Origin of the sequence: Streptomyces sp. NBC_01283, from assembly GCF_041435335.1 — a bacterium.
Classification (GTDB): domain Bacteria; phylum Actinomycetota; class Actinomycetes; order Streptomycetales; family Streptomycetaceae; genus Streptomyces.
In genome coordinates this window covers 7,047,764-7,092,500 of the sequence record NZ_CP108430.1, presented here as the reverse complement: position 1 = coordinate 7,092,500, position 44,737 = coordinate 7,047,764, and the positions used below count along the sequence as shown (strand labels likewise).

Annotated in this window: 47 protein-coding genes and 1 pseudogene (2 of these 48 cut by a window edge); 22 read left to right on the top strand and 26 right to left on the bottom strand. The window is 70.1% G+C overall.

From position 1 onward, the window contains the following. On the bottom strand, positions 1-155 hold the beginning of the coding sequence (locus OG302_RS32160) for a DNA-3-methyladenine glycosylase (protein WP_371529969.1). 487 nt of this gene lie to the left of the window's left edge; only the first 155 of its 642 coding nucleotides appear in the window; its start codon is at positions 153-155; its stop codon lies beyond the left edge, outside the window. A gap of 160 nt (positions 156-315) precedes the next feature. Between OG302_RS32160 and OG302_RS32155 the strand changes: the two genes are divergently transcribed. The 3 genes from OG302_RS32155 to OG302_RS32145 all read left to right on the top strand — a co-directional run bounded on the left by OG302_RS32155 (position 316) and on the right by OG302_RS32145 (position 2,352). Further along, positions 316-1,098 carry a sporulation protein gene (locus OG302_RS32155; protein ID WP_361826024.1) on the top strand — a complete coding sequence of 261 codons (783 nt, stop codon included), beginning with the start codon at positions 316-318 and terminating at the stop codon, positions 1,096-1,098. 60 nt (positions 1,099-1,158) lie between these two features. After that, positions 1,159-1,698: a YbhB/YbcL family Raf kinase inhibitor-like protein gene (locus OG302_RS32150; protein ID WP_361826027.1), complete on the top strand. Its 540-nt coding sequence runs from the start codon at positions 1,159-1,161 to the stop codon at positions 1,696-1,698. A gap of 147 nt (positions 1,699-1,845) precedes the next feature. Then, the gene (locus OG302_RS32145) at positions 1,846-2,352 is read left to right on the top strand and encodes an HNH endonuclease (RefSeq protein WP_371529968.1); all 507 of its coding nucleotides are present in this window, start codon (positions 1,846-1,848) and stop codon (positions 2,350-2,352) included. Positions 2,353-2,409: 57 nt separating this feature from the next. Here OG302_RS32145 and OG302_RS32140 read toward each other — a convergent pair whose 3' ends face one another. The 3 genes from OG302_RS32140 to OG302_RS32130 form a co-directional block, all read right to left on the bottom strand. Then, positions 2,410-3,342 carry an SPFH domain-containing protein gene (locus OG302_RS32140; protein WP_361826033.1) on the bottom strand — a complete coding sequence of 311 codons (933 nt, stop codon included), beginning with the start codon at positions 3,340-3,342 and terminating at the stop codon, positions 2,410-2,412. Positions 3,343-3,479: 137 nt separating this feature from the next. Then, entirely contained in the window at positions 3,480-3,908 is a 429-nt protein-coding gene (locus tag OG302_RS32135; RefSeq protein ID WP_371529967.1) for an NfeD family protein, read from the bottom strand. 83 nt (positions 3,909-3,991) lie between these two features. Further along, positions 3,992-4,789, bottom strand: a complete 798-nt coding sequence (locus tag OG302_RS32130) for an ABC transporter ATP-binding protein (RefSeq protein ID WP_361826038.1) — start codon at positions 4,787-4,789, stop codon at positions 3,992-3,994. Positions 4,790-4,912: 123 nt separating this feature from the next. Here OG302_RS32130 and OG302_RS32125 point away from each other — a divergent pair, with 123 nt between their 5' ends. After that, a complete protein-coding gene (locus OG302_RS32125; protein ID WP_371529966.1) occupies positions 4,913-5,698 on the top strand; it encodes a hypothetical protein in 786 nt (261 codons plus the stop codon). 65 nt (positions 5,699-5,763) lie between these two features. On the opposite strand, the gene OG302_RS32120 is transcribed toward OG302_RS32125, so the two are convergent. The 3 genes from OG302_RS32120 to OG302_RS32110 form a co-directional block, all read right to left on the bottom strand. Beyond that, positions 5,764-6,009 (bottom strand): chaplin, encoded by a 246-nt coding sequence (locus OG302_RS32120; RefSeq protein ID WP_371529965.1) that lies wholly within the window; start codon positions 6,007-6,009, stop codon positions 5,764-5,766. Between the two features lie 170 nt (positions 6,010-6,179). Next, positions 6,180-6,839 (bottom strand): response regulator transcription factor, encoded by a 660-nt coding sequence (locus OG302_RS32115; protein ID WP_361826046.1) that lies wholly within the window; start codon positions 6,837-6,839, stop codon positions 6,180-6,182. Next, positions 6,832-7,977 carry a GAF domain-containing sensor histidine kinase gene (locus OG302_RS32110; protein ID WP_371529964.1) on the bottom strand — a complete coding sequence of 382 codons (1,146 nt, stop codon included), beginning with the start codon at positions 7,975-7,977 and terminating at the stop codon, positions 6,832-6,834. Before OG302_RS32110 ends, OG302_RS32115 begins: the two co-directional genes overlap by 8 nt. Positions 7,978-8,136: 159 nt before the next feature. Here OG302_RS32110 and OG302_RS32105 point away from each other — a divergent pair. Both OG302_RS32105 and OG302_RS32100 read left to right on the top strand, forming a co-directional pair. Further along, positions 8,137-8,508, top strand: a pseudogene (locus OG302_RS32105) (SDR family NAD(P)-dependent oxidoreductase); the annotation flags it as partial. A gap of 390 nt (positions 8,509-8,898) precedes the next feature. After that, entirely contained in the window at positions 8,899-9,618 is a 720-nt protein-coding gene (locus OG302_RS32100) for a transglycosylase SLT domain-containing protein (protein WP_371529963.1), read from the top strand. A gap of 114 nt (positions 9,619-9,732) precedes the next feature. On the opposite strand, the gene OG302_RS32095 is transcribed toward OG302_RS32100, so the two are convergent. Continuing rightward, complete coding sequence (locus OG302_RS32095) at positions 9,733-12,336, bottom strand: FHA domain-containing protein (protein ID WP_371529962.1); 2,604 nt, start codon at positions 12,334-12,336, stop codon at positions 9,733-9,735. Positions 12,337-12,599: 263 nt separating this feature from the next. Here OG302_RS32095 and OG302_RS32090 point away from each other — a divergent pair, with 263 nt between their 5' ends. Next, positions 12,600-14,423, top strand: coding sequence for a streptophobe family protein (locus tag OG302_RS32090; protein ID WP_371529961.1), 1,824 nt, complete (start codon positions 12,600-12,602; stop codon positions 14,421-14,423). Positions 14,424-14,507: 84 nt separating this feature from the next. Then, the gene (gene serB, locus OG302_RS32085; protein WP_371529960.1) at positions 14,508-15,722 is read left to right on the top strand and encodes a phosphoserine phosphatase SerB; all 1,215 of its coding nucleotides are present in this window, start codon (positions 14,508-14,510) and stop codon (positions 15,720-15,722) included. A gap of 104 nt (positions 15,723-15,826) precedes the next feature. Here serB and OG302_RS32080 read toward each other — a convergent pair whose 3' ends face one another. The 4 genes from OG302_RS32080 to OG302_RS32065 form a co-directional block, all read right to left on the bottom strand. Then, on the bottom strand, positions 15,827-16,345 hold the full coding sequence (locus OG302_RS32080) for a histidine phosphatase family protein (RefSeq protein ID WP_371529959.1): 519 nt from the start codon (positions 16,343-16,345) through the stop codon (positions 15,827-15,829). Positions 16,346-16,433: 88 nt separating this feature from the next. After that, complete coding sequence (locus tag OG302_RS32075; protein ID WP_371529958.1) at positions 16,434-16,658, bottom strand: hypothetical protein; 225 nt, start codon at positions 16,656-16,658, stop codon at positions 16,434-16,436. 179 nt (positions 16,659-16,837) lie between these two features. Beyond that, positions 16,838-16,954, bottom strand: a complete 117-nt coding sequence (locus OG302_RS32070) for an SGM_5486 family transporter-associated protein (protein ID WP_358585867.1) — start codon at positions 16,952-16,954, stop codon at positions 16,838-16,840. A 43-nt stretch (positions 16,955-16,997) separates the two neighbouring features. Then, positions 16,998-18,308, bottom strand: a complete 1,311-nt coding sequence (locus tag OG302_RS32065) for a CynX/NimT family MFS transporter (RefSeq protein ID WP_371529957.1) — start codon at positions 18,306-18,308, stop codon at positions 16,998-17,000. Between the two features lie 122 nt (positions 18,309-18,430). On the opposite strand from OG302_RS32065, the gene OG302_RS32060 reads away from it, so the two are divergent. Beyond that, positions 18,431-19,123 (top strand): FadR/GntR family transcriptional regulator, encoded by a 693-nt coding sequence (locus OG302_RS32060; RefSeq protein ID WP_371529956.1) that lies wholly within the window; start codon positions 18,431-18,433, stop codon positions 19,121-19,123. A 3-nt stretch (positions 19,124-19,126) separates the two neighbouring features. Here the strand turns inward: OG302_RS32060 and OG302_RS32055 are convergent, their stop codons facing one another. The 3 genes from OG302_RS32055 to fabG form a co-directional block, all read right to left on the bottom strand. Beyond that, on the bottom strand, positions 19,127-19,483 hold the full coding sequence (locus OG302_RS32055; RefSeq protein ID WP_371529955.1) for a hypothetical protein: 357 nt from the start codon (positions 19,481-19,483) through the stop codon (positions 19,127-19,129). 114 nt (positions 19,484-19,597) lie between these two features. Next, the gene (gene fabI, locus OG302_RS32050) at positions 19,598-20,359 is read right to left on the bottom strand and encodes an enoyl-ACP reductase FabI (RefSeq protein WP_371529954.1); all 762 of its coding nucleotides are present in this window, start codon (positions 20,357-20,359) and stop codon (positions 19,598-19,600) included. 5 nt (positions 20,360-20,364) lie between these two features. Next, on the bottom strand, positions 20,365-21,084 hold the full coding sequence (gene fabG, locus OG302_RS32045; protein ID WP_371529953.1) for a 3-oxoacyl-[acyl-carrier-protein] reductase: 720 nt from the start codon (positions 21,082-21,084) through the stop codon (positions 20,365-20,367). 185 nt (positions 21,085-21,269) lie between these two features. Here fabG and OG302_RS32040 point away from each other — a divergent pair, with 185 nt between their 5' ends. The 3 genes from OG302_RS32040 to tyrS all read left to right on the top strand — a co-directional run bounded on the left by OG302_RS32040 (position 21,270) and on the right by tyrS (position 25,638). Next, positions 21,270-22,793, top strand: a complete 1,524-nt coding sequence (locus OG302_RS32040) for a TldD/PmbA family protein (protein ID WP_371529952.1) — start codon at positions 21,270-21,272, stop codon at positions 22,791-22,793. A gap of 85 nt (positions 22,794-22,878) precedes the next feature. Continuing rightward, on the top strand, positions 22,879-24,270 hold the full coding sequence (locus tag OG302_RS32035; protein WP_371529951.1) for a metallopeptidase TldD-related protein: 1,392 nt from the start codon (positions 22,879-22,881) through the stop codon (positions 24,268-24,270). Positions 24,271-24,360: 90 nt separating this feature from the next. Then, complete coding sequence (gene tyrS / locus OG302_RS32030; RefSeq protein WP_371529950.1) at positions 24,361-25,638, top strand: tyrosine--tRNA ligase; 1,278 nt, start codon at positions 24,361-24,363, stop codon at positions 25,636-25,638. Positions 25,639-25,713: 75 nt separating this feature from the next. Here tyrS and OG302_RS32025 read toward each other — a convergent pair whose 3' ends face one another. Then, on the bottom strand, positions 25,714-25,989 hold the full coding sequence (locus OG302_RS32025) for a GlsB/YeaQ/YmgE family stress response membrane protein (RefSeq protein ID WP_371529949.1): 276 nt from the start codon (positions 25,987-25,989) through the stop codon (positions 25,714-25,716). A 215-nt stretch (positions 25,990-26,204) separates the two neighbouring features. Between OG302_RS32025 and OG302_RS32020 the strand changes: the two genes are divergently transcribed. Both OG302_RS32020 and OG302_RS32015 read left to right on the top strand, forming a co-directional pair. Beyond that, on the top strand, positions 26,205-26,594 hold the full coding sequence (locus OG302_RS32020) for a DUF3099 domain-containing protein (RefSeq protein WP_371529948.1): 390 nt from the start codon (positions 26,205-26,207) through the stop codon (positions 26,592-26,594). Positions 26,595-26,783: 189 nt separating this feature from the next. Next, entirely contained in the window at positions 26,784-26,999 is a 216-nt protein-coding gene (locus tag OG302_RS32015; protein ID WP_371529947.1) for a hypothetical protein, read from the top strand. Between the two features lie 281 nt (positions 27,000-27,280). Here OG302_RS32015 and moaA read toward each other — a convergent pair whose 3' ends face one another. The 3 genes from moaA to OG302_RS32000 all read right to left on the bottom strand — a co-directional run bounded on the left by moaA (position 27,281) and on the right by OG302_RS32000 (position 30,455). Continuing rightward, the gene (moaA, locus tag OG302_RS32010) at positions 27,281-28,288 is read right to left on the bottom strand and encodes a GTP 3',8-cyclase MoaA (RefSeq protein ID WP_371529946.1); all 1,008 of its coding nucleotides are present in this window, start codon (positions 28,286-28,288) and stop codon (positions 27,281-27,283) included. A 170-nt stretch (positions 28,289-28,458) separates the two neighbouring features. Continuing rightward, complete coding sequence (locus OG302_RS32005) at positions 28,459-30,090, bottom strand: cation acetate symporter (protein ID WP_371529945.1); 1,632 nt, start codon at positions 30,088-30,090, stop codon at positions 28,459-28,461. Next, positions 30,087-30,455, bottom strand: a complete 369-nt coding sequence (locus OG302_RS32000) for a DUF485 domain-containing protein (RefSeq protein ID WP_371529944.1) — start codon at positions 30,453-30,455, stop codon at positions 30,087-30,089. Before OG302_RS32000 ends, OG302_RS32005 begins: the two co-directional genes overlap by 4 nt. Positions 30,456-30,783: 328 nt before the next feature. Here OG302_RS32000 and OG302_RS31995 point away from each other — a divergent pair, with 328 nt between their 5' ends. The 4 genes from OG302_RS31995 (at position 30,784) to OG302_RS31980 (ending at position 35,745) form a co-directional block, all read left to right on the top strand. Beyond that, positions 30,784-32,316 (top strand): S8 family serine peptidase, encoded by a 1,533-nt coding sequence (locus OG302_RS31995; RefSeq protein WP_371529943.1) that lies wholly within the window; start codon positions 30,784-30,786, stop codon positions 32,314-32,316. A 14-nt stretch (positions 32,317-32,330) separates the two neighbouring features. Further along, positions 32,331-33,905 carry a S8 family serine peptidase gene (locus OG302_RS31990; RefSeq protein ID WP_371529942.1) on the top strand — a complete coding sequence of 525 codons (1,575 nt, stop codon included), beginning with the start codon at positions 32,331-32,333 and terminating at the stop codon, positions 33,903-33,905. Positions 33,906-34,019: 114 nt separating this feature from the next. Continuing rightward, positions 34,020-34,568, top strand: coding sequence for a hypothetical protein (locus OG302_RS31985; protein ID WP_371529941.1), 549 nt, complete (start codon positions 34,020-34,022; stop codon positions 34,566-34,568). 103 nt (positions 34,569-34,671) lie between these two features. Beyond that, complete coding sequence (locus OG302_RS31980) at positions 34,672-35,745, top strand: CopD family protein (RefSeq protein WP_371529940.1); 1,074 nt, start codon at positions 34,672-34,674, stop codon at positions 35,743-35,745. On the opposite strand, the gene OG302_RS31975 is transcribed toward OG302_RS31980, so the two are convergent. The 7 genes from OG302_RS31975 to OG302_RS31945 form a co-directional block, all read right to left on the bottom strand. Next, the gene (locus OG302_RS31975) at positions 35,675-36,406 is read right to left on the bottom strand and encodes a lysoplasmalogenase (protein WP_371529939.1); all 732 of its coding nucleotides are present in this window, start codon (positions 36,404-36,406) and stop codon (positions 35,675-35,677) included. The two genes, OG302_RS31980 and OG302_RS31975, sit on opposite strands and share 71 nt — an antisense overlap. Beyond that, a complete protein-coding gene (locus OG302_RS31970; protein WP_371529938.1) occupies positions 36,403-37,317 on the bottom strand; it encodes a sterol desaturase family protein in 915 nt (304 codons plus the stop codon). Before OG302_RS31970 ends, OG302_RS31975 begins: the two co-directional genes overlap by 4 nt. Positions 37,318-37,435: 118 nt before the next feature. Further along, positions 37,436-38,152: a VIT family protein gene (locus OG302_RS31965; RefSeq protein WP_371529937.1), complete on the bottom strand. Its 717-nt coding sequence runs from the start codon at positions 38,150-38,152 to the stop codon at positions 37,436-37,438. Positions 38,153-38,201: 49 nt separating this feature from the next. Then, entirely contained in the window at positions 38,202-39,431 is a 1,230-nt protein-coding gene (locus tag OG302_RS31960) for an amidohydrolase family protein (protein WP_371750295.1), read from the bottom strand. Between the two features lie 26 nt (positions 39,432-39,457). Then, positions 39,458-40,750 (bottom strand): amidohydrolase family protein, encoded by a 1,293-nt coding sequence (locus OG302_RS31955; protein ID WP_371529936.1) that lies wholly within the window; start codon positions 40,748-40,750, stop codon positions 39,458-39,460. 10 nt (positions 40,751-40,760) lie between these two features. Next, positions 40,761-41,645 (bottom strand): SDR family NAD(P)-dependent oxidoreductase, encoded by an 885-nt coding sequence (locus tag OG302_RS31950; RefSeq protein WP_371529935.1) that lies wholly within the window; start codon positions 41,643-41,645, stop codon positions 40,761-40,763. 1 nt (position 41,646) lies between these two features. Continuing rightward, complete coding sequence (locus tag OG302_RS31945) at positions 41,647-42,444, bottom strand: acetoacetate decarboxylase family protein (RefSeq protein WP_371529934.1); 798 nt, start codon at positions 42,442-42,444, stop codon at positions 41,647-41,649. A 71-nt stretch (positions 42,445-42,515) separates the two neighbouring features. On the opposite strand from OG302_RS31945, the gene OG302_RS31940 reads away from it, so the two are divergent. The 4 genes from OG302_RS31940 to OG302_RS31925 form a co-directional block, all read left to right on the top strand. Further along, on the top strand, positions 42,516-43,238 hold the full coding sequence (locus OG302_RS31940) for a TetR/AcrR family transcriptional regulator (RefSeq protein WP_371529933.1): 723 nt from the start codon (positions 42,516-42,518) through the stop codon (positions 43,236-43,238). 31 nt (positions 43,239-43,269) lie between these two features. After that, positions 43,270-44,277 carry a DEDDh family exonuclease gene (locus OG302_RS31935; RefSeq protein ID WP_371529932.1) on the top strand — a complete coding sequence of 336 codons (1,008 nt, stop codon included), beginning with the start codon at positions 43,270-43,272 and terminating at the stop codon, positions 44,275-44,277. Positions 44,278-44,366: 89 nt separating this feature from the next. Beyond that, positions 44,367-44,600 (top strand): hypothetical protein, encoded by a 234-nt coding sequence (locus tag OG302_RS31930; RefSeq protein ID WP_361826137.1) that lies wholly within the window; start codon positions 44,367-44,369, stop codon positions 44,598-44,600. Between the two features lie 123 nt (positions 44,601-44,723). Beyond that, on the top strand, positions 44,724-44,737 hold the 5' end (the start) of the coding sequence (locus tag OG302_RS31925; protein ID WP_371750294.1) for an SURF1 family protein. Its footprint extends 781 nt past the window's final position; 14 of the gene's 795 nt are visible here — the first part of the coding sequence; the start codon lies at positions 44,724-44,726; the stop codon falls past the right edge of the window.

The window sequence follows — 44,737 nt, the reverse complement described above, 5'->3', positions numbered from 1 at the left end:
CCCGCGTAGGCCTCGACCTCTGTCAGGCGGAGCTCGATCGGACCATCGGGTGAGGTGCGTACGAGCACACGGCCCAGCAGATCAGGGGCGACTTCGAGGACAGGGCGCTCGAAGAAGTCATGGCTGAGGGGCGTACGGTCAGGGGCCTCGATCATGCCGTCCGAGCGTACTGGAGACGGTCCGGACCGGTGGGTGGTCACCTGCCGGCCGGATTGCCAGGGTGAGGACGCGGAACCGGACGTGGGTTCACCGCGTTTGTATGGATCAAGGATTCAAGTCGAGTCGAACCACAGGCGGGGCCTGGGGAGGAGAGTCATGGGGTTCAAGAAGCTGCTTGCGAGCCTGGGTGCCGGCGGTGCGTCGGTGGAGACGGTGCTGACCGAGGTCAACGTCGTACCGGGTGGTGTCGTGCAGGGTGAGGTGCGGATCCAGGGCGGGTCCGTGGACCAGGAGATCGAGGGCCTGTCCGTCGGTCTGCAGGCGCGGGTCGAGGTCGAGGGCAACGACCAGGAGACGAAGCAGGACATCGAGTTCACCAAGCTGCGGCTCGGTGGGGCCTTCACGCTGCAGGCGGGCCAGGTGCACGCGGTGCCGTTCGGGCTTGAGATCCCCTGGGAGACGCCGGTCACCTCCATCGACGGGCAGCAGCTGCGCGGGATGAACATCGGTGTGACCACGGAGCTCGAGATCGCGCGGGCCGTGGACTCCGGTGACCTGGACCCGATCAACGTGCACCCGCTGCCGGCGCAGCAGGCCATCCTGGACGCCTTCATCCAGCTGGGCTTCCGCTTCAAGAGTGCGGACATGGAACGCGGTCACATCCGCGGCACGCGGCAGAAGCTGCCGTTCTACCAGGAGATCGAGTTCTTCCCGCCGCAGCAGTATCGCGGGCTCAACCAGGTCGAGCTGAGCTTCGTGGCCGACGACCGTGAGATGGACGTCATCCTGGAGATGGACAAGAAGCCGGGCCTCTTCAGTGAGGGCAGCGACTCGTTCCGGTCGTTCAAGGTGGGGCTGAACGACTTCCAGGGCACGGACTGGGCGGCGTACCTCAATGAGTGGCTGTCCCAGGTCGGCAGCAAGCGCAACTGGTTCTAGGCTCGGGAGAGCAGAGCCGTAGAGCTGCCGCCGAGCAGGAACCAACCAGGAGGTGCCGACGTGACCGAGCTCAAGAGGCCGCCGCTTCCCCATGACTTCCACCCGCCCGTGCCGTCGTTCACGGTCGTGAGCGAGGACTTCGAACCGGGTGCGGTCCTTAAGGACGCTCAGGTCCATGCGGCCGGGAACACCTCACCGCATCTGCGGTGGGAAGGCTTTCCGCCGGAGACCAAGAGCTTCGCCGTGACGTGCTTCGACCCGGACGCGCCCACGGGCAGCGGGTTCTGGCACTGGTCCGTCATCGACATCCCGGTGTCGGTGACCGAACTGCCCACCGGTGCGGGCAGCGGCAAGTTCGAGGGGCTCCCCGAGGGCGCGGTGCAGGTGCGCAACGACTACGGGACGAAGGAGTTCGGCGGCGCCGCGCCGCCGCCCGGTGACCCGGCACACCGTTATGTGTTCACCGTGTACGCGGTGGACACGGAGAAGCTCGGCCCGGACTCCGATGCTTCGCCCGCCGTCATCGGATTCAATCTCCGGTTCCACACGCTCGGGCGCGCGCAGGTGCTCGCCGAGTACGCGGCTCCCGCGGGTAGCTGAGCGTTCACTGAACGTTTGCCCGCCCCTGGTCATGGAAGTGATCAGGGGCGGGCATTTTTTATTGCGTTGTCCATCTCGGCGTGCCCGGCCAGAGTTGATCCCAGCCCGCCAGGGGGTGGGTCGGTGTGCATACGGGAGGTGGGCGAAATGCGGGACACGCTGGTGCTGAACGCGAGCTTCGAGCCCCTGTCGACGGTGACGCTCAACCGTGCCGTCGTGCTGGTCCTCAACGACAAGGCCGTCGTCGAGCAGGCCCACCCCGGACTCCGTGTGCGCGCGGCGGCGGTCGAGATACCGGTGCCTCGGGTGATCAGGCTCTGCAGGTATGTACGGGTGCCCTTCCGAAGACAGGCTCCGTGGTCGCGGAGGGGTGTTCTCGTGCGGGACCAGCACAGGTGCGCGTACTGCGGAAGGCGGGCGACGACCGTGGACCACGTGGTGCCGCGGGCGCAGGGCGGCAGGGACTCGTGGCTGAACACGGTCGCTTCGTGTGCGATGGACAATCACCGCAAGGCGGACCGTACGCCGGAGGAGGCCGGGATGCCGTTGCTGCGGCAGCCGTTCGAGCCGACGCCCGCGGATGCGATGTTGCTGGCGCTCGGCCGGGACGAATGGGCGGCCCTGCCGGAGTGGCTGGCGACGCCCGCCGCTTAGCCGCTGAGCGCGCGGTTGCCCGCGCCCCTGAGGGGCGCGGGTTTCTCGCGTCAGCCGTCAGTCGATCGGGGGCTGCTCGCGGCGCTCCTTGGGGGCGCTGCCCGAACCACCGCCCATGGGGTTGAAGTTGCCGAGCGCACCGCCGAGGCCCTTGAGGGCGTCGCCGATCTCGCTGGGCACGATCCAGAGCTTGTTCGCGTCGCCCTCGGCGATCTTCGGGAGCATCTGGAGGTACTGGTACGAGAGGAGCTTCTGGTCCGGGTCTCCGGCGTGGATGGACTCGAAGACCGTGCGGATCGCCTGGGCCTCGCCCTCGGCGCGCAGGGCGGCGGCCTTGGCCTCACCTTCGGCGCGCAGGATCGCGGACTGCTTCTCGCCCTCGGCGCGCAGGATCTCCGACTGCCGTACACCTTCGGCCTGGAGGATCGCGGCGCGCTTGTCGCGGTCGGCGCGCATCTGCTTCTCCATCGAGTCCTGGATGGAGGTCGGCGGCTCGATCGCCTTGAGCTCGACGCGGTTGACGCGGATGCCCCACTTGCCGGTGGCCTCGTCGAGGACGCCACGCAGCGCGGCGTTGATCTCCTCGCGGGAGGTCAGGGTCCGCTCCAGGTCCATGCCACCGATGATGTTGCGCAGGGTGGTGACGGTGAGCTGCTCGATCGCCTGGATGTAGCTGGCGACTTCGTACGTCGCGGCGCGGGCGTCGGTCACCTGGTAGTAGATGACGGTGTCGATGTTCACCACGAGGTTGTCCTGGGTGATCACCGGCTGGGGTGGGAACGGGACGACCTGTTCACGGAGGTCGATGCGGTTGCGGATCGAGTCGATGAACGGGACGACGATGTTCAGGCCCGCGTTCAGTGTGCGGGTGTAGCGGCCGAAGCGTTCGACGATCGCCGCGCTGGCCTGTGGGATCACCTGGATCGTCTTGATCAGGGCGATGAAGACCAGCACCACCAGAATGATCAGGACGATGATGATTGGCTGCATCGTTGTTCCCCGTACCCCTCTTGCCTCGGTGTTCCCTGAAGATCCGCAGAGCCCGGACGCGGGTCGGCGAAGATCTTGCTCGTCGAGTCTGACAGACCGCCGCACGGCCCGTGGTGCATTCACATGACGATGGCCGTTCACATGACGATGGCCGTCGCTCCGTCGATCTCGACGACATCCACCTCGCGTCCCGCCTCGTAGCTCTGGGCGGTGTCGAGCGCGCGGGCCGACCAGATCTCCCCGGCGAGCTTGATCCGGCCGCCGGAGGCGTCGACCCGTTCCAGGACGACGGCCGTCCTGCCCTTGAGCGCCTCCACCCCCGAGACCAGTTCGGGGCGTTGGGCGCGCTGTCTCGCCGCCACCGGCCGGACGACCGCGATGAGCGCGACCGACACCGCGGCGAAGACGACGACTTGGAGCACCGAGTCGCCGCCGAGGCCCGCGGTCACGGCGCCCGCGACGGCGCCCACGGAGAGCATGCCGAGCTCCGGCATGGCGGTCAGTACGAGCGGGATTCCGAGCGCGGCGGCGCCGATCAGCCACCACACCCATGCGTCGATGTCCACATGGTCATGGTAGGACCGCGGGACCGTCCCGCACAGGGCACGTGATCTACCGGCGGGCGCGGGACGGGCCGTTCGCGCCGGTGTCAGCCGAGCGGGAGGCCCTGCGCGCTCCAGCGCTCGCCGCGCTCCTCGACCACCAGGGGCAGTCCGAAGCAGAGGGAGAGGTTGCGGGAGGTCAGTTCGAGCTCCAGCGGGCCCGCGGCCATGATCTTGCCCTGGCGGATCATGAGGACGTGGGTGAAGCCGGGGGCGATCTCCTCGACGTGGTGCGTGACCATGATCATCGAGGGGGCGATCGGATCGCGGGCGAGGCGGCCGAGGCGGCGTACGAGGTCTTCGCGGCCGCCGAGGTCGAGGCCCGCGGCGGGCTCGTCCAGGAGGAGCAGTTCGGGGTCGGTCATCAGGGCGCGCGCGATCAGGGTGCGCTTGCGCTCTCCCTCGGAGAGGGTGCCGAACTTGCGGTCCAGGTAGTCGGTCATGCCGAGGCGGTCGAGGAAGGCGCGGGCGCGCTGCTCGTCGACGTCCTCGTAGTCCTCGTGCCAGCCGGCGGTCATGCCGTACGCGGCCGTGAGCACCGTCTGGAGGACCGTCTGGCCCTTGGGCAGCTTCTCGGCCATGGCGATGCCGGCGACGCCGATGCGCGGGCGCAGTTCGAAGACGTCGGTGCCTGGCCTGCCGAGGGTCTCGCCGAGGATGGTGGCGGTTCCGGTGCTCGGGTAGAGGTAGCTGGACGCGACGTTCAGGAGGGTGGTCTTGCCCGCGCCGTTCGGTCCGAGGATGACCCAGCGCTCACCCTCCTTGACCGACCAGGAGACCTGGTCCACCAGAGCCCGGCCCTCGCGGACCACGGATACGTCCTCCAGCTCCAGTACATCGCTCATGAGCGCGTTGTCTCCCATTGCAGTCTCGGCTGTCGCTTGCGCCTGTGGACGCAGTCCCCTGGGAGAAAACCTACGCCACCGGCCGAGCGCTCCAGTCCTTAGCCCGGTCCTTAGGCTGTACGCATGCTCTCGGAACCACGCTCAGGACGCTTGGCAGCATGGGGAAATGCCCTTCTTGCCGGACTTGTCTCGCCGGATGACGCGGTGCTCGCGATGGTCGGCGACGACGCCGTGCACCGCGTCGAAGGTCTCCCCGGCGAGTCGGGGCCCGTCGGTCTCACGCTCGCCCTCGGACGGTTGCGCACGCTCGGGGTGACCGGGCTGCGGGTCGCGCTGCCCGCGCCGGGGCATCCGCTCGGCCTGAGCGGGCCGCCCGCCTTCAACGCGCGTGCCCTGGACGCGGAGGAGGCGGTCGTCGCCCACGGCGCGCCGTACGGCCTGGTGCCCGAGGTGTCCGAGGCCGGGCCCGCCGGTGATGTGCACGTGGAGGTCCTCTGGCACTGCCTGCCCGTACGGGAGGCACCGCCGGCCGATGTGCCCTCGCTGGGCGAGGCGGAGCGCGAGCTGGCCGAGGCGCTGCGAGATGCGACGGAGGTGCTGTCGCGGCTCGACGTCGCGGGCTCGGGTCCGGTCGCCGAGGCCGCGGTGGACGCGTACCGGGCGCGGGCCGAGCGGGGGCGCGAGGCGCTGGCGCCCGGATACCCGCCGCGCGCCGTACGGGTGTTGGAGCTGGCCCAGCGGGTCGGCCTGCTGATCTCGGTGGCGTACGAGAACGGCCACGGCGGGGCCGTGAGCGCCTCGGAGATGGCGGCGCGGGGTGCGGCGCTGCGGCCGGTGGAACGGACGGCCCGGCGGGCGCAGGTGGCCGCGTACAACGCTTACGTGGAGGACCGGGAGCGGGAGGGGTAAGCACTGGACCGGCCCCCCGGGAATTCCCGGGGGGCCGGTGGTCACTGCTGCGCCTGGGGCGTGCGTCAGGCGTTGAGGCCGTTGTTCGCGAAGGCCGGGTTGAGGGCGCCGATGACGGAGACGGTGTTGCCCACGGCGTTCACGGGGATGTGCACCGGCGCCTGGACGAGGTTGCCCGAGCCGACGCCCGGCGACTTCACGGCCTTGCCGTTCGCGTGCGCACCGTCCGTGGCGGAGGCGAGACCGGCACCGGCGACGACGAGGCCACCCGCCACCATCGTGACAGCAGCGGCCTTCTTCAGGTTCTTCACTTCTGGATCCTCCTAGCGATCGCTGCGGCCAGCCGCCGCAGCATGCACTGGAGAACGGCCCGGCGGCGCACAGGTTGCGCCAAACGGGGGACATTGACACGACGGTATGAATCTCAGCCCGGAACACGACGTTCCGGTCCGCCGGTTGACGGAGTGTGCAGAAACGCTAATCAGCCGGTCACACCATGTCGTACGGCCCACAGGGCGGCCTGGGTGCGGTCGGCGAGGTCCAGCTTCATCAGGATGTTCGAGACGTGGGTCTTGACGGTCTTCTCGGAGAGCACGAGGGCGCGCGCGATCTCGCGGTTCGAGCGGCCGTCGGCGATGAGCCCCAGGACCTCACGCTCCCGCTCGGTGAGCGAACCGCCCCTCCCCTGCCCGGTGTTGACCTCCTGGGAGAGCAGCGCACCCGCCACCTCGGGCTGGAGCAGCACATGGCCCGCGTGCACGGAGCGGATGGCGCCCGCCAGGGCGTCCGGGTCCACGTCCTTGTAGACGTACCCGGCGGCGCCCGCGCGCAGGGCAGGGACGACCGTGCGCTGCTCGGTGAAGCTGGTGACGATGAGCACGCGCGCGGGGTTGGCCAGTTCGCGGAGCTTGCGCAGCGCCTCGACGCCGTCCATGCCCGGCATCTTGACGTCCATGAGGACGACGTCCGGCTTCAGCTTCTCGGCCTGCTCGACCCCTTCGGCGCCATCCGACGCCTCGCCCACGACCTCGATGTCGTCCTGCACCTCAAGGAACGTGCGCAGACCGCGGCGGACCACCTGGTGGTCGTCGACCAACAGCACCCGGATCCCCGTCTTCGGATGGAACACAGCGTCAGCCACCGGGAACCTCCATCTCGATCGTCGTGCCCTTTCCGGGCTCCGATTCCACGGTCAGCCGTCCGCCGACCCCGCCGGCCCTGTCCCGTATGGAGACCAGGCCCAAGTGCCGCCCCGCGCGCCGGATCGCGCGCGGGTCGAAGCCGCTCCCGTCGTCCGAGACGCGCAGCACCGCCCCGGCTCCACGCCGCGCAAGGGTCACGCAGACGCGCTCGGCGCCGGAGTGGCGCAAGGCATTGTGCAGCGCTTCCTGGGCGACACGCAGCATCGCTTCCTCCTGGGCCGCGGGCAGGGCGCGGACCGCATGGCTCTCGAAGGTGACCTCGGCGGAGTGCGCGCGGTCCAGGACCTGCGTGTGCGTGCGCAAGGTGGCCACCAGGCCGTCCTCGTCCAGGGCCGCGGGGCGCAACTCCACGACGGCGGCGCGCAGTTCGTCCGCCGCCTCGGCCGCGAGCACGGCGACCTGCTGGAGTTCGCCCTTGGCGCGCGTGGGATCGCGGTCCACCAGGGCGGCCGCGGCCTGCGCCGTCAGGCGCAGCGAGAACAGCTTCTGGCTCACGGCGTCGTGCAGTTCGTGGGCGAGGCGCGAGCGCTCCTCGGCGATGGTCAGCTCGCGGCTGCGTTCGTAGAGGCGGGCGTTCGTGAGGGCGATCGCGGCGTGCTGGGCGAGGATCGACAGCAGCTCTTCGTCGTCGGCGGTGAAGCCGCAACCGCCTTCGGGCTTGGGGCAGTTCTTGTTGGCGAGGAAGAGCGCGCCGAGCGTCTCGTCCCCGTACCGGATCGGCAGGCCGAGGAAGTCGGACATGTCCGGGTGGGCGGACGGCCAGCCCTCGAAGCGCGGGTCCTTGCGCACGTCGGCGAGGCGCTCGGGCTCGGCCTTGTGCAGCATCGCGGCGAGGATGCCGTGCTGGCGGGGCAGCGGGCCGATGGCACGCCACTGCTCCTCGCTCACGCCGTCGACGACGAACTGGGCGAACCCGCCGTGGTCGTCCGGAACGCCGAGCGCCGCATACTCCGCGTCGAGCAGCTCGCGGGCCGAGGCGACGATCGTCTTGAGGACGTCGCGCACCTCCAGCTGCCTGCTCATGGCGAGAAGCGCGGAGCTCACCGCGTTCAGGCCGGACCGGGGACCTTGACTCATGGCCTCACCGTACCGGCGGGGTGTGACAGTGCGTATCGGACCTGTGGCGGCCACCGCCTAGGGCCGTGGGCGTAGGCCGAAGGGCCCTGAGCCGTTGCGGCCCGCGCATGAGGCGCCGGGGGCTGGTGCGGTAGCGATCACCACGGGGCTTCGAAGGGACTGGGGCGCGCGCTGGGGGCGGCGCTCGCCGAGCGGGGCTGGGACCTGTTGCTCGACGCGAGAACGGCCGACGCGCTGAAGGAGTCCGCACGGGAGCCGGCAGGGCGCGGCGCGCGCGTGGAGGCCGTCGCCGGGGATGTGACGGAGGCCGGGCACCGGGCGGCTCTGGTGGCCACGGCGCGTGGGCTTGGCGGTCTCGATCTGCTGGTGAACAACGCGAGCGCGCTGGGCGCGGAGCCTCTCGTACGGCTCGATGAGCTCGCGCTCGACGGGCTGCTCACGGGGCTGCACGAGCCGCAGGCCTCGCATCTGCTGATGCTGGAGGCGGTCGCGGGCCGGGCCGCCGTGGACCGGGGTTATACGGAGGCGGTACGCCGTCTCTACCTCTGGCACGAGTTCGGCGACACGCATCTCCTACTTCCGGAGGAGTTTGCTCACGCAGGGAATTGCGACGGCAACTGCCGGTGAGGTTGTTACGTGGTCGATGTGAGCCCGCGCATAGGACGTGCATCACGTACGAAGTCCCCTAGTGGATAAGAAAGTCCTTTATGGGCATGGGATGCGCTGCCGTCGGAGCATGCGGCACGCCCCCTGATCCACTATCCGGCATCGTATGTCACACCTTTGCCTCAGAATTTTGCGGCCGCTAAGAATTGCACCCGTCGCTCGGCGCCGCGGTCTCGCACCGCGGCGTTTGTGCCGGATAAGCAAATGTCCCCGCCGGCCAGAGCGACCTCCGCGATTTCGAAGAGGTCCATCCGCATGTCCAAGCACAGCACCCCTGGTCATAGTCGCCCCGCGCCGACCAAGACCCAGAAGTTCTCGATCGCCGGTGTCGCCACGCTCGGTGCCGCCGCCCTCGCGTTCTCCCTCGTGCCGGGCAGCGCCGATGCAGGAACCGAGACCCAGAGCCTGGAGGCCGCCCCGGTGGCCTTCAAGCAGAACGTGGACGCCCAGCAGGCCGTCCACGCCGGTGTCATCAAGCAGCGGAACACCGCCGACAAGCAGGCCAAGGACGCAGCCGCCGCGAAGGCGAAGGCCGAGGCCGACGCCGCCGCGAAGAAGCGGGCCGACGAGGAGGCCGCGGCCAAGAAGAAGGCCGAGGACGAGCGCAAGGCCAAGGAAGCCGCGAGCCGTGCCGCCGCGCGCAAGCCGGTCTACGCCAACAACCTCGACGGCTGGATCCGCCAGTCCCTGGACATCATGAAGGCCAAGGGCATCCCCGGTTCCTACGAGGGCCTGCACCGCAACATCATCCGTGAGTCCGCGGGCGACCCGAACGCCAAGAACGGCTGGGACATCAACGCCATCAACGGCACCCCGTCCGTGGGCCTGCTCCAGGTCATCCAGCCGACGTTCAACGCGTACCACGTCGAGGGCACGTCCACGAACATCTACGACCCGGTCGCCAACATCACGGCCGCGGCCAACTACGCGGCCGACCGCTACGGCTCGATGGACAACGTGAACAGCGCCTACTGAGCCTGATCTCCTGATCAACGGACCTCTTCACCGAGGCTCTGCAGACGCCGAAGGGCGGCACCCCGCACGGGGTGCCGCCCTTCTCGTCGTGCTCGGCCGGTGGTGCCGGCCTGCTTACTTGCGCATGACCTCGGGCTCGTGACGGCGAAGCAGCCGTGCGACCGCGAAGCCGCAGGCGACGCCGATCAGGAGCAGGATCGTGATGTTCATGCCCCACTGCCCGGCCGAGTGCTCCCACAGCGGGTCGAGGTCGCCCGGCTTCTTCGGGTCCCACGGCGGCATGAGGTGCGCGAGGTCCAGCGTGGAGCCCGCACCGGCGATGGCCCAGCGCGAGGGCATCAGCCAGGCGAACTGCTCCAGGCCCGGCGAGCCGTAGACCTGGAAGAGCACGCCGGTGAAGACGACCTGGACGATCGCGAACATCACCAGGAGCGGCATGGTCTTCTCGGCGGTCTTCACCAGCGAGGAGATGACCAGGCCGAACATCATCGAGGTGAAGCCCAGGGCGATGATGACCAGGCAGATCTCGACGGCCGGAGGCATGATCAGGCCCTCTGCCGGGAGATCACGCGTGGCGAAGCCGATGCCGCAGATGATGACGCCCTGGAAGGCCGTGATCAGGCCGAGGACGATGACCTTGGACATCAGGTACGCCGAGCGGGAGAGGCCGGTGGCCCGCTCCCGTTCGTAGATGACCCGTTCCTTGATCAGCTCACGTACGGAGTTGGCCGCGCCCGAGAAGCACATGCCGACCGCGAGGATCAGCATGATCGTTCCCGCGTCGCCGTTGAACTTGACCGGCGGCTTGGGCGGGCCGAGCCCGAATTCGGCCGGGATGACGACGCTGACGATGCCGAGGACCGCGGGCAGGATCACCATCAGGCCGAGGAAGCCCTTGTCGGAGGCGATCACCGAGGTGTAGCGGCGGATCAGGGTCCACAGCTGCGAGCCCCAGCCCTGCGGCTTGGGCGGCCTGATCGCCTGCGGCGGCGGCATGTGGACCGACTGCGCGGCCACGGCGTCGATGTCGGCGGCGTACATCTGGTAGTGCTGCGAGCCCTTCCAGCGGCCCGCCCAGTCGTAGTCTCGGTAGTTCTCGAAGGCCGAGAAGACGTCCGCCCACGTCTGGTAGCCGAAGAAGTTGAGCGCTTCCTCCGGCGGACCGAAGTACGCGACCGAACCGCCCGGCGCCATCACCAGGAGCTTGTCGCAGATCGCCAGCTCGGCGACCGAGTGCGTGACGACCAGGACCGTGCGGCCGTCGTCGGCGAGGCCGCGCAGCAGCTGCATGACGTCGCGGTCCATGCCCGGGTCGAGGCCGGATGTGGGCTCGTCCAGGAAGATCAGCGACGGCTTGGTGAGCAGCTCGAGGGCCACCGAGACGCGCTTGCGCTGGCCACCGGAGAGGGAGGTGACCTTCTTCTCCTTGTGGATGTCCAGCTTCAGCTCGCGCAGGACCTCGTCTATGCGCTGCTCGCGCTCCTGCTCGCTGGTGTCCGAGGGGAAGCGGAGCTTGGCCGCGTACTTGAGGGCCTTCTTGACGGTCAGTTCCTTGTGCAGGATGTCGTCCTGCGGGACCAGACCGATGCGCTGGCGCAGCTCGGCGAACTGCTTGTAGAGGTTCCGGTTGTCGTAGAGGACGTCACCCTTGTTGGCGGGCCGGTAGCCGGTGAGCGCCTTGAGCAGGGTGGACTTTCCGGAGCCCGAGGGGCCGATGACCGCGATGAGCGACTTCTCCGGGACGCCGAAGGAGACGTCCTTGAGGATGTCCTTGCCGCCGTCGACCGTCACCGTGAGGTGGCGGGCGGAGAAGGAGATCTCACCGGTGTCGACGAACTCCTCGAGCCGGTCACCGACGAGCCGGAACGTCGAGTGGCCGACGCTGACGATGTCGTTCGGGCCGATGAGGGCCGTGCCCGACTTCGCGACCGGCTGACCGTTGATGTACGTGCCGTTGTGCGAGCCCAGGTCGTGGATCTCGAAGCGGCCGTCCGGGGTGGCCGTGAACTCGGCGTGGTGCCGCGAGACCTGGAGGTCGGAGACGACCAGTTCGTTCTCCAGCGCGCGGCCGATGCGCATCTTGCGGCCGAGCGAGAGCTGGTGGAACGTCGTCGGGCTGCGGTCACCGTAGACCGGCGGGGCCCCCGCGACACCGCCGGAACCCGCACCGGGACCCTGCTGCTGCGGGACCTGCGGCTGCTGCGGGTGCTGGTGCTGAGCGGCCTGCTGCGGCTGCGGCCAGCCCTGCTGCTGGGGCATCTGCTGCTGCGCCTGGTACTGCGGCGCCTGCTGCTGAGGAGGCTCGGCGGCCCAGCCGGGACCACCCTGCTGCTGCGCGTGGTGCTGCGGTGCCTGGTGTTGCGGCGCCTGATGGGCCGGTGCCTGATGGGCGGCCTGCTGCGGCGCGGAGACGGCGGCGCCGGACGCGCTGCCGGACACGTTCAGCCGCGGGCCGTCGGTCGCGTTGCCGAGGTTCACCGCCGAGCCGGGGCCGATTTCCATCTGGTGGATCCGCTGGCCCTGCACAAAGGTGCCATTGGTGCTGCCGTGGTCCTCGATGACCCAACTGCGGCCGCTCCAGCTGATCGTGGCGTGACGCCAGGACACCCTGGCGTCGTCAAGCGCGAGATCTCCCTGCGGATCACGTCCGAGGGTGTATGACCTGGACGGATCGAGCGTCCAGGTCCTTCCATTCAATTCCAGTACGAGTTCCGGCACTCCAGCCCCACTGAGTTGTCCCCCGAGCTAGCCCCCATATGGGGAGTCTAGGGATGTCGAACATCGGGAGGAACTATTTCAGGCGGAGGCCTCTGACCGAAAGTCGGGCCTTGTGAAGACTGCGTACGGGCCTCCATGACCGCCCCGTTGACGGGGCAGAAACCGCCCCGGAGAGTAGTAACCGCCCATGAGTGCATACGGATCATGCGCATTGCGCACATCCCGTATGAAACGGGCTACGCGGTGCGAGTCGGGGGGTCCTGATGGAGACCGGCGGGAACAGTGTCGAAGGCCGGGGCGGCGTGCGGTGGGGCGATGTGCTGCTCTCCGCCATCGCCGCCGTGAGCTGGGCTCTGGTCGGCATGGCCGGCACGGCGGCGCTCGGCCTGCACCTCCTCGGCGCGGACGCGGCGGCGTCGCTGGGGCCGATGACGGCCGCCGTGGTGGCGCTCGGCGCGGGCGGCTCGGTCACTCCGTCCGGTGACGTGTCGGCGTTCGGGCTCGACGGCGCCGAGGCGACCACCGCGATCGACATCGCGCCGCTGGGCGTCGGGCTCGCGGGGGCGATCCTCCTTGCGTATTTTTTCCTACGCTCCTTGCGCGCGGCGGGAGTTGTGATCTCGCCCGCCGAACTGGCGGCGCGCGCGGGTGCGGTGATCGTCCTCTTTCTCGCGATGCTCGGCGGCCTCGCGTGGGCGGGTCACGACATCATCACGATCGACGGTGACCAGCTGGGGATCGACAAGGGCATCGACAAGGGGCTCGGCCAGCTCCCGGACGGCATCACGGACAAACTTCCCGGCGGGCTCGGTGACCTCGGCGGGCTGCTGCCCGACCGGCTCGGCGATCTCGCCAAGGCGAAGGCGGCGGTCGGCTTCACCGTGGACACGGGTTCGACGCTGCTCGGGGGCGCGGTGTGGGTGATCGGCGTGCTGCTGATCGCGCTGCTCGCATCCCGTCGTACGCCGCTGCCGCGCGGGTGGGACGCCGTGCACCGCGTGGTGCGTCCTGCCGCGTCCGCGATGGTCGCGGTGGCGCTCGTGGCGGTGCTCGCCGGGCTCGCGGCGGCGCTGTACGCGATGATCGGCGACGCCCATCCCAAGCGGATCGCGGGCGCCGCGCTGCTCGGGGCGCCGAACGGGGTGTGGCTCGGGGTGCCGATCGGGCTCTTCGTGCCGTGGGACGGCGAGGCGACGGGCGAGCTGGCGAAGCTCCTGCCGGATCCGCTGGACGACCTTCTGATGGGGTCGGGCGGCTCGGAGAACGAGGCGGTGACGCTGGGACGGCTCGCGGAACTCGACAGCAGGGTGTGGCTCCTCGGCGTCGCGGCGGCGCTGATGATCCTTTTCGCGGGGGTGCTCACGGCTGTCCGCACTCCCTATTTACGTGGTGGGACGGGCGCCCTGAAGTTCGCGGGGCGGTGCGCGGTGCGGCTCGGCGTGGTGACGGCGCTCGCGCTGCCGTTGATGGTGTGGCTGACGGGGGTCTCCGCGGACGCCTCGCTGTCGGTGCTCGGCTTCGACGCGTTCGGCGCGGGGATCGAGCTGCACGGACAGCTGGGGATGGCCGTGCTCCTCGGTGCGGCCTGGGGTGCCGGGGCCGGAGCGGTGGGGGCGTTGCTCGCGGTGGCGAGCGGTGCCGCGGGGGGCCGGGTGTCACCGCTGGCTCGCGTCGCGGGGGCGGCTGGGGGGACGGCATCGCCTGAGGGGGGCGCGGGAGTGCCTGGGACTGCGGGTGCTCCGGGTGCTCCGGGTGCTCCGGGTGCTCCGGGTGCTCCGGGTGCTCCGGGTGCTCCGGCTCCGGGGCAGCCTGGCGGGGCGGGGAGGCCCGATACTGCGGGACAGCCCGGTGCTGCGGGGCCGTACAGTCCCAGCGCGCCCTTCCGGCCCGCGAACCCTGACACCAACCCCTACCTCCGGCCGCCGCGTGATGTGTCCGGTGCGCCGACTGTGGTCGGGCCGGTCACTCCTCCCCCGCACCCGAAGCCGCGCCCCCGCTCCTCGGGCAACGGAGGCGACTGGCCGCCGCCTCCTCCGCCACCACCGCCGCCGCCGGGGCGGGGGCCTCGGGGCGGGAACGGGCGGTAAAGGAGGGCCGGCACATCCGAACCCGTGTCCGCCAAGCGGACCGGCGGCACGCCCCCGCGGGCCGCCGGATACCGTGGGCACACCATGAGCGCTTCGCAGCCCCCGCAGCCCGCCGATGTCCCCACGCTCCTCGTCAAGATCTTCGGCAAGGACCGTCCCGGAATCACCGCAGGCCTCTTCGACACCCTTGCCGCCTACTCCGTCGACGTCGTCGACATCGAGCAGGTCGTCACCCGTGGCCGCATAGTGCTGTGCGCGCTCGTGACCGAGCCGCCCGCCGGCCTGGAGGGCGACCTGCGGTCCACCGTGCACAGCTGGGCCGAGTCCCTGAAGATGCAGGCCGAGATCATCTCGGGCATCGGTGACAACCGCCCGCGTGGCCTCGGCCGTTCGCACGTCACCGTGCTCGGCCACCCCCTGACCGCCGAGTCGACCGCCGCCATCGCCGCCAGCATCACCGCGACCGGCGGCAACATCGACCGCATCTTCCGGCTCGCCAAGTACCCGGTCACCGCGGTGGAGTTCGCCGTGTCCGGCACGGAGACCGAGCCGCTGCGCACCGCCCTCGCCCTGGAGGCGGCGAAGCTCGGCGTGGACGTGGCCGTCGTCGCGGCGGGTCTGCACCGCCGCGCCCAGCGGCTCATCGTGATGGACGTCGACTCGACCCTCATCCAGGACGAGGTGATCGAACTCTTCGCGGCGCACGCCGGCTGCGAGGACAAGGTCGCCGAGGTGACCGAGGCCGCGATGCGCGGCGAACTGGACTTCGAGCAGTCGCTGCACGCCCGCGTGGAACTCCTCGCGGGGCTCGACGCCTCGGTCGTCGAGAAGGTCCGCACCGAGGTCCGCCTCACCCCGGGCGCCCGCACCCTCATCCGTACGCTCAAGCGCCTCGGCTACCAAGTGGGCGTCGTGTCGGGTGGGTTCACCCAGGTGACCGATGATCTGAAGGAACGTCTCGGCCTCGACTTCGCCCAGGCCAACACCCTGGAGATCGTCGACGGCAGGCTCACCGGCAAGGTGACCGGCGAGATCGTGGACCGCGCGGGCAAGGCCCGGCTGCTGCGCCGCTTCGCCGAGGAGGCCGGGGTCCCGCTGGAGCAGACCGTCGCGATCGGCGACGGCGCCAATGACCTCGACATGCTGAACGCGGCCGGTCTCGGTGTCGCCTTCAACGCCAAGCCCGTCGTCCGCGAGGCCGCGCACACCGCGGTGAACGTCCCCTTCCTCGACACCGTCCTCTATCTCCTCGGTGTCACCCGCGAAGAGGTCGAGGCCGCGGACACGCACACCGACTGAGGCCGGCCCGACGGCTTCTTCGCCGCGTCACACACGGCACGTCATACACCGATGGCCCCCGCACCGCAGCGGTACGGGGGCCATCGGTGCATCCGCGTCAGGGTTTACTCGGAAGGTGCCCAGTAGTCGACGAGGGTGGCGACCCCCGGCTCCAGGGCCTTCCACGAGCCGGAGTACGTCAGGACGGCGAAGGCCGAGGTCGGGAAGCCGCGGCGGTTCATCCGCGTACGCGCGTCGCCCTCGGCGTCACCCGCGAGGACGTCGGCGAGCCCCTGCACTCCGGGGTTGTGGCCGATCAGCACGATGTCCCGCACGTCGTCCGGAGTTTCGTTCAGCACGGCGATCAGCTCGCCCGGAGAGGCTTCGTACAGCCGCTCCTCGTAGATGGTCTTGGGCCTCTGCGGCAGCTCATGGACGGCGAGCTTCCATGTCTCGCGGGTCCTGGCGGCGGTCGAGCAGAGGGCCAGATCGAAGGGGATGCCACTGTCGGCCAGCTTGCGCCCGGCGACGGGGGCATCCTTGCGGCCGCGCTCCGCGAGGGGCCGCTCATGGTCGGTCACCTGCGGCCAGTCGGCCTTCGCATGCCGGAAAAGGACAATCCTGCGGGGTTCTGCGACGCTCATGCGTCCCAGCTTCGCATGAAACCCGCCAGTGGGCGCAGGGAGTTGGCCTGCTCCCCCGCCACGGGTGACGGCGTCCATCCGGGGCAGGTCACGGGGCCGTACGGAACACGGTCTCCTGGATGCGTTCGAGCATGTGCGTGACCGCCGGCTCGCCGGTCGTCGCGTGGGCGTCGGCCGGGTTCAGTATCAGCAGGAGCAGGGCCGCGAAGGCGATGGCGGGGAGGGCGATCGCCCACCACGGAAGCTGGATCTCGACGCTCGCGGAGTCCTTGGTGGCTCCCAGGTCGCGCCGGGTGTGCGAACGGGCCGACATGCCGCCTCCGTGGTCTTCGAGTCCTCTGTGCCGCGTCCTCGCGGCCACATCTCGAAGGTACGGATCCGGCGACCCTCAGCACATCCGGTGATCCACCCACTTGACCCTGACACTGGCCCCCTAAGGGATGGTGGTGCTAACCCCACCTTGGGCCCACCATCGGCCCCGCCGGGGTCAGTTCACGGCGAGGCGATGGCAGCGATGATGCCGATGATCACGGTGATGGCCAGCATCGCGCCGAGCACGATGAGCAGCTTCTTCTGGCCGTTCTGGGGGTTCGGGTCGAGCACTGGCATGGGGAGAGTCTCGCACCCTTTGTCCGAGGGCTCTCCGCCGGGGTCAGGCAGCCGCCGCGACCTCGTCCTCCACCGTGCGGTTGCGGCCCGCCAGGATGCCCACCACGATCTGCGGCACCATCAGGCCCGCCATGAGCGCGATCGGCAGCCCCCAGCCGCCGCTGTGCTGGTAGAGCACGCCCACCAGGAGCGGGCCCGGGATCGAGATCAGGTAGCCCGTGCTCTGCGCGAAGGCCGACAGCTTGGCGACGCCCACGCTGCTCTTGGCCCGCATGCCGACCATCGTGAGGGCCAGCGGGAAGGCACAGTTGGAGACGCCGAGCAGCACGGCCCACACCCAGGCGCCGCCCGCGGGGGCGAGGTAGAGGCCCGCGTATCCGGCGAGACCGCAGGCGCCGAGCACGACCACCACGGGGCCCTGGTTCGGCAGCCGGGTGGCGACCCGGGGGATGACGAAGGCCAGCGGCACGCCCATCGCCATGATGACGGCGAGGAGCACGCCTGCCTCCCCCGCGGGGACCCCGGCGTCGCGGAAGATCTGCGGCATCCAGCCCATCGTGATGTACGCGGCGGTGGCCTGGAGACCGAAGAATACGGCGAGCGCCCACGCCGTACGGCTGCGCGTGATGCGCAGCCCCGCGTCCTCCTGGCGCACCTCGGAGCTGACGTGCTCCGGGGCGGCCGAGGCCACGCCGCGGTCCCGCACGAGCGGCACCCACGGCACGACGGCGGCGACGGCGAGCGCCGCCCACACCGCGAGCCCGGACTGCCAACTGCCGCCCAGCGCGTCGGTCATGGGCACCGTGACGGCCGCGGCCAGCGAGGTGCCGAGCGCGAGCGCCATCGAGTAGAGCCCGGTCATCGAGCCGACCCGGTCGGGGAACCAGCGCTTGACGATCACCGGCATCAGGACGTTGCTGACCGCGATGCCCATCAGGGCGAGCGCGCTCGCGGCGAGGAAGCCGACGGTGCCGCCCAGGAACGGGCGGATCGCCAGGCCCGTGGCGATGGCGACCATGCCCGCGCAGACCACCGCGCTGGGGCCGAACCGGCGGGCGAGCCGCGGTGCCATCACTCCGAAGACCGCGAAGCAGAGCGGCGGGACGGAGGTGAGGAGCCCGGCGAGCGTGCCGCTCATGCCGAGGCCGTCACGCACCTCTTCGAGGAGGGAGCCGAGGCTGGTGATGCCCGGACGGAGGTTGAGGGCGGCGAGGACGATGCCGACCATGACGAGACGCGTCGCCCACGCGCGCGTGGGGGGCTGTTTCTCCGCTGCCTCGTGCGCCGCTTCGGTGCGTACCGGTGTCGTCGGAGTCGGTGTCGGTGTCATCGTCCTGGTTTCCTCACTAGCCATGGGGCCATCATAGAATCATGGGATGATTGGCTGTCCAATCCGAACGCGTCACATCTTCCGTAACCTCGTCCCGCACCGCACCGCACCCGCCCCGCCCGTCACCTCGCGCACGAAGGAACGTCATGCCGCTGACCACCCCTCACCGCTCAGCGCTCTCCGAACAGGTCATCGCCGAGCTGCGTAACCAGATCTCTTCGGGAGAGTGGCCGGTCGGCTCCCGCATCCCCACCGAGCCCGAGCTGGTCGAGCAGCTGGGGGTGGCGCGCAACACCGTCCGGGAGGCGGTCCGCGCCCTCGCGCACAACGGCCTCCTCGACATCCGCCAGGGATCGGGCACCTATGTGGTCGCGACGAGCGAGCTGGCAGGCGTGATGCAGCGCAGGTTCGCCGAGACGGATCCGCGGCACATCGCGGAGCTGCGCTCCACGCTGGAGTCGAGCGCGGCGAAACTGGCGGCGCAGCGGCGCACGGAGCGCGACCTCAAACAGCTGGACGCCCTTCTGGAGCGCCGCGAGGAGGCCTGGGCATCGGGTGACGCGGAGGCTTTCGTCGCGGCCGACGCGACCTTCCACCTGGCCGTCGTGGCCGCGTCCCACAACGACGCGATGACGGCGATGTACGCGGACCTCGGCGAGGTCATGATCGACTGGCTGCGCGAGGACATCGGCGAGGAACTGACCCCCGAGAGCCACATGGACCACGCCCGGCTCGTCGACGCGATCCGGGAGCACGACGCGGAGGCGGCGGCCAAGGAGGCCGCCGGCTACCCCTTCATGTGCCGCCGTGAACTCTTCGAGGACCCCGCACGGCCGTGACCCTCACTTCTGGTGGCTGACCCAGGCCGAGCGGACGCCCTTCCAGCAGCGGCCGGTCAGCCGCACCGTCTGGGCGGGACCGGCCTCCACGGAGACGCCGTCGCTGTCGATGTCCCACCACTGGTCGCACTCCACGTGCAGCCGGACCCGGTCCGTCTCGGGGAAGGGGTTGTGGCAGTACGCGACCGCGTCCGAGCCCTCGACGCTGGTACGGCACTCCGAGCCGAACGGCCGGGGTTCGGCGGCCTCCACGCGCGCGTGGGGCGGCTTCGCCTCTCCGGCGGCATGCGACGCGGCGCCGTACGGCAGGGCGATCAGCAGGGTGAGAGCGGCGAGCACCGCAGGGGATGACGGGCGCACACCTCAGGGTGCGCGCCACTGCCCCTCACCCGCCCGGCCGGTGGGCCGGACGGGTGACGCCCCGCCTCCCGCGCATCGCGGGGACGGGGCGTCAAAAACGTACGGAATGCCTGCTCAGGCACCCATCATGTGCACGCCGCCGTCGACGTGGATGATCTCGCCCGTCGTCTTCGGGAAGAAGTCCGAGAGCAGCGCGACGATGCCGCGGCCCGCGGGCTCCGGGTCGGCCATGTCCCAGTCCAGCGGGGAGCGGGTGTTCCAGACGTCCGCGAGGTCGGCGAAGCCGGGGATGGACTTGGCTGCCATGGAGCCGATCGGACCCGCCGAGATCATGTTGCAGCGGATGTTCTCCTTGCCCAGGTCGCGGGCGAGGTAGCGCGAGGTCGCCTCGAGGGCGGCCTTGGCCGGGCCCATCCAGTCGTACTTCGGCCAGGCGAACTGCGCGTCGAAGGTCAGCCCCACGACGGAGCCGCCGTTCGGCATCAGGGGGCGGCAGGCCATGGTGAGCGACTTCAGGGAGAACGCCGAGACGTGCATCGCCGTCGCGACGTCCTCGAAGCTCGCCTCGAGGAAGTTGAAGGCGCCCTGCGGCGCGAAGCCGATGGAGTGCACGACGCCGTCGAGGCCGCCGAGCTCGTCCTTGACCAGGCCCGCGAGCCGGTCCAGGTGCTCCTGATTGGTCACGTCGAGCTCGATGACCTTGGCGGGCTTGGGCAGCTTCTTGGCGATGCGCTCGGTGAGCGTGGGCCGCGGGAAGGCGGTGAGGATGACCTCGGCGCCCTGCTCCTGCGCGACCTTGGCCGCGTGGAACGCGATGGAGGACTCCATCAGAACGCCCGTGATCAGGATCTTCTTGCCGTCGAGAATTCCGCTCATGGTGATCAGTGACCCATGCCCAATCCGCCGTCAACCGGGATGACGGCTCCAGTGATGTACGAGGCGTCGTCCGAGGCGAGGAACTTCACCGCGGCGGCGATCTCCTCGGGCTGCGCGTAACGGCCGAGCGGGACCTGGGCCATGATGTTCGACCGCTGCTCGTCCGTCAGCGCCTTGGTCATGTCGGTGTCGACAAAACCGGGCGCGACGACGTTGAAAGTGAGGTTGCGCGACCCGAGCTCACGGGCGAGCGAGCGCGCGAAGCCGACCAGGCCCGCCTTGGAGGCGGCGTAGTTCGCCTGCCCCGGGCCGCCCATCAGGCCGACGACGGAGGAGATCAGCACGACGCGGCCCTTCTTGGCACGCAGCATGCCGCGGTTGGCGCGCTTCACGACACGGAAGGTGCCGGTGAGGTTGGTGTCGAGGACGGACGTGAAGTCCTCCTCGGACATCCGCATGAGGAGCTGGTCCTTGGTGATCCCGGCGTTGGCGACCAGGATCTCGACCGGACCGTGCTTCTCCTCGATCTCCTTGTAGGCCTGCTCCACCTGCTCGGCGTCAGTGATGTCGCACTTGACGGCGAGGACTCCGAGCTCAGTGAGGGCCTGAGGCGGCTCACCCGAGCGGTAGGTGATCGCGACCTTGTCGCCGGTGTCGGCGAAGACGCGGGCGATGGCGAGGCCGATGCCCCGGTTTCCTCCGGTGACGAGAACCGAGCGGCTCAACGGATCACCCTTTCGATAGCGGTCTGGTACCTCGAAAACCTATCGGTACGGTGCTCCATACGGAGAATCGACGACCGACAGTGGCGTACCGGACTCGCTGTCGGGTCCCTACAGAAAACTCTGGCCGCCGGGCCCTCACGCGCGACATGATCTGAGCGACCGGTGCCGACAGCAGGGAGACACCCGTGCCTCATTCCATCGATGAAGCCTTCACGGCACTGCCGCTCAGGGCCCTCGCCGACGCGGCCCTGGCCCGCGCGCGTGCCCTGGGCGCCGACCACGCGGACTTCCGCTTCGAGCGGGTGCGCAGCGCGTCCTGGCGGCTGCGGGACGCCAAGCCGGCCGGCACCTCGGACACCACGGACCTCGGCTACGCGGTCCGTGTCGTGCACGGCGGCACCTGGGGGTTCGCCTCGGGCGTCGATCTGACGATGGACGCGGCGGCCAAGGTCGCCTCCCAGGCGGTGGCGATGGCCAAGCTTTCGGCCAAAGTCATCAAGGCCGCCGGGTCGGACGAGCAGGTGGAGCTCGCGGGTGAGCCCGTGCACGCCGACAAGACATGGGTCTCGGCGTACGAGATCGACCCCTTCTCCGTGCCGGACGAGGAGAAGAGCGGTCTCCTCGCCGAGTGGAGCGCGCGCCTCCTCGCCGCCGAGGGCGTCTCGCACGTCGACGCCTCGCTGCTCACCGTGCACGAGAACAAGTTCTACGCGGACACGGCGGGGACGGTGACCACGCAGCAGCGGGTCCGTCTCCACCCGCAGCTCACCGCGGTCGCGGTCGACGAGTCGAGCGGCGAGTTCGACTCGATGCGGACCGTCGCGCCGCCGGTCGGGCGCGGCTGGGAGTACCTCACAGGGACCGGCTGGGACTGGGACGCGGAGCTCGCGCGCATCCCGGAGCACCTCGCCGAGAAGATGCGGGCGCCGAGCGTGGAGGCCGGCTCGTACGACCTGGTCGTCGATCCCTCCAACCTCTGGCTGACCATCCACGAGTCCATCGGCCACGCCACCGAGCTGGACCGCGCGCTCGGTTACGAAGCGGCGTACGCGGGGACGTCGTTCGCCACCTTCGACCAGCTCGGCAAGCTCGCGTACGGCTCGTCGATCATGAATGTGACGGGCGACAGGACGGCCGAGCACGGCCTGGCGACCATCGGGTACGACGACGAGGGCGTGGCCGGGCAGTCCTGGGACCTGGTGAAGGACGGCACCCTGGTGGGCTACCAGCTGGACCGGCGCATCGCGAGGCTCACGGGCTTCGAACGCTCCAACGGCTGCGCCTACGCGGACTCCCCCGGCCATGTGCCGGTGCAGCGCATGGCGAACGTGTCGCTCCAGCCGGATCCGGGCGGGCTCTCGACCGAGGACCTGATCGCGGGCGTGGACCGCGGTATCTACGTGGTGGGCGACCGGTCGTGGTCGATCGACATGCAGCGGTACAACTTCCAGTTCACCGGGCAGCGCTTCTACCGCATCGAGAACGGCCGCATCACCGGTCAGCTGCGCGATGTCGCATACCAGGCGACGACCACCGACTTCTGGGGTTCGATGACGGCGGTCGGCGGCCCGCAGACGTATGTGCTCGGTGGCGCCTTCAACTGCGGCAAGGCCCAGCCGGGCCAGGTCGCGGCCGTCTCGCACGGCTGCCCCTCGGCCCTGTTCCGGGGCGTGAACATCCTCAATACGACGCAGGAGGCGGGTCGATGAGCGGCGGCAACCCCGGAACCGGCCGGGGGTCCGGGGGTTGCCCCCCGGGAGAGCACAGTCTCAATACGACGCAGGAGGCGGGCCGATGAGCCGTAACAGCAAGCCGTACGAGATCGTCGAGCGCGCCCTCGGACTGTCCACCGCCGACGGCTGTGTCGTCATCGCCGACGAGCACTCGACCGCGAACCTGCGCTGGGCGGGCAACGCCCTGACCACCAACGGCGTCACCCGCGGCCGCACCCTCACCGTCATCGCGACCGTCGACGGCAAGGAGGGCACCGCCTCGGGCGTCGTCTCGCGCTCGGCCGTGACCGCCGCCGAGCTGGAGCCCCTGGTCCGCGCCGCCGAGCACGCCGCGCGCGGGGCGGGTCCCGCCGAGGACGCGCAGCCGCTGGTCACCGGGGGCAAGGAGTCCGCGGACTTCAGGGACGCGCCCGCCGAGACGTCCTCCGCGGTCTTCGACGACTTCGCTCCCGCACTCGGGGAGGCCTTCGCCAGGGCCCGCGCGGGCGGCCGTGAGCTGTACGGCTTCGCGAACCACGAGCTCGTGTCGAGCTACCTCGGTACGTCGACTGGCCTGCGCCTGCGGCACGACCAGCCCAACGGGACCCTGGAGCTCAACGCCAAGTCCCCCGACCGCACGAAGTCCGCGTGGGCGGGCCGTGCGACCCGGGACTTCCAGGACGTCGACCCGGGGGAGCTCGACGCGGAGCTCGCCAAGCGGCTGGGCTGGGCCCAGCGTCGCGTCGATCTGCCCGCGGGACGGTACGAGACGCTGCTTCCGCCGACCGCCGTGGCCGACCTGCTGATCTACCAGCTGTGGTCGGCGTCGGCCAGGGATGCGGCCGAGGGCCGGACGGTGTTCTCCAGGCCGGGCGGCGGCACCCGCGTCGGCGACCGGCTCGCCGAGCTGCCCCTGACGCTGCGCAGCGACCCGAACGAGCCGGGTCTGGAGTCCGCGCCCTTCGTACTCGCGCACGCCTCGGGCGGCGACTCGTCCGTCTTCGACAACGGGCTTCCGCTGGCCGCCACCGACTGGGTGCGCGCGGGCGAGCTCGCGCATCTGACCAGCACCCGGCACAGCGCGGGCCTGACCGGCCTGCCGGTGGCCCCCGCCATCGACAACCTCATCCTGGACGGCGGCACCGACCGCTCCCTGGAGGAGATGGTGGCGAGCACGGAGCGGGGGCTGCTCCTGACCTGCCTCTGGTACATCCGTGAGGTCGATCCGGCGACCCTGCTGCTCACCGGGCTGACCCGGGACGGCGTCTATCTCGTCGAGAACGGCGAGGTCGTGGGCGAGGTCAACAACTTCCGCTTCAACGAGTCGCCGGTGGACCTGCTGTCGCGGGCATCGGAGGCCGGGCGCACGGAGAAGACGCTGCCCAGGGAGTGGGGCGACTGGTTCACCCGGGCCGCGATGCCCGCCCTCCGGATCCCCGACTTCAACATGAGCTCGGTCAGCCAAGGCGTGTGACGCCCATGGATGTGACGCCCATAGACTGGCCGGTACCAAGCGGTACCGGCCAGAAACCCTTCGCAGAACCTTTCAAGGAGACACAAGACCGTGACGGACATCGTCGACGAGCTGAAGTGGCGGGGTCTCTTCGCCCTGTCCACTGACGAAGATGCACTGCGCAAGGCGCTCGCGGACGGTCCCGTCACGTTCTATTGCGGCTTCGACCCGACCGCGGCCAGCCTGCACGTCGGGCACCTGGTGCAGGTCCTCACCGTCAGCCGGCTCCAGAAGGCCGGGCACCGCCCGCTCGCGCTGGTCGGTGGCGCCACGGGCCAGATCGGTGACCCGCGGCCGACCGCCGAGCGCACCCTGAACGACCCGGAGACGGTCGCGAACTGGGTGTCCCGGCTGCGCGGGCAGATCGAGCCGTTCCTGTCCTTCGAGGGCGAGAACGCCGCGGTCATGGTCAACAACCTGGACTGGACCGCGGGCATGTCCGCGATCGAGTTCCTGCGGGACATCGGCAAGCACTTCCGCGTGAACAAGATGCTGACCAAGGACTCCGTGGCCCGCCGCCTGGAGTCCCAGGAGGGCATCTCGTACACGGAGTTCAGCTACCAGCTCCTCCAGGGCATGGACTTCCTGGAGCTGTACCGCCGCTACGGCTGCACGCTGCAGACCGGCGGCAGCGACCAGTGGGGCAACCTCACTGCGGGCATCGACCTGATCCACCGCCTGGAGCCGGACGCCGCGGTGCACGCCGTCGGCACGCCACTGATGGTCAAGGCGGACGGCACCAAGTTCGGCAAGTCCGAGAGCGGCGCCGTCTGGCTCGACCCGGAGATGACCACGCCGTACGCGTTCTACCAGTTCTGGCTGAACGTGGACGACCGGGACGTCTCGACGTACATGCGCATCCTCAGCTTCAAGTCCCGCGAGGAGCTCGAGGAGATCGAGAAGCTCACCGAGGAGCGTCCGCAGGCCCGTGCGGCCCAGCGTGCGCTCGCCGAGGAGCTGACGACGCTGGTGCACGGCGCCGACCAGTGCGCCGCGGTGATCGCCGCGTCCAAGGCGCTCTTCGGCCAGGGCGAGCTGGGCGACCTCGACGAGGCGACGCTGAGCGCGGCCCTCTCCGAGCTGCCGCGCGTCCAGGTCTCGGAGCTCGGCCCGGTGGTGGACCTCCTCGCGGAGGTCGGCCTGGTGGCGAGCAAGTCCGCGGCCCGGCGCACGGTCAAGGAAGGCGGGGCGTACGTGAACAACGCGAAGATCACCGCCGAGGACGCCGTCCCGTCCCGCGACGAGCTGCTGCACGGACGCTGGCTCGTGCTGCGCCGGGGCAAGAAGAACCTGGCCGCGGTCGAGGTCACTGAGGTCACCGCGGGCTGACCCGCGTTCCCGTACGCGTGCGAGGGGGGCCGGTCCTCAGGGACCGGCCCCCCTCGCATGTCACGTACTCGCAGGTCAGGCGCGTTGCCTGTTGCCCTTGATCATCTTGTACGCCATGTCTCCGACGCCCACGACGACGAGGGCCGCCACGAGCTGCAGGGCGTGTCGGCCCCAGTCGATGCCCCGGGTGTCATCGATGCCGAACGCGGAGGCAAGCGAGTTGCCGATGATCGCGCCGATGATGCCGAAGATCGTGGTCAGCCAGAGCGGACTGTGCTGCTTCCCGGGCAGGATCGCCTTGGCGATCAGCCCCAGCACGAATCCCACGACGATGGCCCACAACCAGCTCATAGCTGCCTCCTCATTCGGCTCAACATGAGCATTACGGCAAGTCTCGGCCGATCCTCCATACGGCGCATGTCGGGCACCCCCATACGTGGCATGACGCAGACAGGACACCGAGAAGAGGCCCGCCCCGGTCTCGAAGGCTGCGCAGCCCCGGCGTAACGTGGACCTGGTCCGGGCCGGGGAGTGCCCGGCTTCTTGTGAGCAGGCGGTGGAATGTGATGCGGAAGCAGAGCGGCGCCCAGGTCTTCCGGATCACAGGGGCCCGGCAGGGACTCGCGGACGACGTGCGCGGCCGGCAGCGGCGGTACGTGATCTCGATGTCGATCCGTACTCTTTCGGTCATTGCCGCGGCGGTGCTGTGGAACGTCGAGCGGCATGTCGCCCTCGTCGCACTGGTGCTCGGCATCCTCCTCCCGTACATCTCCGTGGTGATCGCCAACGCGGGCCGGGAGAACGCTCCTTCACTGCCGTCGACCTTCGTACCGGCGCCGTCCCGGCCGGTACTCGCGCCGCCACCCCTGCGCACCGAGGCCGCGGAACCCGTCCCGGAAGCCGGCGCGGGCTCCTCGCCGGGCGAGCCCAACGCTCCGTCAGGCCACCAGAACTGACCGTCGACGTTGCGCCAAGCTCAAGAAATCCTCAGATGAATCATGTAGTTCAGGTCCCGGGTACAGGGTCCCCCATGACATACTTCGTACGCGCTCCGCATCCCCCGTCGGAGCGACAGACCGACGCCGGGCAGCTCCCCCCGTGGCTGCTCGGCGTCGCCTTGTTTTGAACGCACTTGGACGTAACTCGTGAGCGACGAAACACCGATCTGTTCCGCCAAGGGCTGCCGCGCCGCCGCGGTCTGGGTGCTCGCCTGGAACAACCCGAAGATCCATACTCCTGAGCGCCGCAAGACGTGGCTCGCATGTGGTGAACACCGCGAGCACCTCTCTCAATTCCTCGGCGTACGCGGCATGTTGAAGGATGTCGTGCCGCTCGCCGAATGGAAATCCCCCGAGGCCTAGCCCCACAGCCCCCGCACAATCGCCCACCCCCGCCCAACTCGCCGCCTGACAGCGGCTGTCGGTGGCTTCACGCATGCCGCGAAGTTCAAGGAAAAGCTCGGCGCCCACCCATGAGACGGTCGCGACCGGCGCTGCTGTACGCAGCGAGCCCGGTCGAGTGTTGGGCGACCGGGCTCGTGAATCACTGTGCGGAGGGCCTGGCTCTGGCAGGAGCCGGGCCCTTCCTCGTGACCGGCAACCACCGGTTCACGACGGAGGAATCGTACAGCCCAAGCGAACGCTCAGCCGCCGATCGCTGACATCGGGCGGTCCGGCTGCAGGAACTTCGGGTCGTCCAGGCCCGAGCCTGCCTTCTTGCCCCACATCGCCAGCTTCCAGATGCGGGCGATCTCCTCGTCCGAGCCCTCGGTGCCGGCCTCGTCGTTCGCCCGCAGGGCCGCTCGGAGGTCGGTCTCCTCCCTGGCGAACAGGCAGGTGCGGACCTGGCCGTCGGCAGTGAGGCGGGTGCGGTCGCAGGCCGAGCAGAAGGGGCGGGTCACGGAGGCGATGACGCCTACGCGGTGCGGGCCGCCGTCCACGACCCAGCGCTCGGCCGGCGCGGAGCCGCGCTCGCCGGAGCCCTCCTCGGTGAGCTCGAAGCGCGTACGCAGCGAGGTGAGGATGTCACCGGCGGTGATCATTCCGTCGCGCTTCCAGCCATGCTGGGCGTCCAGCGGCATCTGCTCGATGAACCGGAGTTCGTAGTCGTTCTCCACGGCCCAGGCGAGCAGGTCGGGGGCCTCGTCCTCGTTCAGGCCCGGCATCAGGACCGTGTTGACCTTGACCGGGGTCAGGCCGGCGTCACGGGCGGCTTCGAGGCCTTCCAGGACGTCCTTGTGGCGGTCGCGGCGGGTGAGGGTCTTGAAGACGTCGGGGCGCAGCGTGTCCAGGGAGACGTTCACCCGGTCCAGGCCCGCGGCCTTGAGGGCGGCGGCGGTGCGCTTGAGGCCGATGCCGTTCGTCGTCAGGGACATCCTGGGGCGCGGCTCCAGCTGGGCGCAGCGCTCGATGATGCCGACGAGGCCGGGGCGCAGGAGCGGCTCGCCGCCGGTGAAGCGGACCTCGGTGATGCCGAGCCGGGTCACGGCGATGCGGATGAGGCGGACGATCTCGTCATCGCTGAGGAGCTCCGACTTGGACAGCCACTGCAGGCCCTCCTCGGGCATGCAGTACGTGCACCGCAGATTGCATTTGTCGGTCAGCGAAACCCGCAGATCGGTGGCCACTCGGCCGTAGGTGTCGATGAGCACGTGGGCCCCCTCCCTGATCCTGGTTCAGCCGGTTCGGTTCAGATACCACGAGCCTACGTGACGGGACCGACAACGGCGGGGGCCCGATCCCACGAGGAGCGGTGCGGCCGCGTCGTAGAGATCTACCAACGATCTACGACGCGGCCGCTGACCTGCGCGTTCAGAGAGGGTCAGTGGGCTCCGGTACCGGTGAGGGAGCGCACCTCGAGTTCCGCGTACTTGCCCTTGTCCGGCTCCTCCTTGGACAGCATCGTGCCGAGCCAGCCGAGCAGGAAGCCGACCGGGATCGAGATGAGGCCCGGGTTCTCCAGCGGGAACCAGTGGAAGTCGACGCCCTTGAACATCGACGTCTTCGGGTTGCCCGAGACGACCGGCGAGAACAGCACCAGGAAGACGGCGGTGAAGAGTCCGCCGTAGATCGACCACAGCGCGCCCTGGGTGGTGAAGCGCTTCCAGAAGAGGCTGTAGAGGATCGTCGGCAGGTTGGCGGACGCCGCGACGGCGAAGGCGAGCGCGACCAGACCGGCCACGTTCAGGTCGCGGGCGAGCGCGCCGAGCGCGATGGAGACGATGCCGATGAAGACCGTCGCCCAGCGGGCCGCCTTCATCTCCTGCTTCTCGGTGGCCTTGCCCTTCTTGATGACGTTGGCGTAGATGTCGTGCGCGAACGACGAGGACGAGGCCAGCGTCAGACCGGCGACGACCGCGAGGATCGTGGCGAAGGCGACCGCCGAGATCGTGGCGAGCAGGATCGCGCCCCACGAGGAGTCGACGCCGCCCAGATGCAGCGCGAGGAGTGGCGCCGCCGTGTTGCCCGCGGGGTTGGACGCGATGATCTCGGCCGGCTTGATGAGCGCCGCGGCGCCGAAGCCGAGTGCGATCGTCATCAGATAGAAGGCGCCGATGATGCCGATCGCCCAGTTCACGGACTTACGCGCGGCCTTGGCGGTCGGCACCGTGTAGAAGCGGATCAGGATGTGCGGCAGGCCCGCGGTGCCGAGCACCAGGGCGATGCCGAGCGAGATGAAGTCCAGCTTCGAGGTCGATGTGGCGCCGTACTTCAGCCCCGGCTCAAGGAACTTCGTGCCCTGGCCGCTGTTGGAGGCGGCCGTGCCGAGCAGGTCCGAGACGTTGAAGTCGAACTTCAACAGGACCAGGAAGGTGAGGAGCAGCGTGCCCGCGATGAGCAGGACGGCCTTCACCATCTGGACCCAGGTGGTGCCCTTCATGCCGCCGATGGTGACGTACACGATCATCAGGACGCCGACGAGGGCGACGATGCCGACCTTGCCCGCGTCGGACGTGATGCCGAGCAGGAGCGAGACGAGGACGCCCGCGCCCGCCATCTGGGCGAGCAGGTAGAAGATCGACACGATGATCGTGGAGGTGCCCGCGGCGGTGCGCACGGGGCGCTGGCGCATCCGGTAGGCGAGGACGTCGCCCATCGTGTAGCGGCCGGAGTTGCGCAGCGGTTCGGCGACCAGGAGGAGCGCCACGAGCCAGGCGACCAGGAAGCCGATGGAGTAGAGGAAGCCGTCGTATCCGAAGAGCGCGATGGCGCCCGCGATGCCGAGGAACGACGCGGCCGACATGTAGTCGCCGGAGACCGCGAGGCCGTTCTGGAAGGCGGTGAACTGGCGGCCGCCCGCGTAGAAGTCGGCGGCGCTCTTGGTCTGGCGGCCGGCCCAGACGGTGATGACCAGGGTGGCCACGACGAAGACGGCGAACAGGGAGATGATCAGCGGCCGGTGCTCGCTCGCCTCACCCGCGGCCAGGACTGTGGTGTTCAGCGCGGGGCTCATGCGCCGCCCTCCATACGGGACTTGATCGCCTCGGCCTTGGGGTCGAGCTTGGTGGCCGCGTGGCGGGAGTACCACCAGGCGATGAGGAACGTGGTCAGGAACTGCGCGAGGCCGAGGACCAGGGCGACGTTGATGTTGCCGAACAGCTGGGTGCCCATGAAGTCGCCCGCGTAGTTCGAGAGCAGCACGTACGCGAGGTACCAGACGATGAAGGCGACGGTCAGCGGGAAGGCGAACGAGCGGTGCGCCTTGCGGAGTTCACCGAACTCGGGACTCGCTTGCTCCTGGAGGAATTCTTCCGTGGACGGTGCATGGCGAGCGGGGGCTTCTCCGTCCTTGGACGGTGGGGATGCTTCGGGGGCCACGGAGTCTTCTCCTCGTGGTGCGGGTGCGGTGGGGACGGACAGCTGATCCATTGACTCTCTTCGATCCGGCAGTGACGCGGATCACTCAAGCCACGGATGGCGATGCTAAGGCCACGGGACGTGATCCGACAGGGGTCGATGTTGCTTCCGTTACCTGTTCAACGTCTCGGCGGCACGTCCGGCGCGGCACTACGCACTGCTTTCTTCCGGAATCCGTTGCTGGCCTGGGAGTTCTGGGGATAGCTTCACTCTGCACGCCCCGTCATGTACCTGCCCGATCACTAGTTGTGTTCGGGCAGTTCACGTATCCGGATGATGTGGAGACCCCATGGCTCATCTGCGTTCCAGACGCCGAATCGCGCTCACCGTGCCCCTCGGCATCGCGCTGGCGGCATCGGTCGGCTTCGCTCCGGGCATCGCGACTGCGGCCCCCGACGCACCCGCCACCGCGTCGGCGAAGGCCGAGTCCCCGAAGCTCGCGTACGTCGTCAACACCCGCACGGACTCCAAGACGATCGCGTACGTCAAGAAGGCGATCGCCAGGGCGGACGGCACCGTCGTCGTCGCCTACCCGAAGATCGGCGTCATCGTCGCGCACTCGGCCAACCCCGACTTCGGCAAGCAGCTGCGCAAGGTCAAGGGCGTCCAGTCCGCGGGCGCGACCCGCACCTCGCCCCTGGCGGCGGCGGGCACCACGGAGGAGGGCGCACCGACCCTCCTGTCGAAGTCCGAGGCGAAGGCGCTCAAGGCGCAGGCCGGTCCGGCCGCCGAGCCGCTCGAGGCCGACCAGTGGGATCTGCGTGCGATAGGCGCCGACAAGGCGGCCAAGATCAACCCGGGCAGCAAGAAGGTCACCGTCGGCGTCATCGACACCGGAGTCGACGACACCCACCCGGACCTCGCGCCCAACTTCTCGGCCTCGCAGTCGGCGAGCTGCGTCGGCGGCAAGGCGGACACCTCGCCCGGCGCCTGGCGCCCGGAGAAGCCGGACCACTACCACGGCACGCACGTGGCCGGCGAGATAGCCGCCGCCCGTAACGGCGTGGGCGTCGCGGGCGTCGCGCCCGGCGTGCAGGTCGCGGGCATCAAGGTGGCCGACCCCGTCAGTGAGCTGTTCTACCCGGAGAGCGTCGTCTGCGCCTTCGTGTTCGCCGCCGACAAGGGCATCGAGGTCACGAACAACAGCTACTACGTGGACCCGTGGCTCTACAACTGCATGGACGACCCGGACCAGCGGGCCATCGTCGACGCGGTCAACCGCGCCCAGCTGTACGCCCAGAAGAAGGGCACCCTGAACCTCGCGTCGGCGGGCAACTCCAACCACGACCTCGCCTCCGACGAGATCCTGGACGACTCGAGCCCGGACGACTCGACTCCGGTGCCGCGCACCATCGACCCCTCCGAGTGCTTCGACATCCCGACGCAGCTGCCGGGCGTCGTCACGGTCAGCGCGACGGGCGTGCAGAACCTCAAGTCGTACTACTCGACGTACGGCAAGGGCGTCATCGACATCGCGGCCCCCGGCGGCGACAAGTACCAGATCCCGGCCGACACCCCGTCGAAGAACGGCCGCATCCTCTCCACGATGCCCGGCAACGAGTACGGCTGGCTGCAGGGCACCTCGATGGCCTCGCCGCACGCCGCGGGCGTTGCCGCGCTCCTGAAGTCGACGCACCCCAAGGCGAGCCCCGCCGAGCTGCAGCGGCTCCTCAAGAAGCAGGCCGACAACCCGGGCTGCCCGACGGTGCCGTACGACCCGGACGGTGACGGCAAGGTCGACGCGGTCTGCGAGGGCGGCAAGAACAAGAACGGCTTCTACGGCAACGGGATCGTCGACGCGCTCGACGCCGTGAAGAAGTGAAGGGCACCCACACCATGACCGCACCGTTCACGCGCTCCCGTCGCGTGCTCGCACTTCCGCTCGGCATGGCGGTGGCCTCGGCCGTCGCCTTCCTGCCGGGCACGGCGTCGGCTCAGCCCGATGCCGCGGCTCAGCAGAACTCCCCGGTGTCGTCCGTCGCGTCCGCCCTCGCGGACGGCACGTCGATGAGCTACGTGGTCAACGTCCGCGCCGGTCACGGCGGTTCGCCGTCGGGCAAGACGTCGGCGTACGTCAAGAAGGCCATCGCCGAGGCGGGCGGCACCGTCGTCATCGCGTACGACAGGATCGGCGTGATCGTCGTCCACTCGTCGGACGCGGACTTCGCCAAGAAGATCCGCGGGGTGAAGGGCGTCGCGTCGGCCGGGGCGACCCGCACCGCGCCGCTGTCCGCGCAGTCCGACGACGCGCTCGAGTCCGAGCGGCCGCTGACCGCCGCCGAGGCGAAGCAGGCGGCCGGGAAGGCGGGCGCGGGCCAGGACGAGCTGGAGCCGCTCCAGTGGGACCTGCCCGCCATCAAGGCGGACAAGGCCCACGAGGTGTCGCTCGGCAGCTCCAGGGTCACCGTCGGCGTCCTGGACTCCGGCGTGGACGACACGCACCCGGACATCACGCCGAACTTCGACGCGAAGGCGTCCGCGAGCTGCCTGGGCGGTGTGCCCGTGCAGAAGGACAACGCGTGGCGTCCGGTGAGCGGGGAGAGCGACCACGGCATGCACGTGGCGGGCACGATCGCCGCCGCGAAGAACGGCACCGGCGTCACCGGTGTCGCTCCGGGCGTGAAGGTGGCGAGCCTGAAGGTGGCCGAGCCGGCGACCGGCATGTACTACACGGAGGCCGTGGTCTGCGGCTTCATGTGGGCGGCCGATCACGGCGTGGATGTCACCAACTCCAGCTACTACACCGACCCGTGGCTGTTCAACTGCAAGACGGACGACGACCAGAAGGCTCTGGTCGACGCCGTCGGGCGGGCCACCCGGTACGCGGAGCGCAAGGGTGCGGTGAACGTCGCGGCGGCCGGCAACGCCAAGACGGACCTCGCGCAGGACGAGATCCTCGACGACTCCAGCCCGGACGACACGACTCCGGTGCCCCGGACGATCAAGACGAAGGACTGCTTCGACCTCCCGTCGCAGCTTCCGGGTGTCGTGACCGTCTCGGCCACGGGCGCGAAGGGCATCAAGTCCTCGTACTCGAACTACGGCAACGGCGTCATCGACATCGCGGCGCCGGGCGGCGACTCGACGAAGTACCAGACGCCGGACGCGCCGGCCACGGACGGCCGCATCCTGTCGACGCTCCCGGGCGGCAAGTTCGGCTACAAGGCGGGGACGTCGATGGCGTCACCGCACGCCGCGGGGGTCGCCGCGCTCGTCAAGTCGGCCCATCCGCACGCGTCGTCGGCGATGGTGAAGGCTCTGCTCTACGGCGAGGCCGACGCCATGAAGTGCACCGATCCGTACGACATCGACGGTGACGGCAAGGTCGACGCTGTCTGCCAGGGCGGCAAGAACAAGAACGGCTTCTACGGCGTGGGCATGATCGACGCGCTCGACGCCGTCCGGAGGTAAGCGGTACGGAAGTAGGCCGTACGGAAGTAAGTCGTACGGAAGTAACGGGTTCGCGAGGCGAGCCGGGCCGGGCGGTTGCGTGCCGCCCGGCCCTTCGCGAGAGGATCTCGTCCCATGTATGAGTATCGGAACCCCGCGTTCGGATCCGTCGACACGGAGAGCTGGGTGCCCCGGCCCGCCCGGCCCACCTGGCAGCTGGTGACGCAGTTCGTCGCCACGGTGATCGTGCTGCCCGTGTGGTGGGTGCTGTGGCTCGCGTTCGCGATCGTCCTCATCGCGTTCGCCATGATCACGGAGATCTTCACGTACCTCGTTCCCGGCTACGAGCGCGGCTTCGAGAAGGTCATGGACGCGACCCTCGGCCGCATGGAGCTGTGGCCGCTGTGGGCCGTGACCTGGCCCGAGCTGCGGCACGAGGGGGACGCGGACTTCTACCGCGCGCGGGTCGACCGGCACCTCGACAAGTGGACGAGGAAGCTGTCCGCCCCGAAGGACCCCAAGACCCCCGAACTGCCCACCGAGTGCGTGGTCCCGCTGCGGTTCTACCGCGGCGTGGGCGGTGCGTACGTGGTGCGGACGGCGACCCCGCTGGGCTGGGACCTCCTGCCGTCCGAGCCCGAGAAGGAGATCAAGCTCGGGTGGGCCGCCGCCGCCACGGAGTAACGCGAACCGGGGCGCCGGGCGCGGGACCCAGGCCGGGCGGAATGTGCTTCCGCCAGTTGTTTGCCAGGACTTGCCCGATAAGGGCGCACCTGGTGAAGATCGTGTGGTGAGCTCCATACAACCGTCCGCCGAGCCCGGCGGCGAGGCCACGGCCGGCGCTGCCGCCGGGACGCCCCTCGGCACGCCGGGCACCTCGCATCGCGCCCCGCGCCGCCGCCCCTCGACGGCCCGTGCCGTCGCCGTGCTCGTCCTGGTGGCCGTCGCCGCCGCCGTTCCGCTGCTCGGCCCGTCGGCGGCGCTGAGCGGTACCGGGGAGGCCGAGGCGCCCGGCACGGCCGGGATCACGTTCCTGCGGGCGGTCATGTTCGCCGCCCTCTGCGTGCAGTTGGGCGAGGTGTACGCGACGCGGCTGGCCCGCCGGGTGCCGGGGGCGCCGCTGGACCGTGCGCCGCGGAGCTGGTCCACGTACGCGGCGGTGGCGGGGATCGTCGCCGCGCTCGGCCTGGCCTCGGTGGTGGCCACCGGCAATCTGGTGCCGCATCAGCTGTCCGACATGGACATCGGCGGTCTCTACGCGTCACGGGACGGGAGGCTGGCGCTCCTTGAGGTCAACGCCTTCATCGTGGCGCTGCTCTGCTCGCGTTCGCGCCGCCCGTCCACCGCGGCCCTTCCGCTGGCCGCGGTGATCGCGGCAGAGGCGCTGCGGGCCCATCCCCCGGTGGAGGACACCCCGCTCGTCGGCTCGGGCCTGACGCTGGTGCATCTGACCTGCGGAGTGCTGTGGGCGGGTGGCCTGCTGCAGGTGCTTCGCATGCTGCGCCTGTGGCGGACGTCGGCCCCGGGGGCGGGCGCGGCCGTACTGGGGCTCTACGCGCGCGTGGCGGCCGTCCTGTTGGCCGCGATCACCGTGACGGGGGTGTGCAGCACCCTGCGCCGGATGCCGCCGGGCACGGTCCTCGACCAGCTGACGGAGACGGCCTACGGGCGCACGCTGCTCGCCAAGGTGCTCCTCGTGGTGGCCGTGGCCGTCCTCGCGCTGCTCGCGCGGCGGCGGCTGCGCCGGTCAGCCGACCCGGTGTCGGCGTACTCCCCCGCGCGCGGTGAGGTCATCGTGCTCGGGGTCGTGGTGGCGGTGTCGGCTCTGCTGACCGCGTTGCCGGTGCCGATTCGCTGGTGAGCCGCGTGGGCTGCCGGGGCGGTTGTGTCTGTTCGGACTGCGCGGCCAGCACGCCGTTGACCAGCAGGAACTGTGCGGCGATATAGGTGAGCATGATCCAGAAGTCGGGGCGCGGAGCCTGTGGCCACTCGGCGACGCCGGTCGCGATGAGGGTGTCCGAGAGCAGGAACAGCGCACCGCCGGCCGCCGCCGTGAGGCCCAGCCTCGTCGCGCCGAACGCCATCGCGGTGAGCAGCAGGCTGTAGCCCGCCACGGGGCCGCGCATGTCCGGCGGGAGGTCCGGCCAGAGCACGGCGACCGTGCCGACGAGGGCCGTGGCGTACGCGGCCACCAGCCAGGCGCCACGCGCGCGTGACGTGCCGTGGCGCCTGAAGAGGACGAGGTAGCAGACGTGGCCCGCCGCGAAGGAGCCCATTCCGGCGAGGAACGCGAGGTCTGCGTCGAAGAGCAGCAGGACGTCGCCTCCCCAGCCGCAGAGGAGCGCTGCGGTCAGGAGGCGCGGGCCTTTGACGGTGAGCACGTACGCCGCCAGGAGCGGCATGAGGAGGGGCTTGAAGACGGCGTGAACGGCCCCGGAGTCCGCGAGAAGCGCCGTCAGGTCGCCCAGTGCCACCAGGCCGAAGGCCACGAGAAGCAGCCTCGCCCTGCCCGCAGCGGTCATACCGCGCTCTCCGGGACCGGCTCCGTCACCGGCTCCGTCACCGGCTCGGGTGCCCCCTGTGGTGCCACCGGCGGCTGCGGCTGCCAGCCGGGACCCCGGAACAGTCTGCCGCCCCGCTCGCGCCAACTGGTCGCCTTCCTGAGGTCCTTGGCTATCGCCGCGTACTCGTGCGTGGCGACCCGCAGCGGGTTGTACGTGGCGATGTTCTTCGTGAGGCCGTAGACGGGGCGGTCCGTCTCGGCGACCCAGGAGCCGAACACGCGGTCCCAGATGATCAGGATGCCGCCGAAGTTGCGGTCCAGGTAGCCGCCCTGCGACGCGTGGTGGACGCGGTGGTGCGAGGGGGTGTTGAAGACGAACTCGAAGGGGCGCGGGAGCTTCCCGATGCGCTCGGTGTGGATCCAGAACTGGTAGACGAGGTTCGCCGACGAGCAGAACGCGAGCGCCGCCGGATGCACGCCGAGCGCGATCAGCGGGACGTAGAACGGCCAGACCGTCAGGCTCGTCCAGGGCTGGCGCAGCGCCGTCGTGAGGTTGAACTTGCGGCTGGAGTGGTGCACGACGTGGCAGGCCCACAGGATGCGGATGACGTGGTGCCCGCGGTGCGACCAGTAGTAGAAGAAGTCCTGCGCGAGCAGCATCAGCGGGATCGTCCACCACAGGACGGGGATGCGCAGCGGCGTCAGCGCGTACACCGCCGTGTAGATCGCGACGATGGGGATCTTCCACAGGAGATCGAAGACAAGGCTGCCCAGCCCCATGGTGACGGAGGTGGCGGCGTCCTTCGTCTCGTACCCGGCTTCGGCCCCGTCGGCGGCAGGATGGATCCGGTGGCTCACGATCTCCACGACGGTGAGCAGCACGAATGCAGGTATGGACCACAGCACGACATCGGGCAGGTTCGGCGGCATGCGTGCACCGTAAAGGCCCCCGGCCGACCGCCGCTAGACGTAGTTACCGACAAGTATTACCTGGGGTAAGGAAGGAGTTGTTGGCGATCTCCGCCAAAAGCGGACGCTTGAGCGCCGGCTAGACACCGACCGCCCCGAGCAGCGCACCCGCCCCATATGTCACCGCCATGGCGAGCGCTCCTCCCGCCATGTTGCGCAGGACGGCGGGCCGCACCAGCGCCGAGCCGAGCCGCGCGCTGCTCCAGCCGGTGAGCGCCAGCGCGCCGAGCACCGAGACGACGGTGACCCCGAGGCGCCAGTCGGCGGGCGGCAGGATGATCGCGAGCAGCGGGAGGAGCGCACCCACCGTGAAGGCCACGAAACTGGCCCAGGCGGCGTGCCAGGGGTTGGTGAGCTGGTCGGGGTCGATGCCGAGCTCCACGCGCGCGTGCGCCCGCAGCGCGTCCCGCTCGGTGAGCTGCTCCGCCGCCTCGCGCGCCACCTCACGGCTCAGGCCGCGCTGCTCCAACAGGCCGGTCAGCTCGGCCAGTTCCGCCTCGGGCTGCTCCCGCAGCTCGCGCTTCTCCATGGCGAGCGCGGCCTTCTCGGAGTCGCGCTGGGTGGACACGGAGACGTACTCGCCCGCGGCCATGGACATCGACCCGGCGAGCAGCCCGGCGAGTCCGGCCGTGAGCAGCGTACTGCGGTCGCCCGTGGCGCCCGCCACGCCGACGACCAGGCCCGCCGTCGAGACGATGCCGTCGTTGGCCCCGAGCACGGCCGCCCGCAGCCAGTTGAGGCGGGAGGCGAGCGCGCCGCCATGTGCTTCGTCGTGTCCAGCCACCTGATCGCTCACCCGGGGAGGGTCTCACCCCCGGGTGGGCGAATCCGGCAGGGGCACGCCGTCACCAGACGCGTACCGACCCTCCGGAGGCGAACACCGGGCTCGTCGCGCCCGCCGGTGTCTCCTTGAGGGGTTCGTCCAGTTCCCGGACCGTCGGTCCCACGCGCGCGGCGACCACCCCGAGCCGCTCCAGGTCGAAGCCGTAGACCCGGGCCGCGTTGCCGCCGACCATGGCGGCTATCTCGTCCTTCGGCAGGCCCGCGTAGGCGATGCGGAGGCCTTCGCGCGAGAACGGGTGCGTGCCTTCGTCGTGCGGGTAGTCGCTGCCCCACATGATCTTGTCGAGGCCGATCCGGTCCCTCATCCGCGCCTCGTGCGGGCGCATGAAGCTCGCCCCGACGAAGCAGTTCTCGCGCCAGATCTCGGACGGTCCCTTGCCCATCGAATCGGCGAGGCCCGCACCGAACTTCGACTCGGCGGTGCCCGTCCTCGAAGCCGCCGCGACCAGGCGACCGTGGTAGTAGTCCAGCATGTCGAGGACGCCCGGGATCCACCCCGAGCCCTGCTCGGTGAGCACGAGCCGCAGCTCCGGATGGCGGCGGAACGCACCGCCGAACACCATGTGCCACAGCGCCCGGTGCGAGAACCACGTCGTCTCCACCATGAAGACGGCCCGCGCGGCCGGCTCGTCGCCCAGCGGCGGAGAGGCCGACCCCGCATGGTGGTTGACCGGCACACCGCGCTCGGCGCAGGCCGCCCAGATCGGGTCGTACGCCGCCGAGTAGAGCTCCGGGAGCCCGCTGCCCGGCGGTGTCCCTGGCAGCAGAAGACCCCCGTGCAGGCCCGCGTCGGCAGCCCAGTGGATCTCCTTGACGGCCGCGTCCACGTCGTTCAGGAGGATCTGGAAGACGCCCGCCCTGCGCCCCGGCGCCGCCGCGCAGAAGTCGGCGAGCCAGCGGTTGTGGGCGCGCAGGCCGGCCCAGCGCTGCTCGAACTCCTCCCGGGTGGGCGCCGGCGCCATCAGGGAAGCGCTCGGGAAGAAGGGCGGGATGGTGTTCGGGAAGACGACCTCGGCGACGATGCCGTCCTGCTCCAGCTCGGTGACGCGGCGGTCCGAGTTCCAGTTGCGGTCCGCGGTGTCGGCGAGCAGGTCCTCGTACGGATTGACGTAGGTGGCCGCCCACGCGTCGAACGCGTCGTGGTGGCGGGACTCCAGGTAGGGCCGGTAGTCGAGGAGATCGGCGCCCGCGTGGCAGTCCGCCGAGATGACGGTGTAGCGCTCTTCGGTCATGTGGTCTTCGGTCATGCGCTCTGGACTCATGTGTCCGCCCCCAGTACCGGGAAGTCGTGGTCGGTCAGCCAGTGGCGGCCCACGTCGCGCGAGCGCGCCCAGGACGCCTCGACGGCCGCCCGGCCCGCGTCGTCGGTGGCCTGGCCTAGTTCGGCGGGCGTCGGGCCGATCCTGCGGGCCAGCGGCGCCAGCTTCTGGATGTCGAAGCCGAAGACCTCGGCCGCGGCGAGACCCAGCATCCGGCGGGTCTCCCCCACCGGAATGTCGTGGAAGGTTTTCCTCAGCCACGCGCGCGTGTCGGGCCAGGTCCCTTCGGGGTGCGGGAAGTCGCTGCCCCAGAGGATGTTGTCGACGCCGATCTCGTAGCGCTGGGCGAGTTCGCGGCGCTTGGTGTTGGTGGCGCAGATGAAGAGCTGCCGGTCCAGGTACTCGTGCGGGGGCCGCTTGAGCTCGGCGAACGGGGAGAGCTTCTTGCCGCCGTGCGCGCCCAGGTAGAGGCGGTCCATGAACCACAGGAGGTTCGGCAGCCACCAGCAGCCGGACTCCGCGACGCCGAACTTCAGCCCCGGGTGACGTTCGAAGACGCCCGACCAGAGCATGAACCACAGGGGCCGCGCCGGCCACCAGGTCACTTCGGAGACGTAGATCCCCAGGTGGTCGCCGTACTCGTGCCGGGGCGCCGCCCCTGAGTGGGTCACCACGGGCATCGCGCACTCGGCCACCGCCGCCCACACGGGGTCGTAACGCCGGTCGTGGTAGGGCGCCTTGTCGACCCACATGGAGGGGATCATCAGCGCGCCGAGCCCGGACTCCTTGGCCCGGTGGACCTCCGCGACGACCCGGTCCACCTCTCCGGTGATGGGCAACAGGGCGACACCGCAGTGCCGTTCGGGGTGCTCGGACACGAAGTCGGCGAGCCAGCGGTTGTGCGCCTGCGCACCCGCCATGCCGAGCTCCGGGTCCTGGTCCCCGGAGAGGCCGAGGCCCACCCCGAAGGGCGCCGCCGTCTGGCTGTCCACGGCGTCCGCGTCGGGGAAGACGACCTCGGCGGCCACCCCGTCGCCGTCGAGCTCCTTGAGGCGCTGCGCGGTCTCCCAGCCGCCGCGCAGGCCCTCCTCGTTGTCCTGGAACCACTTGGCGGCGAACGCGTCGTTGCGGATGCCGAGCCGGGTCGCCTCCGCGCGGCGGGCGTCGCGCTCCCCCAGGAACTGATCGAAGTCACGGTGGAAGCGGCTGTCGAGATAGGGCCGGTACTCCTCGGTGGGGAGCCCGGCGTGGCAGTCGGAGGAGATGATCAGGTAAGGATCCTGGTCGGTCATCACGTGCCCTTCAGTCCAGAATGAAGCTCTCCAGATACGCCGGGTTCGCGCGGTCCAGCATCGACCGCGACCTGGCCTTGATCTGCCGGTCGCTGTGCTCGCTCTGAGGGAGCAGCCAGAAGCGGTCGGCCGCGATCCCCTCCGCCACGAAGTCCGCGACCTGCTCGACGGGCGTGAACTCCACCTCCTGGCCGGCCTCCTTCATCGCGGACTCCCACTGGTCGAGGCTGCGGTAAGGGGTTTTGCGCGGGCGGGACTTGGCGTACCGCTCAGGGCGGTTGCGGTGCGACTCCCACAGTCCGGTGCGCAGCATGTGCGGCCCCGGGAAGAGCACGGAGGCGCCCACGCGCGCGTGCTCCGCCTTCAGATGCGCGTACAGCGACTCCGTCATCGTCACCACGGCCGCCTTGGTGACCGCGTACACCGACGCGGTCGGCAGTGGCGCGATGCCGCCGTCGCCGGACGAGGTGTTGACGACATGGCCGGGTTCGCCGCCCGCGATCATCCGGGGCACGAAGGCCTGGATGCCGTGGAAGACGCCCCACACGTTGACCTCGAAGGCCCACTTCCAGTCGTTCGGCTCGTGTTCCCACATGCGGCCCTCGGCCCCCGAGCCGACGCCCGCGTTGTTGCAGAGCACATGGACGGCGCCGAACGTCTCGTACGCCGCGTCGGCGAGCGCGAAGACCTGCTCGCGCGAGCCGACGTCGACCACGCGCGCGTGCACGCTCGCCCCGTCCTCGCGCAGCCCGGCCGCCGCCTTCTCCAGGGCGCCCTCCTCGACGTCCGCGAGGACCACCTTGAGGCCGCTCGCCGCGAACCGGCGCGCCATGGCGAGGCCGATGCCGCTCGCCGCACCCGTGACGACGGCGACCTGCCCTTCCCGCAGCTCCATCTCAGAGGCTCCCCTCGGGCGGGCCGTCGAGGATCTGCTGCGGGTCGTCGTAGCGCTGGTGGATGTAGGGCAGCAGCGCCTGCGCGCTGACCCGCTCGGCCACCCGGCCCTTCTGGTCGGTGGTCTTCTCGCCGATCGTGATCTCGACGACCGCGCGCACCGGGAGATCCGCGACCGGGTCGTACATCGACTCGCGCAGGACGACGTCCCCGGTGATGCCCTCCAGCTTGCGGACCTTCTCGTTGCGCACGCAGTGCACGAGCACCGGATCGGCGTCGAAGCCCGAACCGTCCACCGCGGGAAGGAACTTGAAGTAGAAGTCCGTCTTCTGGACCGGCTCCGGGATCGGCAGGTCCCCGCTGACCGCGCCGCGCACCTCCACGAAGGCGATGCCGTGCCGGGCCAGCGAGGCGCGGACGACCAGGCCGTCGCGCTCCACCTCGACCTCGCCCAGCTTCTTCGGCTCCCCGAAGACCTCACGCCCGCCGATCAGGGCCCGCTCGTGGGTCATCGGCATGACGAGCGGATACCAGCCCGCCACCCCGTCGTGCTCGGCGGCCACGGCCACCGAGCCCGCGCCGAGCGGATAGCCGGGCAGGTCGACCTTGCTGATGTTGGCCCGCACCAGCGGCCGGGCCGTGGGCTTCAGCGGAGGCGGCAGGACGGCCGCCACCGCATCCGGATCGCTCTCCCAGACGGCCACCACACCCGTGGACCAGATGTCGGGAAGCTTCGAACTCGCGGTGCGCGCCGCGGCGATCTCCGCCTCGGTGCGCGCTCCGTACCGTACGCGTGCCATGTCGTACCACCCTTCGTCAGGACTGCATGAGGTCTTGCGGGCGGTTCTGTAACACAGTTACAACAGGACTCGTGAAGAGTGAAGAGACGCGTACGCATCCGGACCGGGAACGCGGTCATCTCGACCGGGAACAGGTGCTCGCCGCCGCCACGGCGCTCGTCAAGCAGCACGGCCCGCAGGCCCTGACGATGCGCAGGCTCGCCGCCGAGCTCGGCACCGCCGTCACCTCGATCTACTGGCACGTCGGCAATCGCGAGTCGCTCCTGGACGCCCTCGTCGACCGCACCCTCGCCGACCTGGGCGACATCCGTCCCGCCGGCCGCACGCCGGACGGGCGCATCGTCTCCGTCGCGCGCGCCCTGCGCCGGCGGCTGCGCGACCATCCGCACCTCGTCGCGATGGTGCACGAACGCGGCCTCACCGAGCGGATGTTCCTGCCCGCCCAGCAGGTCCTGGTCCACGAGGTGCACGCGGCGGGCCTGCGCGGCACCCGCGCCGCCGACGCCGTACGCGCCGTCCAGGTGCACGTCGTCGGTCATGTCCTGGTCGAGCGCAACCGCGAACGCGCCCCCGTGCAGAGCCCCGGCGAGGAAGAACTGTGGGGCGCGCGGACGGCCGAACAGGACCCGGCACTCGCCCGCGCGCTCGCCCGACCCGTCGACCCCGAGGCGCTGTTCACCCTCTCGGTGAAGGCACTGGTGTCCGGACTTCTGGGTCCCGCGGCCGGCGGGAGCACACCCGACGGCGACCGAATCGGCCACGCGGCCGACCCGCGTGGCGGACCGGGGACCTGACTGTCAGTCGTGGCCCGTATCCTCAGGGACCATGCTCGAAGACCAGACGACCGCAGCGTCCGCAGCCTCCTGGCCGGCCGCGTACCCATCGGGGTACGCGGTCGTCGACGTCGAGACCACAGGTCTCGCCCGCGACGACCGCATAGTGTCGGCTGCCGTCTACCGCGTGGACGCCCAGGGGGAGGTGGAGGACCACTGGTACACGCTGGTCAATCCCCAGCGCGACCCCGGGCCCGTCTGGATCCACGGCCTCACCAGTGAGCTCCTCGCGGACGCGCCGCTCTTCAAGGACATCGCCGAGGAGTTCGCCGCGCGCCTGGCCGACCGCGTCCTGGTCGCGCACAACGCCGTCTTCGACTGGTCGATGATCGCCAGGGAGTACGCTCGGGCCGAGCTGACCGCCCCCGTGCGCCATCGCCTGTGCACGATCGCCCTCTCCAAGGAGCTGCGGCTCCCGCTGCCCAACCACAAGCTGGAGTCGCTCGCCGCGCACTTCGGGGTCGAACAGCGCAACGCGCACAACGCGCTCGACGACGCGCGCGTGCTCGCCGAGGCCTTCCGCCCCAGCCTCCAGGCCGCGGCCGGCGGCGGGGTGCGGCTGCCGCTCCTGGAGTGCCGTCCGCTCACCGAGTGGTCCGACGGCGCGTCCCGGATCGTCCGTCAACCCACCGGCCCGGGCTCCGCGGCCTCGTCGTACTCCTCGTTCGGCCCGTCGAGTTGGCGCCCCTCGCGCAAGCGGCCCGCCTGCCCCTACCCCAACCCCGGTCGGTACGAACCGGGCAAAACGCTCCAACAGGGCATGCGGGTCGCGTTCTCCGGCGACACCTCCACCGAGCGCGAGCTGCTGGAGGACCGCGCGGTCGAGGCCGGGCTGCACATCGCGACGAGCGTGTCGCGGCTGACCAGCCTGCTCGTCACGAACGACCCGGACTCGGGCACCTCCAAGACCGTGAAGGCGCGTTCCTTCGGGACGCCCGTCATCGACGAGGCCGCGTTCGGCCAGCTCCTCCAGGACGTCGCTCCGGCGGCGGAGGGCTGAGCCGCCCGCAGCGTCAGACGGGTGAATTGTCGGCCCGGCGCCCGCCTGCTTGCTCGCATGCGGGCGCCTCGCGTCCCACCCTGTGGCGCATGGCACGTTGCGAGGTCTGCGGAAACGACTACGGCATGTCGTTCGAGGTGCATGCCCAAGGGGCGGTGCACGTCTTCGACTGCTTCTCCTGCGCCATTCACCGCATGGCGCCCATCTGTGAGCACTGCCGCTGCCGGATCATCGGCCAGGGCGTGGAGGCCGACGGGAAGTGGTACTGCGGTGCGCACTGCTCGCGGGCGGAGGGGCAGGTGGGCATCGTCGACAGGGTGTGACCCCGCTCCTCCCCGGGATCCCGAGGGCCCCCAGGGCCCCGCGCGGCCCTTCACGGCCCTCGCGGACCCGTTCCGGAGTACCCCACCCCCGTGCACCCCACGACCGAGTTGTACCTTCGTGGGGTGTACCGCTTCCT

Bases quoted from the DNA above. Each gene is read 5' to 3' on its own strand.
- OG302_RS31950 (WP_371529935.1), bottom strand. From the start codon at position 41,645: ATGGAGCTGCGGGAAGGGCAGGTCGCCGTCGTCACGGGTGCGGCGAGC.
- OG302_RS31945 (WP_371529934.1), bottom strand. From the start codon at position 42,444: ATGGCACGCGTACGGTACGGAGCGCGCACCGAGGCGGAGATCGCCGCG.
- OG302_RS31960 (WP_371750295.1), bottom strand. From the start codon at position 39,431: ATGACCGAAGAGCGCTACACCGTCATCTCGGCGGACTGCCACGCGGGC.
- OG302_RS32060 (WP_371529956.1), top strand. From the start codon at position 18,431: ATGCCGCTGACCACCCCTCACCGCTCAGCGCTCTCCGAACAGGTCATC.
- OG302_RS32005 (WP_371529945.1), bottom strand. From the start codon at position 30,090: ATGAGCCCCGCGCTGAACACCACAGTCCTGGCCGCGGGTGAGGCGAGC.
- OG302_RS31955 (WP_371529936.1), bottom strand. From the start codon at position 40,750: ATGACCGACCAGGATCCTTACCTGATCATCTCCTCCGACTGCCACGCC.
- OG302_RS32075 (WP_371529958.1), bottom strand. From the start codon at position 16,658: ATGTCGGCCCGTTCGCACACCCGGCGCGACCTGGGAGCCACCAAGGAC.
- OG302_RS32020 (WP_371529948.1), top strand. From the start codon at position 26,205: ATGCGGAAGCAGAGCGGCGCCCAGGTCTTCCGGATCACAGGGGCCCGG.
- OG302_RS31990 (WP_371529942.1), top strand. From the start codon at position 32,331: ATGACCGCACCGTTCACGCGCTCCCGTCGCGTGCTCGCACTTCCGCTC.
- OG302_RS32070 (WP_358585867.1), bottom strand. From the start codon at position 16,954: ATGCCAGTGCTCGACCCGAACCCCCAGAACGGCCAGAAGAAGCTGCTC.
- OG302_RS32025 (WP_371529949.1), bottom strand. From the start codon at position 25,989: ATGAGCTGGTTGTGGGCCATCGTCGTGGGATTCGTGCTGGGGCTGATC.
- OG302_RS32140 (WP_361826033.1), bottom strand. From the start codon at position 3,342: ATGCAGCCAATCATCATCGTCCTGATCATTCTGGTGGTGCTGGTCTTC.
- OG302_RS32100 (WP_371529963.1), top strand. From the start codon at position 8,899: ATGTCCAAGCACAGCACCCCTGGTCATAGTCGCCCCGCGCCGACCAAG.
- OG302_RS31930 (WP_361826137.1), top strand. From the start codon at position 44,367: ATGGCACGTTGCGAGGTCTGCGGAAACGACTACGGCATGTCGTTCGAG.
- OG302_RS32125 (WP_371529966.1), top strand. From the start codon at position 4,913: ATGCTCTCGGAACCACGCTCAGGACGCTTGGCAGCATGGGGAAATGCC.
- OG302_RS31935 (WP_371529932.1), top strand. From the start codon at position 43,270: ATGCTCGAAGACCAGACGACCGCAGCGTCCGCAGCCTCCTGGCCGGCC.
- OG302_RS31975 (WP_371529939.1), bottom strand. From the start codon at position 36,406: ATGACCGCTGCGGGCAGGGCGAGGCTGCTTCTCGTGGCCTTCGGCCTG.
- fabI (WP_371529954.1), bottom strand. From the start codon at position 20,359: ATGAGCGGAATTCTCGACGGCAAGAAGATCCTGATCACGGGCGTTCTG.
- OG302_RS32090 (WP_371529961.1), top strand. From the start codon at position 12,600: ATGGAGACCGGCGGGAACAGTGTCGAAGGCCGGGGCGGCGTGCGGTGG.
- OG302_RS32110 (WP_371529964.1), bottom strand. From the start codon at position 7,977: ATGAGTCAAGGTCCCCGGTCCGGCCTGAACGCGGTGAGCTCCGCGCTT.
- OG302_RS32145 (WP_371529968.1), top strand. From the start codon at position 1,846: ATGCGGGACACGCTGGTGCTGAACGCGAGCTTCGAGCCCCTGTCGACG.
- OG302_RS32065 (WP_371529957.1), bottom strand. From the start codon at position 18,308: ATGGCTAGTGAGGAAACCAGGACGATGACACCGACACCGACTCCGACG.
- OG302_RS32080 (WP_371529959.1), bottom strand. From the start codon at position 16,345: ATGAGCGTCGCAGAACCCCGCAGGATTGTCCTTTTCCGGCATGCGAAG.
- OG302_RS32130 (WP_361826038.1), bottom strand. From the start codon at position 4,789: ATGAGCGATGTACTGGAGCTGGAGGACGTATCCGTGGTCCGCGAGGGC.
- OG302_RS32155 (WP_361826024.1), top strand. From the start codon at position 316: ATGGGGTTCAAGAAGCTGCTTGCGAGCCTGGGTGCCGGCGGTGCGTCG.
- OG302_RS31970 (WP_371529938.1), bottom strand. From the start codon at position 37,317: ATGCCGCCGAACCTGCCCGATGTCGTGCTGTGGTCCATACCTGCATTC.
- OG302_RS31985 (WP_371529941.1), top strand. From the start codon at position 34,020: ATGTATGAGTATCGGAACCCCGCGTTCGGATCCGTCGACACGGAGAGC.
- serB (WP_371529960.1), top strand. From the start codon at position 14,508: ATGAGCGCTTCGCAGCCCCCGCAGCCCGCCGATGTCCCCACGCTCCTC.
- OG302_RS31995 (WP_371529943.1), top strand. From the start codon at position 30,784: ATGGCTCATCTGCGTTCCAGACGCCGAATCGCGCTCACCGTGCCCCTC.
- OG302_RS32035 (WP_371529951.1), top strand. From the start codon at position 22,879: ATGAGCCGTAACAGCAAGCCGTACGAGATCGTCGAGCGCGCCCTCGGA.